The following is a 56869-nucleotide window of genomic DNA, read 5'->3' as shown; positions in this document are numbered from 1 at the left end:
ATGACACGAGCCCTCTTGCTCGCCGGCGCGGTGACGGTCGCGCTGACGGCGGCAGCCGGGGCGCAGAGCGCACCGACCGATGCCGGCGCGGTGCCGGTGGCCCCCACCGCGGTGCCGACCGAGCCGCCGCCGCTGCCGGCGATGCCGACCACCGGCGGCCTCCGGCCGGTGACGACCGAGCCGGCGCCGCTCACCGCCGAGCAGAAGGTGGCGATCGTGCGCGCGGTGAAGGAGGCCGACCGCCCGGTCAAGGTGCCGCCCGGTGTCGACGCCCGCGTGGGGGCGGAGCTGCCCGCCTCGATCGAGCTCTACATGCTGCCGGATCTCGCGCTCTCCACCATCCCGGAGGCCAAGCCCTACAAGTACACGGTGGTCGAGGAGCGCGTGGTGCTGGTCGACCCGACCAACATGCGGGTGGTTGAGGTCTTGGCGAAATAGGTCTCGACGATACAGGGCTCGGCCAAAACGGGTTTGGTCGGGCCGGGCGGCGCGCGGGCGCCGGCCGGTCGGCGCGTGGCAAGTTCACGGGCGGTAGGTCAGCGGGCAGAGGGCGGCGTGCGCAGCATCTTGGCCGCCGCGGTCGGCAGCCCGTCGAGATACGGCCCCATGAAGAACGCCTCGCCGGTGCCGTCGCCATAGGAGGCGTCGTAGGCGTCGATCATCGCCCGCACTCGCGCGGCGCAGGCCGGCATCGAATCGACGATCAGCTCACCGAGCATGGTGTCCGCCTGCCCCTGCCGGGCCCGCGGATCGGCGGCGATCGTCTTGACGATGCAGTCCGTCACCGCCCGCACCAGCGGCTGCACCGCCCCCACCGCCGGGCGGTCGAAGTCCGAGCCCCAGTGCGGCCCCCAGTGCGGCCCCTGGCCGAGCCCGGTGACCGGCCCGGTCGCGATCGACGCGACCAGCGAGACGGCGAGCAGCGGTGCGACGAGCATGATCGGTTCCCTGGCCCACGCTTTCCTGGCCCACCCGTTCCTGGTCCACGCGGCCGAGGCTACGCGATCCCGCAGGCGACGAGAAGCGGCCCGGGCCGGTGGCGGGATGCGGATGTCGGAGCGGGATCACTAGCCCGGCAGTGTTAACGGCCGGTTGAGGCGATGCGCCTTCGCCGCCGTGCGGGCGTTCCGCGCAGGGAACTTCGCTCGCCGCGCCGACGTTGAGAAAACGACGAAATTTTTGCCGAGACGCAGCGGGAGGAGAGAATGACGGGCCGCTCGAGGACGATGCTGATCGCCGCCGCGCTGGCGGTTGCGACCTGGTCGGGCGCGCTCGCGCAGACCGAGCCGACCACGCCCACCCCCTCGCTCGATCCGGCCTCCGCGCCGAAGGTCGATCTCACCGACGCGCAGCGGCACACGATCTATCAGAGCGTCAGCTCGGTGGAGAAGAACCACGCCGCGCCGATCGGCTTCCGCCCGGCGGTCGGCGCCACCGTGCCGATCGGCATCGACCTCGCGCCGATGCCGGACACGCTCGCGACACTGATGCCGCACGCCGAGAATTTTTCCGTGGCGCTGATCGAGAAGCAGGTCGTGCTGGTCGACCCCAAGACCCGCACGGTCGCCGCGGTGATCACCGAGGCGGGGCCGTGACCGACCGAGAGCGCCACCGGCCGACGAGCAGCGAGGAGCACGGACGATGTCCGACGACCACCACGACCCCAAGCGCGATCCCGATCCGCCGGGCAACACCACCAAGGATCCGGCCGACTGGGTGTCCGGCGACGAGCCGATGACCGGCGCGCAGTCGTCCTATCTGAAGACCCTGTCCGAGCAGGCGCACGACCCGGACGCGTTTTCCGCCGATCTCACCAAGGCCGAGGCCTCGCAGCGGATCGACGCGCTGAAGTCGCGGCTCGGGCTCGGCGACACCGGCCGCTGACCGCCGGCCCGCGGATCCCCGCGGCCGTCAGCGATTCTTGAAGACGGGCTTGCGCTTCTCGACGAACGCCGTCATGCCCTCGCGCCGGTCCTCGGTCGCGAAGGTTGCGTAGAGCAGCCGGCGCTCGACATAGACGCCTTCCTTCAGGTGCGTCTCGTAGGCCTGGTTCACCGCTTCCTTGGCGAGCATCACGATCGGCCGCGAGGCGGCGGCAATGTTTTGGCCGATCGCGACCGCGGCCTCGAGATGGGTGCCGGCCGGCACCACCCGGCTGACGAGGCCCGCCGCCCGCGCCTCCTCGGCGTCGAGCACGCGGCCGGTCAGGATCATGTCCATCGCGAGGGCCTTGCCGACCACGCGGGTGAGCCGCTGGGTGCCGCCCGCGCCGGGAATCGCACCGATCCTGGTCTCGGGCAGCGAGAAGCGCGCGGTCTCGGACGCCACCACGATGTCGCACATCAATGCGAGCTCGCAGCCGCCGCCGACCGCGTGGCCCGACACCGCGGCGATCGTCGGCTTGCGCGCGGCGGCGATGTGCTCCCAGGTCGCGGTGATGAAGTTCTCCGCAAAGACTTCCGTAAAGGTCTTTTCGCGAATCTCCTTGATGTCGGCGCCGGCGGCGAACGCGCGCTCCGAGCCGGTGACGACGATGACGGCGATCGCCTCGTCCGCCTCGAAGGCGTCGATCGCCGCGGCGATCTCGCGGGTCATCGCCTGGTTGAGCGCGTTCAAGGCCTCCGGCCGGTTCAGCGTGACGATCCCGACCGCGCTATCGGTGGTGACGACGATGGTCTCGTAGCCTCCGCCGTGTGCTCGCCCGTCCTTCGTCGCGCGCTCGCTCGCCTCGTTCATGTGGGTGCCTCCCCCTCGTGCCGGCGCCGATCGGTCGGCGTGTGTTTGTTTGCTTGCCCGCGCCACCCGCCGCGCACGGCACGCGGTGAACGATGCCGTGCGGGATCCGAAAAGTAAATATATTGACGTAAACGGGACCGGCATGGTGCGGTGGCGCTGAAAGGAAAAAAAGCCCGCCGCCGGCGGGGCCGGTGGCGGGCTCGGTCGGTGGATATCGCAGCGTCGGCGGGCGGCGCGGCGGGCGCGAAAAACGTCACGCCTTGCGGGTCGCCTCGAACAGGAACCAGGCGCGCTCCTCGGCGAGATCGGTCCACTCGTCGACGATGCCGCTGGTGGCGTTGTCCTTCGCCTCCTCGGCGAGCTCCTTCACCTCGCGGAAATCCTCGACCAGCTTGCGATTGTCCTGTTCCAGCTCCTTCAGCATGTCGAGCGGCGCGACGAACGGCGCGTCGTTGTCCTTGACGCGCTGGCGCCGGCCGATGTCGCCGATCGAGCGCAGCGTGGTCTGGCCGATCTTGCGCACCCGCTCGGCGATCGCGTCGGTGGTGCCGAGGATCTGGCTCGCCTGGTCGTCGAGCATCAGGTGGTAGTCGCGGAAGTGCGGGCCCGATACGTGCCAGTGAAAATTCTTGGTCTTCAGATACACGGCGAAGCTGTCGGCGAGCGCCACGTTGAGCGCATCGGCGACGCTCGAGAGCGCGTTGCTCGGCAGGTCCGTCGGGGTGGCGAGCTTCGGTTCGGGCTTGGTTTCGGTCTTGGTGGTCAACTCTGTCTCCATCACGAAAGAACGGTCGCGGCGTCCCGACGGGCGAGACGTCGCGAGCGAGAGCAAAAGCGGCTGCCGCCGGCCCGCTGGCCACGGCGAGTCCTCCCGCTCCGCGCATGGCGGCCCTGCGTCGAAGACGGCCTTCGGCGGCGAGCACGGTCTGGCGAAGCGGATCGTCGGGCGGGCGCGTCGGCGGGCTTTTGCAAAACTCCCGGCGCGGACGCTTCGTTCCCGGCGGCCCGTGCGGGGCGGTCGTCGATGGTGGCATAATGCCATTGGACGAGGATTGTTCCAAACGGGCGAGCAAACGGGCGAGGATGTCGGCGGTCGGCCGAACCGCCACACCGGTGAACCGCCGGCTCCTCCATCGCTGGTAGTATACTGAAAGGGCGCGCGGATTTGCCGCCTTCCGTTTCCCGATCGGGTATCCGACATGACACGGGTCTCCGTCACGAGAAGGCGCGGGTAACGTCGGCCGAGCGAGGCCGCAGCAAGGGTTTCAGGAGGGTCGATGATCGCGCTGATCGCGCTCGTTCCGCTGTTGGGCGCGATGCTCCCTCCGATCGTGATCCGCTCCGGACGGGACCGTTGCACCGCCGTCACCGCGGTGGTGAGCCTCGTCTCGCTCGCCGTCCTGCTCGCGCAGGTGCCGGCCGTCTTCTCCGGCGAGCCGGTGCGCACGAGCGTGGAGTGGGTGCCGGCGCTCGGCCTCTCCTTCTCCTTCTTCCTCGACGGGCTCGGGCTCCTGTTCGCCGGGCTCATTCTCGGCATCGGCCTGCTGATCACGCTCTATGCGCGATTCTATCTCGGGCGGGACGAGAAGGTCGGGCGCTTCTTCGCCTATCTGCTGCTGTTCCAGGGCGCGATGCTCGGCATCGTCACGAGCGACAACATTCTGCTGCTCGTGGTGTTCTGGGAGCTGACCAGCCTCTCCTCGTTCCTCCTGATCGGCTGGTGGTCGCACACGCCCGAAGGGCGGCAGGGCGCGCGCATGGCGCTGGTCGTCACCGGCGGCGGCGGGCTTCTGCTGATCGGCGGCATGCTGCTGCTCGGCCAGGCGGCGGGCAGCTACGAGCTGACCACCATTCTCGCGCGCGGCGAGGTGGTGCGCGGCTCGCCGCTCTATCTGCCGATCCTCCTGCTGGTGCTCGGGGCCGCCTTCACCAAGTCGGCGCAGTTCCCGTTCCATTTCTGGCTGCCGCACGCGATGGCGGCACCGACCCCGGTGTCGGCCTATCTGCACTCGGCGACCATGGTGAAGGCCGGCGTCTTCCTGCTCGCACGGCTCTGGCCGGTGTTGTCCGGCACCGAGACGTGGTTCTTGGTGGTGACGGGGACCGGCCTGATCACGATGCTGATCGCCGCCTGGATCGCGCTGTTCAAGACCGACCTCAAGGCGATCCTCGCCTACTCGACCGTCAGCCATCTCGGCCTGATGACCATGCTGCTCGGCTTCGGCACACCCTATGCCGTGACGGCCTGCGTCTTCCACGTGATCAATCACGCGACCTTCAAGGCCGCCCTGTTCATGAGCGCCGGCATCGTCGACCACGAGGCCGGCACGCGTGACATCCGCAAACTGGGCGGCCTGCGCCGGCTGATGCCGGTGAGCGCGACGCTGGCGCTGATCGCGTCCGCCTCGATGGCCGGCATCCCGCTGTTCAACGGCTTCCTCTCCAAGGAGATGATGCTGGAGGCGGCGGCCCACACCGCGCTGGTGCCTTCGCTGGCGACGCTCGGGGCGCTGCTGTCGGTCGCCTATTCGGTGCGCTTCGCGCTCGGCGTCTATCTCGGGCCGGTGCGCGACGACTATCCGCATCGGCCGCACGATCCCCCGGCCGGCATGTGGCTGCCGGTGGCGGTGCTCGCCTTTCTGGTGCTGGCGATCGGCGTCGCCCCGCAGCTGCTCGCCGGCGGCATCGTCGCGCTCGCCGGGCAGGCGTCCGCCGGGCCGGTGCCGATTCCCGAGGTGCATCTGTCGATCTGGCACGGCGTGACGCCGGCGCTGGTGATGAGCGCGGCGGCGCTGGTCGGCGGCCTGTTGCTGCTCGCGGTGTTCGGCCCGCTCGAGCGCGTGCGCGAAAAAACGTTCCGGCCGGAGGCGAAGGCGATGTTCGATGCGGTGGTCGCCGGCGCGGTCGCCGCCTGCCGACGCGGCATCGGCCCGATGCACGCGGATTCGCTGCCGCGCTGGCTCGCCGCGATCTCCGCCACCATCGTCGTGGTCGGGGCGACCGCCTTCTTCACCGCGACTTACGCGCCCGGCACGCGCGACCTGCTGCCGGTCGAGTTCCTGGGCGTCGTCGCCTGGGTGCTGCTCGCCGCCGCCTGCGGTGCGGTCGTCGTGCTGCACGGCCACCGGGTGCTGACGCTGATCCTCACCAGCGTGGTCGGCCTCGTCGTCTCGCTCGCCTTCCTGCAGTTCTCGGCACCCGACCTCGCGCTGACGCAGATTTCCGTGGAGGTGGTGACGACCATCCTGATGCTGCTCGCGCTCAATCTGCTGCCGAAGCTCACCCCGCCCGAGCACGCGCCGCTGCGGCGGCTGCGCGACGGCGGTATCGCCGCGGCGATCGGGCTCGGCGCCGCCGGCCTCGCTTATGCGGTGATGACGCGCGACTTCACCACCATCTCCGATTATCACGTCACCCAGGCGAAGCCGGGCGGCGGCGGCACCAATGTCGTCAACGTGATTCTGGTCGACTTCCGCGGCTTCGACACGTTCGGCGAGATCATCGTGCTGTGCATCGCCGCGCTGGCGGTGGTGGCGCTGCTCGACAGCGCGTTGCGCGGGGCGGCGGCACGCCGGCTCGATGCCGTCCGCCAGGGCCTCGAATCGGCCGACGCGCATCCGCTGGTGCTGGTGATCGCCACCCGCGTGCTGCTGCCGCTGGCGCTCGCGGTCGGCGCCTACATCTTCCTGCGCGGCCACAACGAGCCGGGCGGCGGCTTCATCGCCGGCCTCGTGGTGGCGATCGCGATCATCATGCAGGCGATGGCGAGCGGCTATGCCTGGGCCGCCAGCCGCTTCCGGGTCGATGCGCACGCGCTGCTCGGCGCCGGCGTGCTCGCCGCCGGGGTCACCGGGCTCGGCGCGGTGCTGCTCGGCCGGCCGTTCCTCACCAGTTGGCACGGCCATTTCCACCTGCCGCTGATCGGCGACGTCGAGCTCGCGAGCGCGATGGCGTTCGATGCCGGCGTGTTTCTCGCGGTGGTCGGCACCGTGCTCCTGTCGCTCGCCCAGATCTCGCGGGTGGAGGCGCGCGCCGAGCACCGCCCGGTTCCGGAGGGCCCGCTCGACATCAAATTCGGCCGGCGCCAGACCACGCCGACCGGCGCACCGCTGACGACCGCGCGAGTCGACGCGGCGAAGGAGAGCTGAATGGAGCTTCTGGTCGCGAGCGGCATCGGCCTGCTCACCGCCGTCGGCGTCTATCTGGTGCTGCGCCGGCACAGCTTTCCGGTGATCGTCGGCACCGTCTTCCTCTCCTATGCGGTGAACCTCTTCTTGTTCGCGATGGGCCGGCTCACCGTCGATCGTCCGCCGATCGTCGATCCCGCAGCGGCCGGCTACACCGATCCGCTGCCGCAGGCGCTGGTGCTCACCGCGATCGTGATCTCGTTCGGCATGACGGCGCTGATCGTCGTGCTGGCGCTGCGCGGCTTCCTCGAGAGCGGCGACGACCGGGTCGACCGCACCGCGCCGAAGGAGGACCGCACCGCGGCCGGGCGCGACGACGACGTGGTGTTTCCGTGAGCCGCCGCCGATGAACGCGCTTCCCGTCTTTCCGATCGTTCTGCCGGCGCTCACCGCGGCGTTCCTGGTGCTGGTGCTGCGCCACCGGCTCGGCGCGCAGCGCATCGTCTCGGTCGGCGCGACCGTCCTGCTGCTGATCGTCGCGATCGTGCTCTACGGCGTCGCCGCCGACGGCGCGCCGCGGCCTTATCTGCTCGGCGACTGGCCGGCGCCGTTCGGCATCGTGCTGGTGCTCGACCGCCTGTCGGCCACCATGGTGCTGCTCACCGCGGCGCTCGGCCTCGTGATCGCGCTCGCCGCCTGCGGCGGCTGGGACGCGCGCGGCCGCCACTTCCATCCGCTGTTTCAGTTCCAGCTGATGGGGCTGATGGGCGCCTTCCTCACCGGCGACGTGTTCAACCTGTTCGTCTTCTTCGAGGTGATGCTGATCGCCTCCTATGGGCTGATGCTGCACGGCGGCGGCGAGCGGCGCCTGAAGGCGGGCTTCCAGTACGTCGCGATCAACCTGATCGGCTCGACGCTCTTTCTGTTCGCGGTCGGGCTGATCTATGCGGTCACCGGCACGCTCAACATGGCCGACCTCGCCGCCAAGGTGCCCCATGTCGCGGCCGGCGACGAGGCCCTGCTGAAGACCGGCGCGCTCCTCCTGTTTCTCGTGTTCGCGCTCAAGGCGGCGCTGGTGCCGCTGCACTGGTGGCTGCCGCGAGCCTATGCCGCCGCACCCGGCCCGGTCGCCGCGCTGTTCATGCTGATGACCAAGGTCGGCGCCTACGCCATCCTGCGCGTGTTCGGGCTGGTGTTCGGTGAGAGCGCCGGGCCGCTCGCCGACGTCGCCGCGCCCTGGGTGCTGCCGGCCGCGCTGGTGACGCTCGCGCTCGGCGCCGCCGGCGTCCTGGCGAGCCGCACGCTGTCCGGCCTCGCCTGCTTCGCGGTGGTGTGGTCGATGGGCTTGCTCCTGGTCGCCTTCGGCCTGTTCGATGCGAAAGGCGTCGGCGCCGGCCTCTATTATCTCGTCCACAGCACGGTGGCGGGCGCCGCGCTCTTTCTGCTCGTCGACGTCTTGCGCGCCGCGCGCGGGCCGGCGGCGGACCGCCTGGTGCCGACCCCGACGCTGCCCTCGATGCTCTCCGCCGGCCTGTTCTTTGCGGTGGCGATCGCGGTCGCCGGCATGCCGCCGCTCTCCGGCTTCCTCGGCAAGCTGCTGATTCTCGATGCCAGCAGAAACGTGCCGGCGATGGCGTGGATCTGGACGATCGTCCTCGCCACCAGCCTCGTGGTGATTCTCGGCTTCGCCCGCGCCGGCAGCGCGCTGTTCTGGAAGACGGCGCCGAGCGAGGCCGCCGCGGCCGATGATGCCGCCTCCGGTCGGGAGGAAAAAGTGCGCGAGCGTCCGCTGCTGCCGGTCGCCGCCTGCGCCACGCTGGTCGCCGGGACGGCGCTGCTCACGGTCTTTGCCGGGCCGGTCACCGCTGCGCTCGACACCACCGCGCGGCAGGCGCTCGACACCGCCCGCTACGTCGAGGCGGTGCTGCCGGCGGCGGCGGCGAAAAAATCCGTCACGCTGTCGCGGAGGTGAGAATGGCGCGCTTTCTTCCGCATCCCGTCCTCACCGTCGTGATCGCGCTGGTGTGGCTCGCGCTGGTGAACACCGTGTCGGCCGGGCACCTGCTGCTCGGCCTAGCGCTCGGCGTCGGCATCCCGTGGTTCACGCAGGACTACTGGCCCGGCCATCCGCGCCTGAAGCGGCCGTTGAAGATCGTCGAATACGGGCTGGTGGTCGCCTGGGACATCCTCGTCTCCAACGTGCAGGTCGCCTATCTGGTGCTGTTTCGCCGCGGCGAGAGCCTGCGCTCGCGCTTCGTCTCGGTGCCGCTCGATCTGCGCACGCCGGAGGCGGTGACGGTGCTCGCCGGCACCATCACGCTGACCCCCGGCACCGTCAGCGCCGATCTCGCCGCCGATGGCGGCGCGATCCTCGTCCACTGCCTCGAGGCCGACGATCCGGACGCCGTGGTCGCCGGCATCAAGCAGCGCTACGAGCGCCGCCTGAAGGAGATCTTCGAATGATCGAGACCGCCTGCCTGATCGCCTTCGGCGCGATTGCCGCCGCGCTCCTGATGAATCTCTACCGCCTCGCGCGCGGCCCGGCGGTGCTCGACCGCGTGCTCGCGCTCGACACCATGGTGATCAACGCGATCGCGCTGGTGGTGGTGGTCGGCGTGTTTTTCGGCACCGGCCTCTATTTCGAGGCGGCGCTCCTGTTCGCGATGGTCGGCTTTCTGTCGACCGTCGCCTTCTGCAAGTATCTCTTGCGCGGCAACGTGATCGAGTGAGGCACGCATGGCCTTCGCGACAGAGCTTCTGGTCTCGGCCCTGATCCTGATCGGGGCGTTCTTCCTGGTGGTCGGCTCGTTCGGCCTCGCAAAGCTGCCCGATCTGATGCGCCGGCTGCACGGGCCGACCAAGGCGACCACGCTCGGCATCGGCGCGCTGCTCCTTGCTTCGATGCTGTATTTTCTGCTGGTGCGCGGCGCGCCGTCCTTGCACGAGATCCTGATCTCGGTCTTCCTGTTCCTCACCGCGCCGGTGACCGCCCACATGATCGCCAAGGCGCACATTCTGCGCGATGGTGCGCTGCAGAACACGTTGCCGGAGGCGCCCGACGGCGCCGGCTGGGCGACCCTGAAGCCGGCCCGCGAGGACGCGCCGGCGGCCTGACCGATCCGAACGGAGGGGGAGATGCAACCGATCGTCACCGTGACGATGAACCCGTCGATCGACCTGTCGACCGCGGTCGACAAGGTCATGCCGATCCACAAGCTGCGGTGCGCCAGCGCGCTGCGCGATCCCGGCGGCGGTGGCATCAATGCGGCGCGGGTGATCGCCCGACTCGGCGGCGACGTCACCGCCTTCTATCCCGTCGGCGGCGTCACCGGGCAGCTTCTCCACAAGCTGGTCGAGGAGGAGGGCGTGCGCGGCCTCACCTACGAGGTCGCCCACGAGACCCGCCAGAGTTTTACCGTCGACGAGACCGGCACCGGCCAGCAGTACCGCTTCGTGCTGCCGGGCCCGTCCTTCTCGGACGCCGAATGGCAGGAGGCGCTGAGGCTGGTCGCCGACCTGCCGGTCGCGAGCGGCTATCTGGTGCTCAGCGGCAGCCTGCCGCCCGGCGTGCCGGACGGGTTTTATGCCGAGGCGGCGAAGCGCACCGCCGGCCGGCTGAAGCCGGTGGTCGACACCTCCGGCGCGGCGCTGCGGCTCGCGCTCACCCACGGCGTGTTTCTCGCAAAACCGAACCTGCGCGAGCTGCGCGAGCTGACCGGTCAGGCGCTGGAGGACGACGCTTCGCGGGTCGCCGCCTGCCGTGCGGTGATCGCCGCCGGCCATGCCGAGCTGTTGGCGGTGTCGCTCGGTGAGGACGGTGCGCTTCTGGTCGGCGCCGACGCCGCGTTGCGCGCGGTCTCGCCGCCGGTCGTCGCGTCGAGCGCGGTCGGCGCCGGCGACAGCTTCGTCGGCGCGCTGATGTGGGCGCTCGCCGCCGGCAAGCCGCTCGACGAGGCGTTCCGCTGGGCGGTCGCGGCCGGCTCGGCAGCGGTCATCACGCCGGGCACGGAGCTGTGCCACAAGGGCGACGTCGAGCGGCTTTATCACCAAGTGGTGGTGCAGCCGCTGTGACGCCGCTGCGCGCCCGCGGCGCGGCCGGGCATTGCGCCGGCGCGAGGCGGGGCATGCCGGGGCGACATTGCCCTTTGTCCGGGCGCTGGTAGGATCGCGCCGGCGCGGCCGGCGGATCGGTCGCTCGGAGCGGGCGCAAAGACATGCTGAAGCGGGTGCTGGTGCTGCTGGGCGAGACCGACTCGTCCGCCTGTGCGCGAACTTACGCGTTTCGGCTGGCACGGCAGACCGGTGCGGGCCTGTCCGGCCTCGCCGGCGTCGACCTCGCCGCAATCGAATCGCCGATGCCCGGTGCGCTCGGCGCGACCGCCTACAAGGCGCATCTCGAGGACGAGCTGAAGGCCAAGGCCGAGCAGACCGCCGGCCGCCTGCAGCAGGCGTTCGAGGCCGAATGCGCCAAAAGCGAGGTCGCCTGCGACCGGCTGGTGTTCGAGGGCGACGCCGAGGATTCGCTCACCAATGCCGCCGAAACCCGCGACCTGATCGTCACCGGCCACGACACCGCCTTTCACGGTGGTGCCCGCGAGACGGTGTCCGAGGTGATCTCGGGCCTCCTGTCGGCGACGCCGCGCCCGGTGGTGGTGTGCCCCGAGCGGCTGCCGGCCGGCGACGGCGTGATCGTCGCCTATGACGGCAGCTTGCCGGCGATGCGCGCGCTGCAGCTCTTTGCGCTGCTCGGCCTCGAGCGCGGCAGCAAGGTGTCGGTGGTGGCGATCGAGGAGACCGAGGCGCTCGCCGCCAAGCCGGCAGGCCGCGCGACCGATTATCTCCGCGCCCACGGCTACCGCGCCGATCCGGTGCCGATCGCCACCGACCGCGACGCCGCGACGGTGCTGGCCGAGGAGGTCGAGACGCGTCGCGCCGGCGTGTTGGTGATGGGCGCCTATGGCCGGACCGGGCTGCGCGAGCTCCTGTTCGGATCGACCACCAGCGAGCTTCTGGAAAAGCCGCCCTGCGCGCTGTTCCTCTATCACTGACGGCGGGTGTCCACCCGCTCGTTCCCGCGAAAACGGGAACCCAGCTTTCTTTTTCTCCCTGGGTCCCCGCCTTCGCGGGGACGAGCGGAAATTGGTTTTGCATGCCCCGGTAGCGCCCGCCGCCTCGGCTCCCCATCTCGGGAAAAACGCGGCAAGAGCCGCCGGCTTGGACAGGGCGGCCGCGAGCGACTAAAAGCCTCGCTCCGACGCCGTTTTTCGCACCCGAAGAGACCCGATGACCACCCCGCAGCACGATACCGCCATGCCGGCCGCCCCGGCGATCGCCCCGGACGCCGCGCGCGAGCCGGCGCCGCTCGAGAAGGCGGCCGCGGAGGTTTATGCGGCGCCGGACAAACCGTCGCTGGTCGGGCTTTCGCGCGAAAAGCTGCGGGAGGCGCTGATCGGCATCGGCGTGCCGCCGGCGCAGGCAAAGATGCGCCTGCAGCAGGTGTGGCACTGGCTTTACGTGCGCGGCGCGCAGGACTTCGAGGTGATGACCTCGATGTCCAAGGAGCTGCGGGTAAAGCTCGCCGAGCATTACACGCTGGCGCGGCCCGAGGTGGTGGCCGAGCAGGTCTCGACCGACGGCACGCGAAAATGGCTTCTGCGGATGCCGGGGGACGGCGCGGGCCGGGCGCACGAGGTCGAGTGCGTCTACATCCCGGAGACCGACCGCGGCACGCTGTGCGTGTCGAGCCAGGTCGGCTGCACGCTGTCCTGCACGTTCTGCCACACCGGCACGCAGCGGCTGGTGCGCAACCTGACCGCCGGCGAGATCGTCGGCCAGCTGCTGGTGGCGCGGGACCGTCTGGGCGATTGGCCGGGCGGAAAGCCGCCGACCGACGGCATCGTGCCGACCGACGGCGGCCGTTTCGTCTCCAACATCGTGATGATGGGGATGGGCGAGCCGCTCTACAATTTCGAGGCGGTGCGCGACGCGCTTCTGGTGGTCGCCGACGGCGAGGGGTTGGGCCTCTCCAAGCGCCGCATCACGCTGTCGACCTCCGGCGTCGTGCCGATGATCGAAAAGGCCGGCGCCGAGATCGGCGTGATGCTGGCGATCTCGCTGCACGCGGTGCGCGACGAGATCCGCGACAAGCTGGTGCCGCTCAACAAGAAGTACCCGATCGCCGAGCTGATGGCGGCGTGCCGCGACTATCCCGGCCTCTCCAACGCCAAGCGCATCACCTTCGAGTACGTGATGCTGAAGGGCGTCAACGACTCGCTCGCCGACGCCAAGGCTTTGGTGAAGCTCCTGAAGGGCATCCCGGCAAAGATCAATCTGATCCCGTTCAATCCGTGGCCGGGCAGCACGTACGAGTGCTCCGACTGGGAGCAGATCGAGAAATTTTCGGAATACGTGTTCAACGCCGGCTACTCCTCGCCGGTGCGCACGCCGCGCGGCCGCGACATCTTTGCCGCCTGCGGCCAGCTCAAGAGCGCGACGGAAAAGCTCTCGGCCCGCGAGCGCGACGCCCTCCGCGCGATGGCGATCACCGAGTGATACCAACGGCGATAGAGTCCGACCTCGTCCTGAGGAGCACTCCGCAGGAGTGCGTCTCGAAGGGCGAGGCCACCGTGCGGGCCTCATCCTTCGAGACGCCGCCGTCGGCGACCCTCAGGATGAGGTCATCGTTTCCCGCCGCTGGTATGATACCGGCGTCGCCGGTCGTCGTGCGACCTCCCGTCGTGTAAGCTCGTCCCATGGACGATCTCGGCCGCCTGCTGCTTCGCTTTCTGCTGGTCCCGCTCGGCGGCGTGATCGCGACGCTGGTCGCGGTCGCGGTGGTGATGGTGGCGAACCGCGGCGCGCTCGATGCGCTCGCCGGCGCGAGCCCCGAGCAGCAGGGCGACTTCGTCTTCGCGCTGGTCGAGGCGGCGCCCGTGCTGTTCGCCGCGCTGTCGGCGACGGTGACGCTGACGCTCGCACCGGCCGCGCTCGGCGCGCTGATCGCCGAGATTTTTGCGATCCGCTCGTGGATCTTTCACGTGGCGAACGGCGTGCTCGCCGCCTGGATCGGCTGGTCGCTCGCGGCGGGGCCGGACGGCGATTTGCGCCTCTTCTCCGCCCCGACCGTGCCGATGGCGGCGGGGATCGCCGCAGGTCTCGTCTATTGGCTGATCGCTGGCTCGTCGGCCGGCTTCTTCCGGCCGCTGCGCAAGCGCGAGACGATGCCGCCCGAGCGCGCGCCGCCCCTCCCGCCCGCCTGACGCTTCGGTTCCCCCGGCAAGGCGCCGGTTCGCGAGGTCCGTGCGAGCCCGTGCTCGGTCTTGTCCCAGCGATACGGGTCGCGAAAGAATTTTATCAGCGCCCGCCACGCGGCGATCGCCAGCAGCAGCCAGTGCAGCGGCATCAAGAGCAGCACCCAGGCGATCGACAGGAGCTTTCGGCGCATCAATCCCTTGAAGGCGAGCAGCAGCGAGGCGAGGTGGCCGACCACGAACGTGCCGCCGAACAGAAAAACCACCGCGGTATCCACCGTGTCGGTCATGGTCGGTAGGCCGTCGAGAAAGAGCTTCACCAGAAGCGCGGTGGCGAACACCGGATGGACCAGCGCCGCCAGCACGGTGCCGCCGACGACGAGCTGCAGCGTCGCGAACCCGTGGGGCCCGAGCGAATGCCACGCCCGCCACGGCGCGCGCATATGCACGAGCCAGGTCTGGATCCAGCCCTGGAACCAGCGGGTGCGCTGCTTCAGCCACGGCCCGAGTTTTGCCGGAGCTTCCTCGAGCGTGGTCGAGGCGACCATCGTGGTGGTGAAGCCGAAGCGGGCGAGCCGCAGGCCGAGATCGGCGTCCTCGGTGAGATTCCACGGGTCCCAGCCGCCGACCTCGTGCAGCACGCTGGTGCGAAAATGGTTGGACGAGCCGCCGAGCGGCAGCGGCAGCCGCCAGCGGGCGAGCGCCGGCAGGAAGACGTCGAACAGGGCGGCATATTCGGCAGTGAACAGCGCCGGCAAGAGGCCGTCGTCGGTGTTGTCGATGGTCAGGCGCGCCTGCACGCAGGCGAGCCGCGGGCCGCTGCGGTCGAACGCCGCCAGCGCCTTGCGGAGCTGGTCGGGCTCGGGGCGGTCCTCGGCGTCGAACACCGCGAGAAAGGCGCCGCGGGCGAACGGCAGCGCCGCGTTCAGCGCCTTCGGCTTCGTCCGCGGCCCGATCGCCGGAACCGTGAGAATCTCCCACGGCGGGGCGAGCGGCAGGGCGGCGGCCGCGGCGCGGGTCTCGGCATCGTCCTCCTCGAGCGCCAGCACGATCTGCAGCTTTTCCGGCGGGTAATCGAGCGCATCGAGCGCCCGCACCAGCTGCGGCAGCGTCTTCGCCTCGTGGTGGAGCGCGACCACGATCGTGTAGGGCGGCAGATCCCGGTCCGGGACACGGGGCGCCGGGCGGCGGGGCGGGTCGGAGTCGAGAAGGGCTGCGAGCCGCAATCCCGTCCAGGCGAGAAACACCAGCGCCAGCGCCGCCCCGAGCCCGATCACCACGGCGCGTGGCGCCAGAATCGCGGCGGCGAGCAGGCCGCCCAGCGTCGCGGCGATTTCCGGGTGCGGGCGCCGTCCACGCCGGCGGGCGGCCGAGAGCCGCGGATGCGTTTTCGCCAGGCGCTCGGTCGCCTCGCGGCCGAGCGCCGCCTCGCCCTCGCGCCGGACATAGCGCCGCAAGCGGTCGCCGGTGGTGAGCCGCACATGCGCCGCGGCGGGCGAGCCCGCGAGCTCGGCGAGCCGGCGCGTCGCCATGTTCTTCGGGGCGATCACCGGGACGTCCCGACCGAGACCGTCCTCCGCGGGGGTGATCCGCAGCATGCCGGCGGCGGCGGCTTGCAGAAACGCCTCGTCGGGCAGCGGGCAGGCCGAGCGGGCGCGCCAGTCGATCGGCTCGAACGGCACGCCGAGATGTCTTGCGAGCGCGCGAACGTAGGTTTCCTCGGTCAGCAGGCCGGACGTGACCAGAACCCGGTCGGCGGTGACGCCGAGATCGAGCGCGCGCCGGGCGACCGCCGCCAGAACCGCCGGCGACAGCAGGTGGCGGACGCAGTCGAGCTCCGGGCAGGGATCGACGCCGCGGCGTGCCGTCCCGTCCGGCGGGCGACGGGGGCGCACGGACGGCGGCGCCGGACGCTCGGTCGGCCGCTCGGCGGGCGCGTTCGTCCCGGCGACCGGCCACAGCGAAGGCGGCCGAGGCCGCGGGGTCTCGGATCGGTCCTGCATGGTCGAAGCCGCACGGCTCGTCGAGAAGACGCTTTTGTCTGTCGCTCGGCGCTGCTCCGGCGTGCGTCTTCGTCTATAAGGGCGCGGGCGACTATCCCGACCCCGGACCACCGGATGCCATACGACTTTACCAAAAGCGCGCGAGAGTTGCGAGCGAATCGAATTTCCCGCCAGATTTTGCGCATGTTGGCGATTGCAGCAGTGCTCGGCCTCGGACCGGTCGCAGCGCCGCTCGGCGTGCCCTCGCCGTTCGCGGCCGCCCCGGCGCACGCCGAGGCCGCCTCGTCGGGCGGGCCGGGCGTGCCGGTGCCCGGCTTCTGGGACCCGCGTCGCCGCCCCGAGCGCCCGGACCTGCGGCTGACCATGATCCGCTTCGTCAGCGAGGTGGACTATCCGCCGTTCGACTATGCCGGGCCCGACGGCAACCCGGCCGGCTTCAACATCGATCTCGCCCGCGCGATCTGCGAGGAGCTGAAGGTCGGCTGCACGATGCAGATGCGCCGCTTCGACACCTTGATCGACACGCTGAACGAAGGCCGCGCCGATGCCGCGATCGCCTCGATGGCGGTGACGCCGGACACCCGCAAGGCGGTCGATTTCAGCGATCCCTATTACCGGCCGGTCGCCCGCTTCGTCGCCCGCCGCGACGCCGGCAGCGGCCCGGCCAGCCCGCAGCGGCTGGAGGGCAAGACCGTCGCGGTGGTCGCCGGCACCGCCCACGAGGCCTATCTCCGCACGCTGTTCACCGAGGCGCAGGTGAAGCCCTATCCGACCGCCGAGGAGGCGCGCGCCGCGCTGGCGAAGGGCGACACCGACCTGTTGTTCGGCGACGGCTACGCGCTCGCCTTCTGGCTCAACGGCAAGGAGTCGAACGGCTGCTGCGCCTTTTTCGGCGGCCCGTTCGTCGAGAGCCGCTATTTCGGCGAGGGCGTCGGCGTCGCGGTGAAGAAGGGGAACGACCAGCTCCGCCTCGCCCTCGACTGGGCGCTGTTTCGCCTGTGGGAGAACGGCACCTTCGCCGACCTGTGGCTGAAGTATTTTCCGGTGAACCCGTTCTGACGGCCGTGGGTCGGTAGTTGCCCGCCGGACACCGCGCGATTTGACCCGACGGCCCGCCGTTTCGTACACGACGTGCGTGGCCCGCGTCGGCCCGGACTGCGCGCCGCACCGTCCGAAGAGAGAGAAGAAAATGCCCGCACCCGTTTCCGCGACCGATCCCGCAGCGCTCCGCACGCTGGCCGAGAACGCCTCCGCCTGGCCGTTCGAGGAAGCGCGCAAGATCGTCGCGCGGCTGAAGAAGCGGCCGAAGGACGAGGTGATCTTCGAGACCGGCTACGGCCCCTCCGGCCTGCCGCACATCGGCACGTTCGGCGAGGTCGCCCGCACCACCATGGTGCGGCACGCCTTCCGGGTGCTCACCGAGGACAGGATAAAAACCCGGCTGATCGCCTTCTCGGACGACATGGACGGGCTGCGCAAGGTGCCCGACAACATCCCGAACAAGGAACTCGTCGCGCAGCATCTCGGCAAGCCCCTGACCCGCGTGCCCGACCCGTTCGGCACGCACCAAAGCTTCGGCGAGCACAACAATGCGCGGCTGCGCGCCTTTCTCGACACCTTCGGCTTCGAGTACGAGTTCTACTCCTCGACCGAGTGCTACACCTCCGGCCGGTTCGACGCGGCGCTGCGAAAGGTGCTGGCGCGCTTCGAGGACGTGATGGCGGTGATGCTGCCGAGCCTGCGCGAGGAGCGCGCCGCCTCCTACTCGCCGTTCCTGCCGATCTGCCCGACGACGGGCGAGGTCTTGCAGGTGGCGATCGTCGAGCGCGACGCCGAGGCCGGCACCATCTCCTACGACGACCCGAAGAGCGGCGAGCGCATCACGCTGCCGGTCACCGGCGGCCACTGCAAGCTGCAATGGAAGCCCGACTGGGCGATGCGCTGGGCCGCCCTCGGCATCGACTACGAGATGGCCGGCAAGGACTTGATCGACTCGGTGAAGCTGTCGGGCGCGATCTGCAAGCTGCTCGGCGGCCAGCCGCCCGAGGGCTTCAATTACGAGCTCTTCCTCGACGAGAAGGGCCAGAAGATCTCGAAGTCCAAGGGCAACGGGCTGACGATCGACGAGTGGCTGCGCTATGCGAGCCCGGAAAGCCTGTCGCTGTTCATGTATCGCGAGCCGAAATCGGCCAAGCGGCTCTATTTCGACGTGATCCCGCGCCACGTCGACGAGTACGCGCAGTATCTCGACGCCTATCGGCGCCAGGACGTCAAGCAGCGGCTCGCCAATCCGGTGTGGCACATCCATGCCGGCGAGCCGCCCGCCCCCGAGGCGCCGATCTCCTTCACGATGCTCTTGAACCTCGTGTCGGCCTCGAACGCCGAGAACGCCGAGACCTTGTGGGGCTTCATCGGCCGCACCTGTCCGGGGGTGACGCCGGAGACGCATCCGAAGCTCGGCCGCATGGTCGAGTATGCGATCCACTATTTTCGCGACTTCGTCCTGCCCACCAAAACGTTCCGCGAGCCGACCGAGCCGGAGCGCGCGGCGCTGCTCGATCTGCGCGACGCGCTCGCCGGGCTGCCGGAGGATGCGCCGGCGGAGAAGATCCAGGAGGTGGTGTTCGAGGTCGGCCGCCGCCCGCCGTTCCTCGACGAGAAGAAGACCGGCAAGGACGGCAAGCCGGGCGTCTCGCTCGACTGGTTCAACCTGCTGTATCAGGTGCTGCTCGGCCAGGAGAAGGGCCCGCGCTTCGGCTCGTTCGTCGCGATCTACGGCCTGAAGAACACCATCGAGATGATCGACGACGCGCTCGCCCGCAGCGCGTGACAACGTTTCCGCCCCGAGCGGCGGGCTCTTGGCCTCTCCCGTGGGGCTACGAGGGGAGAGGGAAGGGTTGGTGCGCTCTATCGAACACCGCGCCGAGCGGGTGTCTTTTTTCATATCACCCCTTGGCCGCGGCCTTGAGACGGTAGAGCGCGTCGAGCGCCTCGCGCGGCGACAGGTCGTCGGGGTCGAGGGATTCGAGCGCCTTCAAGAGGCCGGCGGCCTTGGGGTCGGCGGCGGGCGGTGGTGCCACTGGGCGGGCGGCGAACAAGGGCAGATCGTCGACCAGTTTTCTCGCCGGCGAGGTCCGGTCCTCGGCCTCGAGCACGCCCAAGACGTGCTTCGCCCGCTCGATCACCGGCGCCGGCAGGCCGGCGAGCTTCGCCACCTGGATGCCGTAGGAGCGGTCGGCCGCGCCCGGCACGACCTCGTGGAGAAATACCACGTCGCCGTGCCACTCGGTGACCCGGACGGTGGCGTTGAACAACCGGTCGAGCTTTTTCGAGAGCGCCGTCAGCTCGTGGAAATGGGTCGCGAACAGCGCCCGGCAGCGATTGACGTCGTGCAGATGCTCGATCGCCGCCCAGGCGATCGACAGGCCGTCGAAGGTCGCGGTGCCGCGGCCGATCTCGTCGAGAATGACCAGCGCGCGCTCGCCGGCCTGATTGAGGATCGCCGCCGTCTCGACCATCTCGACCATGAAGGTCGAGCGGCCGCGGGCGAGGTCGTCGGCCGCACCCACCCGCGAAAACAGCCGGTCGACCACGCCGATATGCGCGCGCGCCGCCGGCACGAAGCTGCCGGCCTGGGCGAGCACCGCGATCAAGGCGTTCTGGCGCAGATAGGTCGACTTGCCCGCCATGTTCGGGCCGGTCAGCACGGCGATCCGGCCCGACCCGCCCAGCTTCTCCGGCGCCTCCCGCCCGGACGCCTCCGGCGCCGGTGACAGGTCGCAGTCGTTGGCGACGAACGCCCCGCCGTCGGCGGCGAGCGCCTGCTCGACCACCGGATGCCGGCCGCCCTCGATCGAGAAGGCGAGGCTCGCATCGACCTCCGGCCGCACCCAGCGGCATTCCACTGCGACCAGCGCGAGGCTCGCCGCAACGTCGATCACCGCGAGCGCGTGGGCCGCCGCCTTCACCGCGTCCGCCGCCGCGACCACCGCCGCCGACATCCGCTCGAACGCCTCGAGCTCGAGCCCGAGCGCGCGGTCGGCGGCGCTGGCGATCTTCGCCTCCAGCGCGCCGAGCTCGGTGGTGGTGAAGCGCACCTGGCCGGCGAGCGTCTGGCGGTGGATGAAGGTCTCGTTGGCGGGCGCCGTCATCAGCCGCTCGCCGTGCTGGGCCGAGACCTCGACGAAATAGCCGAGCACGTTGTTGTGCTTGATCTTCAGCGCGCGGACCCCGGTGTCGTCGGCGTAGCGCGCCTGAAGCGCGGCGATCACCCGGCGCGACTCGTCGCGCAAGGCGCGTGCCTCGTCGAGCGCGGGGTCCGAGCCCGCCCGCACGAAGCCACCGTCGCGCTTCTGCAGCGGCAGCTCGTCGGCGAGCGTGTCGCCGAGCAGCCGGCCGAGCGCCGGGTCGGGCTTTTTCAGGTCGCTGGCAGCAGAGGCCAGCTCCGCGGGCATCGCGTCGCCGGACAGCAGCGCCGAAAGCTCGGCGGCGGCCAGAAGCCCGTCGCGCACGGCGGCGAGATCGCGCGGGCCACCGCGCCCGAGCACCAGGCGGGCGAGCGCGCGGGCGAGGTCCGGGGTCGCGCCGAGCTTGTCCCGCACCGCGCCGCGCAGGCTGGCGTCGCTACAGAAGGCGTCCACCGCATCGAGCCGGCGGGCGATCGCGACCGGGTCGGTCAGCGGCGCGGCGATCCGCTGCGCCAGCAGCCGCGAGCCGGCGGCGGTGACGGTGCGATCGACCGCGGCCACCAGCGAGCCGCGCCGCTCGCCCGACAAAGTCCGCATCAGCTCGAGATTGGCGCGGGTCGCGGCATCGATCGACAGCGTGGCGCCCGACGCCTCGCGGCTCGGCGGCGACAGCGGCGGCCGCTTGCCGAGCTGGGTGCGCTCGACATAGGTGACGCAGGCGGCGGCGGCGGTCAGCTCGAGCCTGGAGAAGGTGCCGAACGCGTCGGTGGTCGCCACCGCGAAATAGGAGGCGAGCCGGCGCTCGGCGGTCGCCCCGTCGAACACGTCGCGGCCGAGCGGCGTCACCGCCGGCAGCGTGCGCAGATAGGGCGCGAGATCGGGGTCGGAATAGAGCGCGTCTGAGACGATCACCTCGCCCGGCTCGAGGCGGGCGATCTCGGCGGCGAGCCCGGTGCGGTCGCACTCGCACAGATGAAACTCGCCGGTCGAGATGTCGAGGCTCGCCAGCGCGAAGCGGCCCTCGTCGTCGGGGGTGGAGGGCTTCGCCCGCACGATCGCCGCCAGGAAGTTGTTGCGACGGGCGTCGAGCAGCGTGTCCTCGGTCAGCGTGCCGGGGGTGACGAGGCGCACGACGTCGCGCTTCACCACCGATTTGCCGCCGCGCTTTCGCGCCTCCGCCGGGTCCTCCATCTGCTCGCACACCGCGACCCGGTGGCCGAGCGCGATCAGCCGGTTCAGATACTCGTCCGCGCGCTCGATCGGCACGCCGCACATCGGGATGTCGGCGCCGAGATGCTTGCCGCGCTTGGTCAGCACGATGCCGAGCGCGCGGCTCGCGGTCTCGGCGTCCTCGAAGAACATCTCGTAGAAGTCGCCCATCCGGTAGAACAAGAGGCAGTCCGGATTGGCGGTTTTTATCTCGATGTACTGCTCCATCATCGGCGACACGCGCGTCTCGGCGGGCGTGCTCGTCACACGCGTGTCGGGCGCGGGCGTGCCCGGTGCGGGCGTGCCGATGGCGTCGGGATGAAGGGGGGCGTCCATGGCGGCGCACGCTAGCAGAACGGTCGCGCGGTTTCTAACCGCCCCGGCCGGCCGCTTGTGGAGAGCGCCGCGCCGGCGGCGGGGAACAGGCGGAACTTTCGCCGCGGCGGCGCGTTCCGATCGGCCGGCGGCCGCACTCGCGGGCGGCGCTCGCCGGAAAAGCTCCTCCTACGTCCACGCACACGCCCACGCAAAAGACAACGAAACAACGACGAGCTTCGGGTCGGAAACGCGGCCGGACAGGGCCGCCCCTGGGAGTGCCCATGATCCTGCTGCACCGTCTTCTCGCGCGCCGTCTCCTCGTGCCCCGTGTTCTCTTGCGCCGTGTCGCGGCCGCCGGCCTCCTCGCCGCCGCGCTTCTCGCGGGCGCCGCGCCGGCGCTCGCGGCAAAGATCGGCGCCGTGCTGTCGATCACCGGACCATCGGAATATCTCGGGGTTCCGGAGAAGGCGGCGCTCGAGATGGACGTCGCGGCGGTCAACGCCGCCGGCGGGGTGAACGGCGAAAAGCTCGAGCTGATCGTCCACGACGACGGCGGCGACCCGAACGCCGCGAAGGTTTTCGCCCGCACGCTGGCGGAGGAAGGGGTGATCGCGATCGTCGGCGGCACCACCACCGGCACCACGCTGGCGATGATCCCGGTCGCCGAGAGCACCCACACGCCGCTGGTCTCGCTCGCCGGAGGCGTCGAGGTGATCGAGCCGGTGCGCAAATGGGTGTTCAAGACCGCCCACACCGACCGCATGGCCTGCGAACGCATCTTTGCCGACCTGAAGCGGCGCGGCCTCGCCCGCATCGCCATCGTCTCCGGCACCGACGCGTTCGGCCGCTCGATGCGCACCCAGTGCGTCAAGGCGGCGCCGGCCTTCGGCATCACCGTCGCCCACGAGGAGCGCTTCGGCCCGGCCGACACCGACGTGACGCCGCAGCTGCGCGCGCTCGCCGCGGTGCCCGACCTGCAGGCGGTGGTGGTCGCGGGCCACGGCCAGGGACCGGCGATCGTCACCCGGACCTATCGCCATCTCGACATCCGGCTTCCGCTCTATCAGAGCTACGGCGTCGCCTCGAAGACCTTCGTCGCGCTGGCCGGCGGGGCCGCCGACGGCGTGCGGCTGCCGGCCTCGGCGCTGCTGATCGCCGACAAGCTGCCGGACGGCGACCCGCAAAAGCCGGTGGTGGTGCGCTTCGCGAAAACCTTCAGCGCGGCGACCGGCCTGCCGGTGTCGACCTTTGCCGGCCACGCCCACGACGCGCTGATGCTGGTGGTCGACGCGGCGAAGCGCGCCGGCGGCTTCGACCGCACGAAGCTGCGCGACGCGCTGGAGGCGACCAAGGGCTTCGTCGGCACCGGCGGGGTGGTCACCATGTCGCCGACCGACCATCTCGGCCTCGACCTCGGGGCGTTCCGGATGCTCGAGATCGACAACGGCGGCTGGGTGCTGGTGTCGGGACAAGGGTCGTGACGGCTACGCCGGCCCCGCCGGCGGCGCCCCTGCCGGCGCGATCCGAGAGGGTTCGGCGAGCCGCCTCGATTGGAAGTCTTCTTGCTCCAAGCAACGGGCGCGCTTGACTTATGACAAGGAACGGCGCCGCGGGCGCCCGCCATTGTTTCACCCGCCGCGGCGTTCCGGATCGCCTCACGGCCGATTCGACAGACCCCCCACCCTCCGCTTCGCCCCCCGGGCGAGCCGAGGGACCGCCAAAGGACCGACGATGAGCGACCCCGACATTCTGCGCGCCCTCGAGGAGGTGATGGATCCCGAGCTCGGCATCAGCATCGTCGATCTCGGGCTGATCTATCGCGCCGACTGGACCAAGGAGGGCATCGTGGTCGACATGACCACCACGGCGCCGACCTGCCCGTTCGGCGAGACCATGGCGAGCGAGGCGAAGGACGTGCTGCGCCGTCGCTTCCGCGAGACCCCGAGCGTGCGGGTGCGGCTGATGTGGGATCCGCCCTGGAGCCCCGAGCTGATGACCGAGGAAGGCCGCAGCGCGCTCGGCTGGGTGCCCGGCACGCCGTTCACCGACCTGCACTGACCGGGCTGCACTGATCGGGCTGCACTGACCGACCTGCACTGACCGGGCGCGCCCCGGCGGGTGCGCCCACCGGTTCCGCCCGGCGGGCGCGTCTCTCCCGGACCTGACGAAATTCCAAAACCCTGCCGGTTGCGGCGGTGCGAGACGATCGTACCGGTTGGCGTCGCCGTCTCCCCGTTCCACACTGTCGCGAACAGCGGCGCCGCGGCTTTCTCGCGAGAAAAGCCCGGCGCTTCGCGAGAAACGAACGGGGACGAAACGCCATGCACTCCTATTTCCGTGCGATGCCCCCGCTCGGCAAGGCGCCGAGCGAGGCCCATGTCGAGCGCATGCAGAAGAGCCGGCGCGCGCTCGCCGAGATCGAGGCCGATCTCGAAGCCCGCCGCGCCGCCCGCCGCGAGGTCGGGCTTTCGACCGAGGCGATCAATGCGCGCGGCGCACTCACCGTGTGGCAGCGGCTCGATTATCTGGTCGATCCCGGCACCTGGCATCCGCTGCACAGCCTGTACGACCCCGACGACAACCCGGAAGGCACCACCAACGTGGTCGACGGGCTGGGAAAGATCGGCGGCCGCTGGGCGGTGATCGTCGGCTTCGACAACAAGGTCTCGGCCGGCGCGTGGCTGCCCGGCCAGGCGGAGAACGTCCACCGCGTCACCGACATCGCCCGCCGCCTGCGGGTGCCGCTGGTGTGGCTGGTCAACTGCTCGGGCGTGAAGCTCCCGGAGCAGGAGCGCTTCTATGCCGGCCGGCGCGGCGGCGGCACGACCTTCTTCCGCAACGCCGAGCTGCAGCAGGCCGGCATCCCGGTGATCGCCGGCATCTATGGCTCGAACCCGGCGGGCGGCGGCTATCACAGCATCAGCCCGACCATCCTGCTCGCCCACAAGGACGCCAATATCGCGGTCGGCGGCGTCGCCATCGTGTCGGGCATGTCGCCCAAGGGCGGCTTCGACGCCGAGATGCTGGAGGCGCTGATCGCCAAGACGCGCGAGATGCGCGACGACCCGCCGGGCGGCATGGCGACCCATTTCGAGCACACCGGCTTCGTCTCCCGCGTGTTCGAGGACGAGACCGGCGTGCTCGACGGCATCAAGGAGACCATCCGGGCGCTGCCCGCCTACGACCCGAAGATTTTTCGCGTGGCGCAGCCGGCGTCGCCGCGCTTTGCCGCCGACGACCTCTATCACCTCCTGCCGTTCAACCAGCGCGAGACCTACGTGTTCGAGGACGTTCTGGCGCGCCTCGTCGACGGCTCCGAGCACCTCGCCTTCCGCCCCGACTACGGGCCCGAGGTCTATACCGGGCTCGTCAAGATCGACGGCTTCCTGGTCGGCGTGGTCGCCAACCGGCTCGGCCTCTTGCCGCGCGGCTATCCGGAGTACGCGGACTATCCGGGCATCGGCGGAAAGCTCTATCGGCAGGGGCTGATCAAGACGAGCGAGTTCGTCACCCATTGCGGGCGCGACCGCATCCCGGTGCTGTGGTTCCAGGACACCACCGGCATCGATGTCGGCGACGCCGCGGAAAAGGCCGAGCTCTTGGGCCTCGGTCAGACGCTGATCTACTCGATCCAGCAGACCGACGTGCCGATGATGCTCGTCGTGCTGCGCAAGGGGACGGCGGCGGCGCACTACATCATGGGCGGGCCGACCGCGACCCGCCACAACGCCTTCACGCTCGGCACCGCGGCGACCGAAATCTACGTGATGCACGGCGAGACCGCAGCGATCGCCGCCTATGCCCGCCGTGCCGCCAAGGACAAGGAGGCCGGCAAGCCGCTGGAGCCGGTCGCCGAGACGATGAACGCGATGGCACGAAAATACCACGAGACGTCGCGGCCGCTGTTCTGCGCCAAGCACGGCCTGGTCGACGAGATCGTCGACCTCACGCGGCTGCGCAGCTATCTCGAAGCCTTCGCCGGGGCGGTCTACCAGAACCCCGGCTCGCTCTGCCCGCCGCACCAGATGATTCTTCCGCGATTGATCCGAGGGTAGACGCAACCTGTCCGGGAGGTTTTCCGTCGCCGCGCGGATCGGCCGAGGCCGGGCTTGCCCGGGCCGGCCGGGCAAGCCCGGCTGCGGGCCCCGACCTCTTTGTAAAATGTCTAAGCTTTGATCGCAGGGGGGTCGGCTGCTTGACTCGGAGGCACGCGTCTCCGACAACGAGTTTGAAAATCGTTCTCATTTACAAAGCGTCGCGATGCTCCCCCGTCTTCGCGACCGGATGGTGTCGATGTCCGTTCTTTCCCTGTCCGGCGCAACTCACGGGCTGCTGTCGTCCGTCTCCCTTCCCGCTGGTCCGCAGACCCCGCTCGGAAAAGCCCGCCGCGGCTTCTGCGGCCATGTCGACGCGATCAGCGCCGACGGCTATCCCGACCTGCCGGCCGGCGAGCTGGAAAGCCGCCTGATCGAGCTCGGCTTCGTCGAGGGCGCGCGCATCGAGATCTTGCACGAAGGCGCCTTCGGCCGCGATCCGATCGCCGTGCGGGTCAACGAGGCGACCATCGCGCTGCGTCGCCGCGAGGCGATGGCGATCCTGGTGAGCTGACCGGACCCGCCCGATGACCACCGCCTCTTCGGCGGGCCCGCTGCATCTGGCGCTCGTCGGCAACCCGAACTGCGGCAAGACCTCGCTGTTCAACGCCCTGACGGGGAGCAAGCAGAAGGTCGCCAACTATCCGGGCGTCACCGTCGAGCGGAAGTCGGGCACCTTCAAAACCCCGGCCGGCCGCACCGTCCATCTGCTGGATCTCCCCGGCACCTATTCGCTGCGCGCCCGCAGCCCCGACGAGCAGATCACCCGCGACGCCGTGCTCGGCCGTCTCCCCGGCGAGACGCAGCCCGACATGCTCCTGTGCGTCGCCGATTCGACCAATCTGCGGATCGCGCTGCGGCTGGTGCTCGAGCTGAAAAAAGTCGGGCGGCCGCTGATCCTCGCCCTCAACATGATCGACATCGCGAAGCACCGTGGCTTCGCCTTCGATCTCGACCGTTTGTCGGACGAGCTCGGCGTGCCGGTCGTCACCTCCGCGGCGGTGCGCCGCGGCGGCGTCGAGGACCTCCTCGCCCGCATGGACGCGATGGTCGACGCCTCCACCGCGCCGGACGGCACCACCACCACGGCCGCCAACACCTGGACCACGCCGAGCGCCCACGAGCTGCGCGCCACCCAGCGGGAGGCCGACCGCATTCTCCGCGCCTGCGTGACGACGCCGGGGCGGCCGGACACCCTGACCGGCCGGCTCGACACCGTGCTGCTGCACCCGGTCGCCGGCATCGTCATCCTGCTGGTGATCCTGTTCGTGATGTTCCAGGCGGTGTTCACCTGGGCCGCCCCGGCGATGGATCTGATCGAGGCCGCCTTCGATGCGCTCGGCGGGCTGGTCGAGGCATACGTGCCGGCCGGCCTCCTGCAGAGCTTCCTGAAGGACGGCGTGATCGCCGGGGTCGGCGGCGTGCTGGTCTTCCTGCCGCAGATCCTCATCCTTTTCTTCTTCATCCTGGTGCTGGAGGATCTCGGCTATCTCGCCCGCGCCGCCTTCTTGATGGACCGGGTGATGGGCAGCGCCGGCCTGCACGGCCGCGCCTTCATCCCGCTCCTGTCGAGCTTTGCCTGCGCCATCCCCGGCATCATGGCGACCCGCGTGATCGATTCCCGGCGCGACCGCCTGACCACCATCCTGGTAGCGCCGCTGATGACCTGCTCGGCGCGCATCCCGGTCTATGTGCTGCTGATCTCGGCCTTCGTGCCGAGCCGCCCGGTGCTCGGCCTGTTCGACCTGCAGGGCGTGGTGATGTTCTCGCTCTATGCGGTCGGCATCCTCGGGGCGCTCACCGTCGCCTTCGTCGCCAAGCGGGTCTTCTGGCGCGACCAGCCGTCCGAGCCGTTCATGCTGGAGCTGCCGGACTACAAGCTGCCGCGCCCGAAGAGCGTCGCCCTCGGCCTGGTCACGCGGGCAAAGGCGTTTCTCGAGCGGGCCGGCACCATCATCTTCGCGATGGCGGTGCTGATCTGGTTCCTCGCCTCGTTTCCGCAGCCGCCCGAAGGCGCCACCGAGCCGGCCATCACCTACAGCCTCGCCTCGATGATCGGCCACGCGCTGGCGCCGCTCACCGCGCCGATCGGCTTCAACTGGCAGATCAACGTCGCGCTGGTGCCCGGCATGGCGGCCCGCGAGGTGGCGGTCGCGGCGCTGGGCACCGTCTACTCGATCGGCGGCGGCGACACCCAGATCGGCGAGGCGCTCGCGCAGAGCTGGAGCCTCGCGACCGCACTCGCGCTGCTCGCCTGGTACATCTTCGCCCCGCAATGTGCGGCGACGCTGGCGGTGATCAAGCGCGAGACCGGCGGCTGGCGCTGGGTGGCGGTGACCTTCGGCTACATGCTGACGCTCGCCTACGCCGCCGCCTTCGTCACCTACAACACGGCCGTCGCCCTCGGCGCCGGCTGACGCGGGCGGGCGGACGTTTTTGGCAGAAACAGTGAGCGCAGCGTGTTGTTAGGCATTTCATCATGGAATTCGGATTGAATCGGCGAGCACAGCATGCCCATGACGCTATAAAACCCTCCCCACGCGCCGACGATGGCGAAAACCCATAACCTCCTTATGCGTCAATGAAATGTGCTGCCCGCGTGCCGTTCTTCTAGAAGCCTTGAAAGGTAATGATTTCTCGTCCGACAAAACGAACGGTTCTTGCCTTTTTATCGCGAAACGTGTTGAGTATATGGTTTCGGTATTCCAGGGCGCCGTCTTCTGTACTACAGATGAGTTTTGTTCCCCCATCCTGTAGGTGCCCCAGTCTTGGCGCAACGGCAATCGGCACGATGTTTCGGAGAATTTTAAAAGAATCAATTATGCCTTCAGTTAGGTCAGGATACCAATCGTGCAGGAAGTCGTCTATAACGACAATAGACCTTTTCGATAAGAAAGAAGACGCAAGCCTGAGGTCGTTGGCTATTGCGTCATAGCTGTGTTCTCCGTCAATATGAATGAATCGCGCGGGCGTCTTGAGTCGGCTAATCCATTCAAGCGTAGAGACGTCTCGGCTGCTTTTCTTCACAGCCACGACGTTTTCGACTTCTGTTTTAGGTAGTTGGCTCATTGTTTTTTTGAATCCGAGCTCAACGTATTCCGGAAAGACATCAAGTCCTAAAACAATTTCGTCTCGTCGAGATGCTTTCACGAGGCCTACAAATGTTTTCCCCATGAATGTCCCGATCTCGGATATACTGCCTTTTATTTCCTTGTCTATTTGATAGGTAAGTAGAGTAGAGATGAACTGGGCGGAAACGGATGTCAAAAAGCCCGGAACCGCGCTAGATCCGCCTTCTGGTGCGAACCATAGTTCATGTTCTTTCGAGGGCATTTTCATTACCTCACAGACGGTGGGTTGATGCACGCAAATCCAATAGTAAGTGGTTTCTATAGTGCAGACAGCAGGGACTCGTCCCCGTCGCGGTGGTGCCAGGCGTCGAACCACACGAGATCGCGCAGCGGCAGCCGCGGCAGCCACCCGGCCGTCTCCAGCTCCGGCTTGGCATAGAAGTGCGACACCCGGCCGATGCACAGATAGGCGATCGGCTGGATGCGCGGCGGGATCCCGAGCGCGGTGCGAAGGTCCTCGTAGCGGACGATGCTGACCCAGCCGACCCCGAGATTTTCCGCCCGTGCCGCGAGCCACAGCGTCTGCACCGCACACACCGCGCTGTAGAGGTCCATCTCCGGCTGGTGGGTGCGGCCGATCACCACCGGGCCGGTGCGCTCGCGGTCGCAGGTGATGCACAGCCCGACCGGCGCCTCGAGAATCCCTTCGAGCTTGAGGGCGCGATAGCGCGCCGCCTTCTCGTCGGGAAACATTTGCGAGGCTTCCTTGTGGGCGGCGGCGAACGCCGTATGCACCCGCTGCTTGGCGGCCGGATCGCGCACCACGATGAAGTCCCACGGCTGCATGAAGCCGACCGAGGGCGCATGATGGGCCGCGTGCAGCAGGCGCGCCAGCACGTCGTCGGGGATCGGGTCGGGGAGGAACTGACCGCGCACGTCGCGCCGCGTCTCGATGCAGCGATAGACCGCGTCGCGCTCGGCGGGCGAGAAGTCGGCGTGCTGCTGGACGTCGTCCGGCCGGGTGTCGGTGGTCACGTGCTCCCCCTGTCGATGCGGGGCCGCGGGAAAAAAAGGAAGGCGCGGTGGCGCCGCCGGGCGGCCGCGCCGACCGTCTCGCCGTTCAATGCCATGCCGGCGGCGGGCTGCCAAGGCGAGCGGACGGCGGGGATTTGCGCGCGAGCTGGGGATGCCGGCGACCGCATCGCAAAACCGTCGCGGGGCGGTGCGACGAATCGGTCATGATTCGCTTGCGCCGGCGGTGCGTCGCCGGCGCGCCTCGAAGGAGATCGCCGCCGCATGGCCCGCCCGAAAACCGCCTTCCTGTTCGACCTCGACGGCACGCTGATCGACAGCGTCTATCATCACGTCCTCGCCTGGCACGAGGCGCTGGAGGCGGAGAACCTGCCGCTGTCGGTGTGGCGCATCCACCGCAAGATCGGCATGAGCGGCGGCCTGTTCACCGAGCAGCTCCTGCGCGAGACCGGGATGACGATGACGCCCGAGCTCGACCGCCGCCTGCGCGACCGCCATGCGGAAGCCTTCGGGCAGCGCTCGGCGGCGATCGAGCCGCTGCCCGGCGCAAGAGAGCTGCTCGCCTGGCTGACCGAGGCGGAGATCCCGTGGGCGATCGCCACCAGCGGCCGGATGGAGACCGCTCGCCGGACGATCGAGACGCTCGGGGTCGATTTCGACCGGGTGCCGGTCGTCACCCGCGACCAGGTGAAGTACGCAAAGCCCGACCCCGACCTCTTCATTACCGCCGCCGAACGGTTGGGCGTGCCGATCGAGACCGCCTGCGTGGTCGGCGACAGCGTGTGGGACATGCTGGCGGCGCAGCGCGCCCGCGCCCTCGGCATCGGCCTCTTGTCGGGCGGCTATGGCGACGACGAGCTGGTGCGGGCGGGCGCCTACCGGGTGTTCGAGGATCCGGCCGAGATGCTCGCGCACATCGACGAGGTGGGCGGGCGCCGGTGAGCCGGGCCGGGTGAGCCGGGGCGGGGTGAGCCGGGCCGGGGGCGATTCGCCGGAAAATGGTCGGCCGGGCCATGCCTTCGGCCCCGCCGACCGTATCTCGCGGATGGACGCATCCGCGAAAGCCGCAGTCCGGCCGCAATCGTGGCTATCCGGACGACTACGTGCAAATCGGCGATATTTTGGTCGGGCGCAACCCTACGGATCGTGGCGTATCCCTTTGTGAGACCATCGGAAATCCCTTGGCCGGGCCGCCGCTCCGAAGCGGCGGCGTCACCACCCGCCGCCGCCGTGCCGGATTGGAAAAGGACGCGCTTTCTGCGATTTACGTTCCGTTAACCATGGCTCCCGCAGGCTCCCCTGCAGAGCCGAGGAGTGGCCCATGAACATCGTCACGTTGGCCTCCCGCAAGGGTGGCGCGGGCAAGAGCACGCTCACCGCCCATCTCGCCGCCGCCGCCCATCAGGCGGGACACCGTTGCCTCCTCGTCGATGCCGACCCCCAGGGCTCGCTGACGCTGTGGCAGTCGCTGCGACCGGGCGGCGAGCCGATCGTCAAGAACGCGGCGCGCGGCGTCGACGGCCTTTTGGCGATCGCCATGACCGAGGGCTACGACTGGGTGTTCATCGACACGCCGCCGACCATGTGGGTGGTGGTGAGCGAGGCGATCCGGGCCTCCACCATGGTGCTGGTGCCGGCCCGGCCGAGCCTGTTCGATCTGCACGCCGTGCGCGAGACGGTGAAGACCGCACAGGAGCGGGCAAAGCCCTATGCCGTGGTGATCAACGCCGCGCCCGCCCGCCGCGACGACCGCGAGGCGCCGGTGGTGGCGCACGCCCGCGCCCATCTCGATCGGCTCGGCATTCCGGTGTGGTCGGGCCAGATCACCCAGCGCGCCGGCTTCTCGCTGGCGCTCGCGGCCGGCGCCAGCGCACCGGAGGTCGACCCTCACTCGGCGGCCGCCGCCGAGATCGGCGCCCTGTGGTCGGCGGTCGAGCGCTCGGTCGAGGCGATCACCGGGACCAAGGGCCGCTCGCCCGCCGAACGCGCCGCCTGAGCGGCTCGGGGTTCGCGGGCTCGCCCGGTCCGACCGCCGGCTCGAGGGCTGCACCGCAGTGGTGCCGTGACCCACGGCCGACTGTGGGGGGGGGAGCCGCCGGCGGCCACGCATTCGGTGCGCGGCGCACCCGTCCGCACCCGCCGCGGCCCGGTCCGAGACCTCTCGACCGGCCCGGCGCCCGCGGCCCCCGCCGCCCCGCAAAAAGGTGGTGCACGCCACCCGCCGGACCGGCTTGCCAAATCCGCCGTCTGCGCCTAGTTTCCGCGCGCTCGCGCGTGCAGCTGTAGCTCAGTTGGTTAGAGCGCCTGACTGTGGATCAGGAGGTCGGTGGTTCGAGTCCACCCAGCTGTACCAAAAAACCCCTTCCAGCCGCGCTTTCCCGCCGACCGACCGACCGAGCGCCCGCCCGGACGGCGTGGCGATGTCCTGCCCCGATCCCCGTCGCCACCGCCCACGGCGAACGGATTGCGCGGTCGCCGCCGGCGTGCGAGTGAATCGGGGCTGCCGCTCTCGCCCCCGGACCCGCATGACGACACCTCGCCCGGCTCTGCGCCCGCGCGCCTCCTGTCCGAGACTCGCCTGATGGCCGACGTCGATCGCGCGCTGGTCGCCGCTCTGCCGATCTTTGCCGGGCTCGCCCCGGCCGAGCTCGACGCGCTGCTGCGCGAGGCGCAGGTGACCCGCTATCCCAAGGGCGCCACCGTCTTTCACCAGGATGCCGAGGCGCACGCCTTCTTCGTGCTGCTGCACGGCAATCTGCGCGTCTTCAAGGTGACGGCGGACGGGCAGCAGGTGGTGGTGCGCTGGGTGTCGGCCGGCGAGCCGTTCGGCGTGGCGATGGCGATCGGCCGGACCACCTATCCCGGCACCGCCGTGGCGGTGGTCGACAGCCTCGCGCTGCAGTGGCCGACCGCGGCGTGGCCGCGGCTGGTCGCCGCCCACCCGATGCTCGGCGCCAACACCCTCGTCACCGTCGGCAGCCGTCTTCAGGAGCTGCACACGCGGGTGGTCGAGATGTCGACCGAGCAGGTCGAGCGCCGCGTCGCCCACGCCCTCCTGCGCCTCGCCAAGCAGGCCGGCCGCAAGGTCGAGCGCGGCGTCCAGATCGACTTCCCGATCTCGCGCCAGGACATCGCCGAGATGACCGGCACCACACTGCACACCGTCAGCCGCATCCTGAGCGGCTGGGAGGACCAGGGGCTGGTCGAGAGCGGCCGCCAGCGCATCACCGTGGTGGAGCCGCACCGCCTGATGCTGCTCGCCGAGGGCGAGCCCGACTGAGCCACCGAGCCTGGTCCGGCGCGAGCCCGCGTCTTTCGGCGCGGCGTCGTCAACAGGCCGTCGTGATCACGCCGCGTCGTGCAGCGCGGCGGCGCGCAATGCGGCGATGAAGCCCGCAGGCTCCACCCGGTGCTCGATGCACGCCTCCTCGATCGAATGGAAGCCGGCGATCGGGCAACCGATGCAGCGCATGCGGTGGGCCAGGAAGACGCGGATCGTGCCGGGCCAGCGGCACATCACGGCGTCGACGGTGAGATCGGGGGTGAGCGCGGTCGTCATGAGCGGCAGCCTAGCGCCGGCCGGCGCGAGCCGTCTTTGCGCACGAACAAACCGGCGCCCGCAGCCGATCGTTTGTGAGATTGCGTTTTCACAACGATGGTCGACGACGGCGGCGCGACAACGCTCTCGGGACACGCGAACAGACAGGAGAGCGAGATGATCACGAGACGATCCGCACTGATGGGCGCGGCGATGGCCGCTCTTCTCGCCGCTGCGCCGGCGCTGGCCGAGACACCCGATCTGCCGCGCCAGGAGATCGCGCTGGTGGCGCCGCCGTTCGTTCATGCTCACGAGCAGGCGACCGAGGAGGGGCCGAAGATCGTCGCCTTCAGGCTGGTGATCGAGGAGAAGGAGATGGTGATCGACGACCAGGGCACCAAGCTGCGGGCGATGACCTTCAACGGCTCGATGCCGGGCCCGATGATGGTGGTGCACCAGGGCGACTATGTCGAGATCACGCTGGTCAATCCCGAGACCAACACGATGCCGCACAACATCGACCTGCACGCCGCGACCGGGGCGCTCGGCGGCGGCGCGCTCACGCACGTCGATCCCGGCCAGCAGGTGGTGCTGCGCTGGAAGGCGACCCGCGCCGGCACCTTCGTCTATCACTGCGCGCCAGAGGGCATGATCCCGTGGCACGTCGTCTCCGGCATGTCCGGCACGGTGATGGTGCTGCCGCGCGACGGCCTGAAGGACGCCGACGGCAAGCCGCTGCACTACGATCGCGTCTATTACATCGGCGAGAACGACCTCTACGTCCCGCGCGACGAGACCGGCGCCTTCAAATCGTACGACTCGCTCGCCGAGTCCTACAGCGACACCACCGAGGTGATGCGCAAGCTGATCCCGACTCACGTCGTGTTCGAGGGCCGGGTCGGCGCCCTGACCGGCAAGAACGCGCTCACCGCAAAGGTCGGCGAGACGGTGCTGTTCGTCCACTCGCAGGCCAATCGCGACACCCGTCCGCATCTGATCGGCGGCCACGGCGATTACGTGTGGGAGACCGGCAAGTTCGACAATCCGCCGGAGAAGGATCTCGAGACCTGGTTCATCCGCGGCGGCTCGGCGGGCGCCGCGCTCTACACCTTCCGCCAGCCCGGCATCTACGCCTATGTGAATCACAATCTGATCGAGGCGGTCGAGCTCGGCGCCACCGCCCACGTGAAGGTCGAGGGCACCTGGAACGACGATCTGATGAGCCAGGTGGCGCCGCCCGGCCCGATCCCGCCGGTGAAGCTCGGCGACGCCGGAGCGGCCTCCGGCACCGTGTCCCGCTGACCACCCCTCGCGGCCGGTGGCTGGTGCCGCCGGCCGCCGCCCGCACATGCCGCCTGGCGCCTGCCGCGCCGCGGCATCCGATCGCGAGCCGCGCGGCGTCACCCGGGCGCGGCACCGTCGGCGGACGGACCGACGTCGCTGTCGGGGCGGGCGCCGGCGATCAGCCGGTCGACGGTGGCGGCGAGCTCGGCCTGCTCGAACGGCTTCGGCAGCAGCGGCAGGTCGGTCGTGACGTTGCCGGCGAGGCTCGCATAGCCGGTGGCGAGCAGGATCGGCAGGCCGGGCTTGCGGGCGCGGATTTCGCGCGCGAGCTCGGCGCCGGTCATCGCCGGCATCAGATAGTCGGTGATCACCAGGTCGGGGCTCTCGCCGGCGCCGAGCAGGTCGAGCGCCTGGGCGCCGGAGCCCGCCTCGAGCACCCGGTGGCCGAGATCGCTCAGCATCGCCACCGTGGTCGCCCGCACCAAGGGCTCGTCGTCGACCAGGAGGATGAAGACCGGCCGCGAGGCGGCGGCGACGACGGCGGCGCGCCGGGCGGCGTGGCGAAGCTCCGCCTGCTCGCTCGCCACCGGCAGCCAGATTTCCGCCCGCGTGCCGGCGCCCGGCCTGCTCGACAGCACCAGCGCGCCGCCCGACTGCGCGGCGAGCCCGTGCACCATCGACAGCCCGAGCCCGGTTCCCTTGCCGATCTCCTTGGTCGAGTAGAACGGCTCGATCGCGTGGGCGAGCGTCTCGGCGTCCATTCCGGTGCCGGTGTCGGTGACGGCGATCCGCACATAGTCGCCCGGGCGCACGCCGTCGTGGTCGTCGGGGCCGATCGTCCGCCGGTCGAGCGCGACGGTCAGCGTGCCGCCGCTCGGCATCGCGTCGCGGGCGTTGACCGCGAGATTGAGCAGCGCGAGCTCGAGCTGGGTCGGGTCGACGCGGGCGGCCGGCAGGCCGTCGGGCGCCTCGATCACCAGCGAGACGTCCGGCCCGAGCGAGCGCAGCACGAAGTCGCTCGCCTCGCCGACCAGCGCCGCGACGTCGACCGGGCGCGGCTCCAGCACCTGGCGGCGGGCGAAGGCGAGCAGCCGCTGCACCAGCGTCTTGGCGCGCTCGGCGCCCTGCATGGCGCTACCGATCAGCCGCTGGGCCCGCTCGTTCTCGCCGAGCCGCCGGCGCAAGAGGTCGAGATTGCCGATGATCGGCGTCAGCAGATTGTTGAAGTCGTGCGCGAAGCCGCCGGTGAGCTGGCCGATCGTCTCGAGCCGCTGGGTCTCCTCGAGCTTCGCGAGGATCGCCTCGCGCTCGGCGATCGCCTCGACCACGCGCTGCTCCAGCGTCTCGTTGAGGCGGCGAACCGCCTCGTCGGCCTCGCGCTGGGCGGTGACGTCGGTATTGGTGCCGAACCATCGGACGAGTCGTCCGGTCGCGTCGCGGATCGGCACCGCGCGCGACAGGAACCAGCGATACGCGCCGTTGCGGCCGCGCAGCGGAAAGATGTCCTCCCACTCGGTGCCGGCGGCGAGGCTCGCGCGGAACTTGTCGGTGACGCGCTCGAGGTGATCGGGATGGTGCACGGCGCGCCAGCCCCAGCCCTGCATCGTCTCCAGCGTGGTGCCGGTGTAGTCGAACCAGCGCTCGTTGTACCAGTAGATCCAGCCGCTCGCGTCGGCCATCCAGGCGAACTGGTGGATGTTGTCGGCGAGGGTGCGAAACAGCTCCTCGCTGGTGGCGAGCGCACGCTGGGCGGTGACGTGGGCGGTGACGTCCTCGACCACCGCGAGGATTTGCTGCCGCTCGCCGATCGCCGACAGCGTGATGCGCAGCCAGATGACCCGGCCGTTCGGGCACAGGCCGCGCGCCTCCAGCACCACCGGCCCGCTCGGCCGGTGCAACGCGGCGAGGGCGCCGCGCACCGCCTCGGTGTCGTCGGGATGGATCAACGCCACGAACGAGCGCCCGGCGAGCCGGTAGGTCTGGCGGCCGACGATCCCGCAGAAGGTCGCATTGGCGCGGCCGACGATGCCGTCGCCGTCCATCAGCACCATGCCGACGCCGGCATTGTCGAAGGTGGCGCGCAACAAGGCCTCGCTGTCGCGCAGCGCCGCCTCGGCGCGCAGCCGCTCGGCCCGCTCGGCCCGCTCGGCGAGCGCCCGGCGCACCACCGCCGGCAGCCGCTCGAGCCGCTGCTTGACCACGTAGTCGGTCGCGCCGTGGCGCAGCGCCTCGACCGCCAGCTCCTCGCCGAACGCACCGGAGACGAACACGAACGGCACCTCGGGCGCCTTTTCGCGCGCCAGCGCCAGCGCGGCCACGCCGTCGAAGTTCGGCAGCTGATGGTCGGCGAGCACGATGTCGAGATCGCCCGCCTCGAGCGCCGCGGCGAAATCGCCGCGCTGCTGCACCCGGGTGATGCGGCAGTCGAGGCCCGCCGCCTCGAGATAGTCGCTCACCAGGCCGGCATCGAGCGGATCGTCCTCCAGATGGAGGATGCGGATCGCGCCTTGCGACGGTGGATCGGCGGCGGGGCTCACGGCGGCCCCACGGGAGACGCACCGCCGGGCGGCGGCTCGTTGAGCACCGCCCAGAACATGCCGAGGTCGCGGATCGCCTCGAAGAACTGGGAGAACGCCACCGGCTTCACCACGAAGGCGTTGACGCCGAGCCGGTAGCTGCCGACCAGGTCGCGCTCCTCGCGCGAGGAGGTGAGCATCACCACCGGCGTGTGGCGCAGCGTGGGATCGGACTTGATGCGCTCCAAAACCTCGAGCCCGTCGATCTTCGGGAGCTTGAGGTCGAGCAGCACCACCACCGGATCGCCGGAGTTGCGGCCGGCATGGGCGCCGCGGGCATGGAGATAGTCGAGCGCCTCGGCGCCGTCGCGGGTGACCACGACGGTGTTGGCGAGCTGGCACTGATCGAGCGCAGCGAGCGTCAGCTCGATGTCCTTCGGATTGTCCTCCACCAGCAGAATGGGTTTCAGCTCCGCCATCGACGATCCCCGCTCGTGTCGTGCCCGTCGGGCAGGACGAACGAGAACGTCGCTCCCCCGTCGGGCGATCCCTCCGCCCACACCCGGCCACCGTGCCGCTCGACGATCCGCTTGACGTTGGCGAGGCCGATCCCGGTGCCCTCGAACTCCTCCACCCGGTGGAGCCGCTGGAACACGCCGAACAGCTTCTCGACATAGGCCATGTCGAATCCGGCGCCGTTGTCGCGCACGCGGTAGACGGTCTCCTCCGGCCCCTGGTCGGCGAAGATCTCGATCACCGCCGGCTCGCGGCCGCGGGTGAACTTCAGCGCGTTCTCGACCAGGTTCTGCATCGCGAGGCGCAGCATCATCGGGTCGGCGCGGGTCGGCGGCAGCGCGGCGATCCGCCACGCGATCGCCCGCTCGCCGAGGTCCGGGGCGAGCCGGCGCCGCACCTCGGCCACCAGCGCGTTCATGTCGACCGGCACCGGGGCGAGGGCGGCGCGGCCCATCTGCGAGAAGCCGAGCAGGTCGTCGACCAGCTTGCCGGCCGAGACCGCCGACTCGACGATGGTGTCGACATAGCGCACGCCCCGCTCGCTCAGCCGCTCGCCCTCGAACTTCTTCAGTAGCTCGGCATAGCCGACGATGTGCCGGAACGGCGCCCGCAGATCGTGGCTGACCGAGTAGGAGAACGCCTCGAGCTCCTTGTTGATGCTGGTGAGCCGCTCCGACAGGGCGGCGGTCTCCTCCGCCTTGCGCAGCACGATGTCGACGATCGCGGTGCGCAGCTCGGCGGCGGCCTCGCGCTCCACCGAGCGCCACGGCGGCGAGGTGAGCCGCACCGTCTCGCGCCACGCCTCGAACGATGTTCGTGGGCTCAGCCGGGTCGGATCGTCCGGCGACGGCACTTTTCGCGGGTCGCCGCCCCAGGTGACGGTGTGGATGGTCTCGGGGCGGAACCACAGGAGATAGCTGTCGTGCAGCTGCGAGATCGAGATCGCCAGCACGCCGCTCGCGGTGTCCTTGATCGCCTCGCCGCCCGGCATCGCGTCGGCCAGCCGGTCGGTGACGAACACGTCGTCGCGGCCGCCCTCGGCGAGCCGGTCGACCAGCTTGAGAATGTCGGTCTCGGCCGGCGCCGCGCCGATCCGCACGACCCGGCCGCCGGTCACCACCGCGGCGCCGCTCGCGCCGGTGAGGGCGAGCAGGTCGTCGGGACGCGCGGCGAGGCCGCCGACGAAATGCTCGGCGCTCGCCATCGCCGCGAGCAGCCGGCCGTGCACGCCGCGCAGGGCGTTGCGGTGCTCGGCGGCGGCCGCCGTCTCGGTCGCGGCGAGCTGCAGCGACAGCACCTGGCCGATCACGTCGCAAGCGACCCGCACCTGGTACGGCACCCGCGCCGGCGTTCGGTTGTGGCACGAGATCAGCCCCCACAGCCCGCCCTCCCGCAACAGCGAGATCGACATCGAGGCCATGGTGCCCATGTTGCGCATGTACTCGCGATGGATCGGCGAGACGCTGCGCAGCACCGAGAGGCCGAGATCGAGCGGCCGGCCGGTGCGCGGATTGGCGGCCGGGCGGATCGGCACCGCCTCGTAGTCGGCGTCGGGGATCAGCCGCAGCCGATTGAGCCGGTAGAGCGCGCGCGCCTGGGCCGGGATGTCGGCGGCGGGAAAGCGCAGGCCGAGATAGGAGGGCAGGCGGTCGTTGCGGTCCTCGGCGATCACCTCGCCGTTCCAGGCGGGGTCGAAGCGATAGATCAGCACGCGGTCGAGCCCGGTGATCCGCCGCACCTCGCGGGCCGCCAGCGCACACAGCCGATCGATCGACGCCGCCTTCTGGACGGCATCGAGGAAGTCGCGCACGTGCGGATGCACCTCGTCGAACCCGCCGTGCCCGCTCGCGCCGGACGGGTCCGCGCCGGACCGGTCCGTGCCGGACGAGTCCGGGCCGGACGGCTCGAGCTCGATCACCGTCATGCCGTCCGAGCGGTGGCCGATCACGTGGTGGGGGATGCCGCCCGGCCGCACCAGCCCGAGCAGCCCGGCGCCCGACGCCGGCACCCGCTCCAGCAGGCGGGCGAGCTCGCGGCCCGCGCCGTCCGCCAGCGCCTCGCCGAGCGGGCGGCCGATCGGATCGCCCGGCGCCAGCACCGACGAGCCCGGCGGACAGGCCGCCTGCACGACACGACCATCGGCTGGATCGATCACCAGCAGCGTTCCGAACGGCTGGATGCTTCCGGGCACGTGAATCGGTTCGCGATCGCAGCCTCCGTCGAGGCGCTCCCGCCGGACACGCTGCGGCGGCCCGTTCATCGGCGGGACTCCGATCGCGATACTCCGATCGTTTCAACGAAATACAAGAGACGAACCCGAAATGATGACCGACCGCCGGCGGGGCGCCGACAAATTTCTGCCGTTCTGCCGTAACGTTCGGGAGACGCAGCGGTTCCAGCCTTTTTTCGTTCCCCTTCGCAATTGCGTCGGTCGGCGTGGCGACCGACCCTCGCAACCGCGGCGAGACGTCGCGACGGGCGCCTTCCGGAGGCGGCCCGAAGGTGCCGGAGCGCGGGTTGCGGGCCGGGCGTGCGTCCCCAAATTTTCCAGAGGAGTCCTCGAAGCGCCGTGTGCTCGACCAAGGAGGTTTGGCATGTCCGACCATCGCGCCGCTGTCGACACGACCCCCGCCACCCCCGCGACCGAGGCCCCGCGAGCGAGCGCCGCCGACGTCCGCCGCATTCTTCGCACCGCCGAGGACGTCGAGGTCGCCGCGATCCTCGCGCTCGATCCGACCGTCCGCGACGTGGAGGAGGCCGCCGTGTGGGCGGCCAACCGCGGCGACGGCCTCGGCCGGCAGCCGGCGGGCAAGGCGGCGGCGATCGTCGACATTCTCGAAGCCGACGAAGAGGCGGACGAGCCGCCCGGCTGATCCCGCGGGGCGGCGGCACCCGCCGGATGCCGCGCGGCCGACCGGCCGGTCAGATGTCGGTCCAGCCGGAGAAGGTGGCGGCCTGGCCGCGCACGACGCCGCTCGCGTCGACCAGGTTCCACACCGTGCCGTTCTCGATCCAGAAGCGGCGCCCGGACTTGGCGATCCGGATGCCGCGATAGTCGCGGATGAAGCCGTCGCGGGTCACCGCGTCGAGCAGGCGCTGGCGGTCGGCCCGCTCGGGCGCCTCCGCCGAAAGCCGCGACGGCAGGCCGACGAACTCGTCCCACCCGTACTCGAAGCATGTTTGCGCCGCCCGGTTGGCATAGACGAAGCACGGGTCGGCGGCGCCGTCGTGCGCCAGCACCGGATAGGGCGCCTCCTCGTAGAGCCACGCCGCGTCGCGGCCCTCCGGGACCAGGGGCGTGCCGACCACCCGCGCGTGGCTGCCGGTCAGCAGCGCGAAATAGTCTCTGTCGGTGCGCAGATCCGGAGCGGATCGCGCGGACGGGCGTGACGCTTCCATGGCGGCCTCGTGTCCTCGAAACGCATGTGCGGGGGCAGCGGTGTGATACGCGCCGGGGCGCGCGAAGGCAAAGCGGGCCGGAGCCTGCGTTGGGTGCGCGAAAGGCGGAACCCGGCCGGGCGGTGTCCCGTTGCCCCGAAAATCCCGATCGAAACTCCAAAACTCGGACGACGCGGAGGAAGGATGTTCAGCCTGTTCTCGAAGACCGGGATCGCCACCGTGCTGTTCGCGCTCCTGCTGATCGCCGGTGTCTATCTCACCGCCGCCAAGATGAGCGGTAGCGACATGAACCCGCCCGAGCCGGCGGCGACGCTGGCGCCCGGCTGACGGTGTGAACTGCCCGACGCCCGCGAGGCGGGAACGGACCGGGCCGCTCGCGCGTTCGACGGCCGAACCATGCGGTCCGGACCTTGCCGCGGATTCCGCATCGGATCCTTGTGCCGGAAGCCGTGGGGCGGCGGCCCGGCGGTGCTGCTTTCTCGACGATCTTTCGCTGACGGGGCGTGACGCGTGCAGTTCGCCGGCTCTCTCATCGTGATCGTGCTCGGGCTCGCGCTGGTGGCGGCGACCGCCGTCGCCGTGCTGCCGAGCACCAACCGGTGGATCCGCGTCGCCGACTTTCCGCGCGCGCAGATCGCCGTGCTGCTGGTCGTCACGATGGCGGCGACCTTTTGGCTGCTGCCGCTCGGTCTCCTCACCGGCGCGTTCCTGGCGCTCCAGGCGGCCGCGCTCGGCTGGCAGCTGTGGCGCATCTGGCCCTACACGCCGCTGCATTCCCGCCAAGTGCTGAAATCCGAGGCGTGCCGCGACGGCGCCCGGTTCACGCTGATGGTCGCCAACGTGCTGATGTCCAACCGCAAGAGCGAGGCTTTGCTCGCGCGGGTGCGCGAGATCGATCCCGACCTGGTGCTGCTGGTCGAGACCGACGCGTGGTGGGACCGCGCGCTCGCGCCGCTGCTCGACCGCTATCCGCACGCGATCCGCCATCCGCAGGACAACACCTACGGCATGCATCTCTTCTCGCGGCTGCCGCTCGAGGCGCCGCGGCTCCGTCATCTGCTCACCGACGAGATTCCTTCGATCAAAACCGGCGTGCGGTTGCGCTCGGGGCAGTCGATCGTGCTGTACGGCGTGCATCCGCGCCCGCCGCCGCGGGCCGACACCGCGCAGCGCGACGCCGAGCTGGTGCTGGTCGGCCGCGAGGTGCGACGCGGCGACGAGCCGGCGGTGGTGGCGGGCGACCTCAACGACGTCGCCTGGTCGAAGACCACGACGCTGTTTCAGCAGGTCTCCGGCCTGCTCGACCCGCGCGTCGGCCGCGGCTTCTTCCCCACCTTCCACGCCCGCTGGCGGCTGCTGCGCTGGCCGCTCGACCACGTGTTCTTCGCGCCGGTCTTTCGGCTCGCCGGGCTGCGGGTGCTGCCGGGCATCGGCTCGGATCATTTTCCGCTGCTGGTCGCGCTGTGCCACTGCCCCTCCGCGGCCGACGATCACGCGGAGATCGAGGCCGAGCAGGCCGACCTCGCCCGCATGCGCGAGGTGATCGCCGAGGGCCGCGAGGCCGCCCACGAGGCGTGACGCCGCGCGCCTCGGTCGGCCGGCCGACTCCCGGAACAACGGGCGCCGCGCCGCGGTTCACCTCGCGAGATCCGACCCATCGAACCGATCGAGTGGACTGCGACCATGAGCAATGTCGACCTTCCGAAGCCGCCCTTTCGCGAGCAGCACCAGCCGATGCCGGGCCGCACCGACGCAATGGACCCGAGGCCCGACCACGGCGAGACCAGCTATCGCGGCTCCGGCCGGCTCGCCGGCAAGGCGGCGATCGTCACCGGCGGCGACAGCGGCATCGGCCGGGCGGTGGCGATCGCCTATGCCCGCGAGGGCGCCGACGTGCTGGTGAGCTATCTCGACGAGGACGACGACGCCGCCGAGACCCGGCGCTGGGTCGAGGACGCCGGCCGGAAATGCGTGCTGGTGGCGGGCGACATCGGCGACCCGGCGCACTGCCGGAAGATCGTCGACGAGGCGGTCGCGGCATTCGGCCGGATCGACGTGCTGGTCAACAACGCTGCCCACCAGGCGACCTTCTCCTCGGTGGAGGACATCGCCGACGAGGAGTGGGACCGCACCTTCCGCACCAACATCCACGCGATGTTCTATCTGATCAAGGCGGCGCTGCCGCACATGGGCGAGGGCGGCGCGATCGTCAACACGACCTCGGTCAATGCCGACACGCCGAGCCCGAGCCTGCTCGCTTATGCGACCACCAAGGGGGCGATCCAGAATTTCACCGGCGGGCTCGCCCAGCTCTTGGCCGAGAAGGGCATCCGGGTGAACTGCGTGGCGCCGGGACCGATCTGGACGCCGCTGATCCCCTCCACCATGCCGGAGGAGAAGGTGAAGAATTTCGGCAAGCAGGTGCCGATGCAGCGGCCCGGCCAGCCGAAGGAACTCGCACCCGTGTACGTGATGCTGGCGGCCGACGAGGCGAGCTACGTCTCGGGCGCCACCGTCGCGGTGACCGGCGGCCGGCCGATTCTCTGATGGCGTTTCCGGCCGCGTGCCGCCGCTTCAGCGCAGCACCAAGAGCTGGCCGAACGGCGGCACCGCGCGGGCGTGCGCCTCGGTGACCGCCCATATCACGGGCCAGCGCGGCACGAAGCGGGCCGGCCCGTCGAGATCGGTCAACACCACGCAGATGTCGGGGTGGTGGCGGTCGGCCTCCTCGAGCAGGGGGGAAAAATCGGTGCCGCCGCCGCCCTCGAACACCATGTCGCGCAGCCGCGAGCGGCCGGGCTCGAACCACTCGACATTTCGCACCTTCACGTCGCCGATGATCAGCAGAAGCCCCGCCTCGAGGCGGCGGGTGATCGCCTCCACCTCGCGGGCGAACTTCTGCATCAAATCGTCCTCGATCGAGCCGGAGACGTCGACCACCAGCGCGAGCCGCGGCGTTTTTCGCGAAGCGACGAAGCCCGGCTCCCATGGCAGCCGGCGATGCGGCCCGCCGCGTCCCTGATTGGCGATGTAGGAGCGCGACGGCCGCGACCACGAGACGTCCGGTTTTCTGCCGAGGCTTTTGGCGAGCCTCGTGCGCAACACCTGCTCCCACGGGGTGCGGCTCTTCGGCAGATCGGCCAAGAGCGTGCGCAGCATGGAGAACTCACCGTCGCCGGCATGCGCGCGGATCAGCCGCTCGCTCCATTCGCGGGCGCGGTCGGCCTCCGCCTCCGGCGGGCCTTCGGTGTCGGCGACCGGATAGATGTCGGTGTCGGCATCGGCGCCGAGCGCACGCGCCCGGCCCGAGCGCGGCCCGTCCTCGCGCACCGCCGGCATCTCGCGCCGCATGAACGAACGACCGCCGCTGCCGGTGCCGGTGGTCTCCGCCTCGATTCGGCCGGGCGCCGGGCGCCCCGACTTTCCGCCCGGATTTTGCGGCAGCGGCAAGCGGTCGTCGAGCGCGCGATAGAGCCGCTCGACGTCCCAGTCGAGCAGCGCGGTCTCGACCGTGACCTCGACGCCGAACGAATCCTTCAACAAGACGTCGAGGGTGACGGCATCGTCCGGCAGATCGAGCCAGCCGAGATGACCGAGCGTGCTGTTGACGATCGCGTCGGCGCAGATCGTGAAGAGCCGCAGGTCGACGTCGCCGAGCGTGCGCCGCAGATCGAGATAGCGCTGCGGGTGGCGCAGCGCGACGTGCAAGACCTCGTGGGCGACCACGCCGACCTGCCGGCGGATCGGCAGTCGCTCGAACGAGGCGTGGTAGTAGATCGTGGTGCCGTCGGTGACGGCGGGGGCCGCGGCGACATCGTCCGGCAGGTCACGATGCCCCATCCACAGCGCGAGCCCGCCGGTCGAGGGCGCGACCTCGACCATGCGCTGCACCGCCCGCGTGCCGCGATGGGTGTGGACGGTGGTCGATGCCGCGGCGGAGATCATCGGACGGCTGCCGGAGCGACGGCCGGACTCCCTCGCGTCGCGGAGGTTGCCACGACCTCCGCCGTCATCGCCGGGCTTCGACCCGGCGATCCATCACGCCGAACAAAAATCCGTTGTTTCGACTTTGATGGATGCGCGGGTCGAGCCCGCGCATGACGGACGCATGCATCCGCGGTGATGTGTCCGTGCTCCGGCGTTCGCGGGGAGACGGCCGCGCGGCGCCGGCCGGTTCGTGGAAGCGCCCCCTTGGCCGACGCCCGCGCGAGCGCGGACGTCGACCTCTCCCCGCTTGCGGGGAGAGGTGAATGTGCGGCGTGTCCCGAGAACCCCGTCTCACGCATCCTGGTTTCACGCATCCTGGGTCTCGCGCTGGCGGCGCTCGGCGTAGCGGTGATAGGCGGGGCTCTCCAGCACCGCCGCCTCGAGCCCGTCGGCGAGCGCGCGTTGCATCAAGACCTCCATCGCCAGCGTCTGCGCCTCGCGGATCGGCAGCGCGACGGTGCCCTTGGCGTCGGGCAGCTGCTCGACGATCTCCATCGCCCGCGCCATTCTCGTCTCGTCGGTCGCGGCGGCGACCAGGCCGTAGATCAGGCCGTAGAGACCATCGAGCGTCCGCGGCAGCAGCGCCGCGGTCTCCGGTCCGGGTTTTGCCGCCAGGAGCCGCACCACGTCGGCGCCCGCCGCGATCTCCCGCAGCACGCCGAAGAATTCCGCGGCATTGGCGGCGCCGATCCGCCCTTGCACGAACATCCGCTTGGCCGTCTCCGACATGCCGGACTTCAGCACGTTGGAAATGTCCTCCCAGCCGCGCGGGCTCGCCCCCACCAGATGGTCGGCGGCGAGCTGCGCCTGGGTGTCGTCGAGCTTGTCGGGCCGAACCTTCAGATAGGCCATCACCTCGGGGGCGAAGTCGTTCGCGAGCGCATGCGCCAGGAACGCCTCGATCACCGTCTGCACGTTGAAATGAAACATGCGGTCGGCGAGCGCCGTGCCCATGTCGTGACTGACCGCGCCGTGGAAGCTCGCATTGCCCGCCGCGACCACCTGCCAGCCGTCCGGCAAATGATAGTTTCCGACCTTTCGGTCGAGGATCAGCGAGTAGGCGGAGATCTGAAGGCGCTGGTCGGCGGCGGTCAGCTCGTCGAGAAACAGCACGCCCTGCGGCTCCTCCGGCGAGGGCAGGAACTCCGGCGGGAACCACACGGTCTTCGCCAGCGTGTCGTCGGCATAGATCGCGCCGCGGATGTCGACCGGCTCGATGGTGGTGAGGCGAAGATCGACCAGCGGCACGGCGAAATGCGCCGCCACCTGCCGCACGATCGAGGACTTGCCCACCCCGCGCGTGCCCCACAGCATGGTGGCGCGGCGGCGCAGCGTCGGGTCGGCATATTGCTCGATCAGCGCCGCCTTGGCGGCCGCGATCGAGACGGGCGGAACGTTCATCGGGTTGCCGGGCATGGAAACGGTTCGACGTCCTGATCAGGTGGGCCGGTAATCGCTTTCGGGAGTCTCGCTCGGCGCGAGCGCCGGGGACGAAAGAGGCGAGGGCGTGCGCCAGGCGGCGGCGCGGGAGACGCGGGGCAGCGGCGGGATCTCGATGCGCGGGATCTCGCGCATGCAGAAGAAGCCGGCGAGCAGCAGCGGCGGCGCGTTGAAGAGCAGCAGCCACAGCGGGTTTCCGGGCGCGAGATCGAGCTTCGAGACGCCGAGCGAGGCGACCAGCAGCACGATCGACACCGCGAGCGGCGTCGCCCGCCGCAGCGTCACCCGCCAGCGCTCGCGATAGAGCCGCTGGTGGAACGCGGCCGGCGGCTCCGACAGCGTGCGGGCGAGATGGATGGCGGCGGTCTCGATCGCGGCTTCCGCGTTGCGGCTCGCCTCCGGCTCGCGGCCGCGGATGCGCAGCGCACTGCTCCAGCGCTTGGCGCGGCCGACCTGCCCCAGCCGGCGCCAGTCGCGGCCGAGCACCGCCAGCAGATCGTCGGGCGGCAGGAAGCCGTCGTCCTCGGCGGTGGTGATCTCGACATCGGCCGGATAGCCGCGCACCGGCGGCATCTTGACGGTCAGCGTCACCCCGTCCACCAGCGCGACCGCGCGCACCAGCGCGAGGCGGAGGCCCGCCTCCGCCCGCTCTCCCGCGGCCGAGGGCGCCGACGTCGACTCGTCCTCCTGCAGCCGGTGGCTCCAGGCGATCGAGAAGGTGTCGCGGGCGCAGAACTGGCGGTCGGGCGGGACTTGCTCGATCCGATGCAGCAAGGCCGCGACGTCGGGCCCCTCCGTCTCGAGCCGCGCCTCGAGCCCGTCCGGCCCGGCCGCGATGCGGGTCAGGCGATACTTGTCCTTGCGCGGATTCTCGAGGATCAGCGTCGCGCCGGGCGGCGCCGCCACGCGTGGCGTGTGCGCCTCCCCGGCATCGGCCGCGGCCTCGCCGGACGGGCCGTCCTCCGTTCGCGGCGGCGCCGGCCGCAGCACCAGCCGGCGGGCCATGCGGTCGGTCGCGGCGAGATCGGCCCGCCAGCCGCGCGCCACGAACGGCGCGACGAGGGCGAAGATCTCGTGATGCGTCAGGGGGTGTGACGGCATGGCGCTCCTGGTTCGCGGTGGCGCCGGGTCGAGCTCCGGCGGGTGCTCGTCGGGGCGGCGGAGTCGCCGGCCCGCGGCGAGCATAGCGAAGTCTCGCCCGGGTTGTCATCGGCACGCCGGCACGCCGACACGCCGACAGCGTCGACGCCCGCCCTCCGGTTCCCGGCGGCAGCCGCGCTGCGACGCCGTGTCTCCGCGACGCCGTGTCTCCGCGCCGTGCGCCGACGCTCTCGGTCCGGCTCTTGGTCCGGTCGAGCTCGCTCCCCTAGGGCTGCATCACATAGGTGCCCGGCGCGTCGTACAGCGGCCCGAGCCCGGCGCCCGGCGCGCCGATCGCCGGCGGCGCCACCGGCGTCCCGGAGCGCGCCCCGAGCCAGCCCACCCATTCCGGCCACCACGAGCCCTGGTGACGCGGCGCCACCGCGACCCAGCCGTCCGGGTCGAGATAGTGGTCGAACGCGGCCTTGGTGAGCACCTGATAGCTGCGATGCGCGCGGCCGGGCTCCGACACGATGCCGGCATTGTGGCCACCGGTGGTGAGCAGGAAGGTGACCGCGGTGTCGGTCAAGATGTGCAGCTTGTAGACCGAGCGCCACGGCGCGACGTGATCCTGGGTCGTCCCCACCGCGAAGATCGGCGCGCGGATATCGGTCAGCGCCACCGGCCGGCCGGCGATCCGCAGGCGGCCCTCGGCGAGATCGTTGTCGAGGAAGAGCCAGTGCAGATATTCCGAATGCATGCGGTAGGGCATGCGGGTGGCGTCGGCGTTCCACGCCATCAGGTCGATCATCGGCGTGCGCTCGCCCATCAGATAGTCGCGCACGATCTGCGACCACACGAGATCGGCCGAGCGCAAGAGCCGGAACGCGCCGGCCATCTGCGTGGTGTCGAGAAAGCCTTGCTCCCACATCATGTCGTCGAGGAAGGCGAGCTGGCTCTCGTTGACGAACAGCGTCAGCTCGCCGGCCTCGGTGAAGTCGGTCTGGGCGGCGAACAGCGTGATCGAGGCCAGCCGGTCGTCGCCGTCGCGCGCCATCGCCGCCGCGGCGATCGACAGGAGCGTGCCGCCGATGCAGTAGCCGACCGTGTGGACGTGCCGGCGCGGCACAACCGCCGACACCGCGTCGAGCGCTGCCATCACGCCGAGCGTGCGATAGTCGTCGAAGCCGAGGTCGCGGTCCTCCGGGCCCGGGTTCTTCCACGAGATCATGAACACCGTGTAGCCCTGGCCGACCAGGTACTTCACCAGCGAGTTCTCGGGCGACAGGTCGAGAATGTAGTACTTCATGATCCAGGCCGGCACGATCAGGATCGGCTCGGGCTTCACCGTGTCGGTGGTCGGCGCGTACTGGATCAGCTCCATCAGGCGGTTGCGGAAGATCACCTTGCCCGGCGTGATGCCGACCTCGCGGCCGACCCGGAACTTTTCGGCACCGACCGGCGGCTTGCCGCTCATCACCCGGTCGATGTCGTCGAACAGGTTGTAGGCGCCGCGCACGAGATTGAGGCCGCCGGTCTCGCGGGTGCGGGCGATCAGCTCGGGATTGGTGGCGAGGAAGTTCGACGGCGAGACGACGTCGAGCATCTGCCGCGCCATGAAGGCAACGACGTTCTCGTGCTGGCGGGTCACGCCGCGCACGCCGGTGGTCGCGTTGTGCCACCACTGCTGCTGCAGCAGGAAGTTTTGATAGAACAGGTTGTACGGCCATTGCTGCCAGGCCGGCGCGGTGAAGCGGTGGTCGTGCGGCAGGGGGGCGATGCACGGCTCGGGCGTCTCGCCGGGGCGCGACTGCGCGGCATAGCGGGCGAAGCGCTGCGCCTTCTTGGTCGCCTTCTCGGCGAGCTTCATCTGCTTGCCGGGCGCCATCGCGAGATGCACCGCCCAGTCGAGATAGGCTTCCAAAAGCGCGGCCGGCGACAGGCCGCCGGTGACGCGGGCGATCGCGGTGTGGCTCGCGCGGTCGAGCAGATCGCCGAGCGCGGTGGCGATGTAGGAATCCTGCTCGGCGGCGATCGGCGCCGGGGACGGCCCGGGTGGCGGCACGGCCGGCGTCGTCACGGTCGCGGCGGCGGTCGGGGCCGGTGCGAGGTCACGGCCGACCGGCAGCACCACCGGCGCGAAGGCACCGGTCCGGCGGCCCGGATCGCCCGGCCCACCGGGCGGCCGGTCGACGGTCTCGCTCGGCGCGACCCCCGGCCGCGGATCGTTCGGCACACTCTCGCTCACGGACATCGGACACCTACCTCGCGTCCCCCCGCCGTCGCCCCCGATCGTTGCGCCAGTGTAGCACCCCGGCACGGGCGAGGCGACCGGATCCGCAGTGATGTCCGAAGATGTCGCGCCCCGCCGCCGCCGCCCGTGTTCCCGAACGGGCGCTCAGTCGGCCCCTTCGCGGGCAGCGCCGAGGCCGTATTCCTGCAGCTTGTAGAGCAGCGCGCGGCGGCTGATGCCGAGCTGCACGGCGGTGCGGGCGCGGTTGCCGCCATTGTGGGCGAGGGCGGCGCGGATCACCTGCGTCTCGAACTCGCCGACCCGCTCGCGCAGCGGCCGTCGGTCCGGCCCGTCGAGGCTCGGCACCAGATCGGGCGAGAGATCGGGGGCGGCGTCGGCGTGGCCGACGTTCTCCGGCAAGTCCTCGGGCAGGATCACGTTGGTGGTGCTCATCACCACCGCGCGCTCCACCGCATTGGCGAGCTCGCGGACATTGCCGGGCCAGGGGTGGGCGAGCAGGCGGTCCATCGCCGCCGGATCGAAGCCGCGGATGACGAGCCCGTTGGTGGCGGCGAAGCGCTCGAGGAAATGGCCGGCGAGCAGCCGGATGTCCTCCGGCCGCTCGCGCAGCGGAATGGTCTTCAGCGAGACGACGTTGAGGCGGAAGAACAGATCCTGCCGAAACGTGCCGGCGCGCACCATGCCCTCGAGGTCGCGATTGGTGGCGGCGACGATGCGCACATTGGTCTTGATCGGGGTCGACCCGCCGACCCGCTCGAACTCGCGCTCCTGCAGCACGCGCAGGAGCTTCACCTGCAGCGCGGTGGAGATCTCGCCGATCTCGTCGAGAAACAGCGTACCGTTCTCCGCCTGCTCGAAGCGGCCGCGCCTGCGGCCGACCGCGCCGGAGAACGACCCCTTCTCGTGGCCGAAGAACTCGCTCTCGAGCAAGCCCTCGGGAATCGCCGCGCAGTTGAGCTTGACGAACGGGCCGGTGGCGCGCGGGCTGCCGTAATGCACGGCGGCGGCGACCAGCTCCTTGCCGGTGCCGCTCTCGCCCTCGATCAGCACGGTGGCGGCCGAGCGCGCGACCTTGGCGACGGTCTGCCGCAGCTCCATCATGCGCGGATTGTCGGTGAGGATGCCTTCGGCGCCGTAGCGCTCGGCGAGCTCCTGCCGCAGCGAGATGATGTCGGCGCGCATCGAGCGGATCTCCAGCGCGCGGCGCACCAGCACGCGGATCTCCTCGATGTCGAACGGCTTTATCACGTAGTCGAAGGCGCCGTCCTTCATCGCCGTCACCGCGGTGCCGACCTCGGCGAACGCGGTCATCAGGATCACGGCGGCGCCGCGGTCGATCTCGAGGATCGCCTTCATCGCCTCGAGGCCGTTGCGGCGCGGCATGCGGATGTCCATCAGCACGACGTCCTGATGATGGCGGCGATAGGTCTCGGTCGCCTCGACGCCGTCGGCGGCGACCGAGACGGCGACGCCCTCCTTGCCGAGCACGGCGGTGAGCATGTGGCGGATCGCCTCGTCGTCGTCGACGACGAGAACGGTGGGGGTGGGGGTGGTCATGACGTGGTGGTCTCGTCGTTCTGGGCGATCGGCAGCCGGATCTCGACGCGGGTGCCGGCGCCGGGACGGCTGTCGAAGGTGATGGTGCCGCGGTGGGCCTCGACGATGCGATGGACCATCGCGAGGCCGAGGCCGGTGCCGCTCGGTTTGGTGGAGAAGAAGGGATCGAAGACCTTCGAGATGTCCTCCGCCTCGACGCCGATGCCGTCGTCGGTCACCGTGATGGACACGTGGGTGTCGTCGGCGCGCACGGCGATCGTCACGGTGCCGCCGTCCGGGATCGCCTGGATGGCGTTGATGATCAGATTGAGGAGCGCCTGCTTGAGCGCCTCGCCGTCGGCCTCGATCGCCGGCACCGACGGCGCCGGCAAGACCTCGATGCGGGCGTCCGACTTGCCCTTGGCGAGGAACGCCATCTCCTCGACCAGGCTGCCGACCCGCACCAGGCCGATGCGCGGCGGCTGCGGCCGGCCGAAGGCGAGCAGCTCGCTGACGATGTGATTGAGGCTGTCGACCTCGCGGATGATCAGCGGGCCGTAGCGGCGCCACTCCTCCAGGCTCTCGCAGTCCTCGAGGTACTGCATGAAGCCGCGGATCGAGGTGAGCGGGTTCCTGATCTCGTGGGCGATGCCGGCGGTCAGCTCGCCGAGCGCGGCGAGCCGGTCGGCGCGCATCACCTGCACCATCAGCCGATCGCGCTCGGAAACGTCCTCCAGCACCACCACCGCGCCGATCCGCCGGCCGTCGGCGTCGCGCAGGATGCTCGAGGTCGCGTTGAGCCTGAGCGTCTGCTTGCCGCGCACGAACTCGACCGACACCGCCTCGTGGGCGCGGCCGGTGAGCAGCGTGTCGAGCAGCGCGCTCTCGCCGCTGGCGCCGGCCGAGAACAGGTCGCCGTAGGGCCGCCCGATCACCTCGCCGGCGCCGACGCCGTAGAGGCTCTCCGCCGCCGGGTTGAGCGCCTTGATGCGGCCGTCGACGTCGACCGCGACGATGCCGTCGGCGACGCTCGCCAAAATGTTCTGATTGAGCGACTGCGCGTCGAACAGCGCGCGCGCCATGCCGTTGATGGCGACGACGATGTCGCCGAGCTCGTCGCGCAGCGGCGGGATGCGGCTTCTCAGGTCGCGCTTCATCTCGGCGAGGCCGTGCACGATCACGCCGACGTCGGCCGACAAGCGGCGCGACACGATGCTGATGATCACGAAGGCGATCGCCAGGCCGCCGATGCTCGCGAACGCGACCGCATAGTCGATCGCGCTCTGCTGCGCCTCGACCGCCGGGGAGAACTCGTTGGACCAGATGTAGCCGATCGCCTCGCCGCCGCGGACGATCGGCAGCATCGCGTTGAGGATCGGCCCGCGCACCAGCGTGCCGACCTCGATGGTCGGCAGCTCGGTCTCCATCACCCGCCGGCCGGGATGGTCGCGCGGGATCGACATGCCGACGGTGATCGCATAGTCGCGGCTCGGGCCGTAGGTGACGATCGCGTCGAGCCGTCGTGAGTAGTAGCCGACGCCGACCCCCGGCGCGGCCGCCGCCACCCGGTCGGTGACCCCGGCGAGCTTCTCGTTCAGATGGCGGATCGCCGCCGCGCGGTCGTTCCATCCGCTCGGCAGATCGGCGAGCAGCGCATCGAAGCCGGAGCCGAGCTCGGCGTCGAGGATGCGCGCGAACGCGAACAGCTTGTCCTGCTTCTCACGACGCAGCGTGTCGAGGCCCTCGCGCTCGACCGCGGTGCCGACGATCGCGATCGGCAGCGCGACGACGATCAGCGACGTGAGCATCAGACGCAGGCGCAGGCTGCGCACCGGAAGGAATCGACGAAGAGCGGGGAACCACAAGAGATCGGCCTCGAGTGTGCGCCTCGGAGGATAGCGCGGACGCGCGCGCATGCACCGCCACCTTATCGCCTCTCCCGGCGGGCTCCCGCAAGTCGTGGTGTTTTCATAGATCGCACCACCGTCTGTCCGGCGCGGGATGCACGCAACGCGCGGTGCGCAATTTGTTGCGCACCGGCGCGCAGAGATTTGCATGAAAAGCATACCACCGGTGGCCAGCCGAGCCGGAAAACCCTCGCGAATTCATGATCGGCCGGCGCTGGCACGCGCCTTGCGCAGGGTGTGGCGAAGCCCGGCTGCGGGCGGCGGCCCCTTGCGAACGCGCATCGGAGGTCCGCGTGCAGCGCTTCGAAACAGAGGATCTGTCATGTCCAAGGTCACGACAATCGAGGAGGCGGTCGCGCGGATTCCGGATGGCGCCTCGCTGATGATCGGCGGGTTCATGGGGGTCGGCTCGCCGCACGCCCTGATCGACGAGCTGATCCGCCAGGGCCGCCGCGATCTCACGATCATCGCCAACGACACCGCCCGGCCGGGCGTCGATATCGGCAAGCTGATCGCCGCCGGCGCGGTGAAGCGCCTCGTGGCGTCGCACATCGGGCTCAACCCCGAGACGCAGAAGCGGATGATCGACGGCGACATCGAGGTGGAGCTGATTCCGCAGGGCACGCTCGCCGAGCGCATCCGCGCCGGCGGCTCCGGCATCGGCGGCGTGCTGCTGTCGACCGGCGTCGGCACCACCGTCGCCGAAGGCAAGCAGACCGTCGAGGTCGACGGCGAGACCTTCCTGCTCGAGAAGCCGCTCAAGGCGGACTTCGCGCTCGTCAACGCCTGGCGCGCCGACGAGTACGGGAATCTCTCCTACGAGCTGACCGCCCGCAACTTCAACCCGGTGATGGCGATGGCCGCCGGGACGGTGCTGGCCGAGGCCGAGGAGATCGTGCCGGTCGGCGTGATCCCGCCCGATCAGGTCGAGACCGTCAGCGTGTGCGTCGACTGCGTGGTCGCGCGCCGGAACTGAGATGGGGACTGAGATGGACGAGAAAACCACGATCGCCAAGCGTGTCGCCCGCGAGCTGCGGGACGGCAATTTGGTCAATCTCGGCATCGGCCTGCCGACCCTGGTCGCCAATTACCTGCCGGTCGGCGTGCAGGTGTTCCTGCAGTCGGAGAACGGCGTCGTCGGCATGGCGCCGCTCGGCATTCCGGGCGCCGCCGCCGCCGCGCTGACCGACGCCGGCGGCTCGCCGACCGGCATCATTCCGGGCGCCGCGGCGTTCGACAGCGTCACCTCCTTCTGCCTGATCCGCGGCGGCCATCTCGACGTCACCGTGCTCGGCGGCCTGCAGGTCGACGAGCAGGGCCAGCTCGCCAACTGGATGGTGCCCGGCAAGATGGTGCCCGGCATGGGCGGCGCGATGGATCTGGTCTCCGGCGCCAAGCGCGTGATCGTCGCGATGACCCACACCGCCAAGGGCAAGCCGAAGATTCTGAAGCGCTGCAACCTGCCGCTCACCTCGGTGCGGCGCGTCGATCTCGTCGTCACCGAGCTCGCCGTGATCCGTCCGACCGACGCCGGCCTCGTGCTGGAGGAGGTCGCCGAGGGCGTCACCGTCGATCAGGTGATCGCCGCCACCGAGGCGACGCTGATCGTTCCCGAGACCGTCTCGACCATGAAGCTCGCCGCCTGACCGCGCGGGCTTCCACTGGAGTAGTGCCAATGTCCGTCGACGCTACGACCACCGACCTCGGCCTCGCCGCCGCACCGTCGGTTCGCCAGGGCGGCCTCGCCCGGCTCGCTTATGCCTTCACGGCCTGGGCGGAGAAGTGGTACCCCGACGCCTTCGTGTTCGTGATCTTCGCCGTCCTGGTGGTCGCCGCCGCCAATCTGGCGACCGGCGCCTCGCCGGTGTCGATCGCGCAGCACTTCGGCGACGGCTTCTGGACGCTGATCCCGTTCACCATGCAGATGGCGATGGTGCTGATCACCGGCTACGTGCTGGCGGTGTCGCCGCCGGTCGCCAAGCTGATCGATCTGCTCGCCGCGGTGCCGCGCTCCAACGCGGCGGCGATCGCCTGGGTCGCCTTCGTCTCGATGATGGCGTCCTACGTGAACTACGCCCTGAGCCTGGTGCTCGGCGGCCTCTTGATCCGGGCGCTCGCGCGTCGCACCGAGCTCGGCATGGACTATCGCGCCGCCGGCGCGGCCGCCTATCTCGGCCTCGGCGCCACCTGGGCGCTCGGCCTGTCGTCGTCGGCCGCCATGCTGCAGGCGAACGCCGGCTCGCTGCCGAAGGCGATCTCCGACATCACCGGCGTGATCCCGCTGTCGCAGACGATCTTCCTGTGGAACTCGATCGTCGCGGCGATCGCCATCATGGTCTTGTCGGTGGCGGTGTCGTTCCTGTCGGCGCCGAAGGGCTCGCACGTCCGCACCGCCCAGGACATGGGCTGCGACGTGTCGCTCGAGCAGGTCACCGACGCGCGGCCGACCCGGCCCGGCGAGTGGGCCGAGTTCACGCCCATCCTGCCGGTGCTGGTGGTGATCATCGCCGCGGCGTGGATCGGCATGCAGTTCTGGAACAAGCCGGCGCTGCAGGTGATCGGCAACCTGAACACCTACAACTTCATCCTGCTGATGGTCGGGCTGCTGCTGCACAAGAACATCTACAGCTTCCACAAGGCGGTGGTGAAGTCGGTGCCGACCACCGGCGGCGTGCTGCTGCAGTTCCCGTTCTACGGCGCGGTGGCGGCGATGATGACGGCGGTTCCGGGCTCGGACGGCCTCACCCTGTCGCACCACATCTCCGACATGTTCGTGTCGATCGCCAACACCGAGACCTACCCGGTGGTGATCGGCATCTACTCGGCGGTGCTCGGCTTCTTCGTCCCGTCGGGCGGTGGCAAGTGGATCATCGAGGCGCCCTATGTGATGCAGGCCGCCAAGGACCTCCACACTCATCTCGGCTGGGCCGTCACCACCTACAACGCCGCCGAGGCGCTGCCCAACCTGATCAACCCGTTCTGGATGCTGCCGCTGCTCGGTGTGCTCGGCCTCAAGGCGCGTGACATCGTCGGCTTCTGCTTCACCCAGTTCCTGTTCCACGTTCCGCTGGTGCTGTTCCTCCTCTGGTTCCTGGCTCCGCACGCCGGCTGACGTCGCCCGGCGGGGACGGTCCTCCGCCCCCGCCGATCCGCCGCCGGTCTCCTGCCGGCGGCGGCTTTCCTTTTCGCCCGGTCCCTTCTGCGGTCCGGGTGCCGGTCCTCCCGATCCCCGAAACGCCGAGCGACGCGAGAACGACATCAGAGCGACATCGGTGACGGCGCGACACCACCGCGCCGGTCGGGCGGGACGACGGTTTTCGAGGAGTGTTTCCACAATGACCGACATCGTGATCGTGTCCGCGGCGCGGACTCCCATCGGCTCGTT

49 protein-coding genes and 1 tRNA gene are annotated in these 56869 nt (G+C 70.2%); 32 read left to right on the top strand and 18 right to left on the bottom strand.

The features are described 5' to 3' along the window. Nucleotides 1-438 carry a DUF1236 domain-containing protein gene (locus tag A33M_RS22290; protein WP_008386226.1) on the top strand — a complete coding sequence of 146 codons (438 nt, stop codon included), beginning with the start codon at nucleotides 1-3 and terminating at the stop codon, nucleotides 436-438. A gap of 98 nt (nucleotides 439-536) precedes the next feature. Here the strand turns inward: A33M_RS22290 and A33M_RS09420 are convergent, their stop codons facing one another. After that, nucleotides 537-938: a hypothetical protein gene (locus A33M_RS09420; protein ID WP_008386224.1), complete on the bottom strand. Its 402-nt coding sequence runs from the start codon at nucleotides 936-938 to the stop codon at nucleotides 537-539. A 267-nt stretch (nucleotides 939-1205) separates the two neighbouring features. On the opposite strand from A33M_RS09420, the gene A33M_RS09415 reads away from it, so the two are divergent. Both A33M_RS09415 and A33M_RS09410 read left to right on the top strand, forming a co-directional pair. Next, nucleotides 1206-1595 (top strand): DUF1236 domain-containing protein, encoded by a 390-nt coding sequence (locus A33M_RS09415; protein WP_040619907.1) that lies wholly within the window; start codon nucleotides 1206-1208, stop codon nucleotides 1593-1595. Nucleotides 1596-1641: 46 nt separating this feature from the next. After that, the gene (locus A33M_RS09410) at nucleotides 1642-1884 is read left to right on the top strand and encodes a DUF3072 domain-containing protein (RefSeq protein WP_008386220.1); all 243 of its coding nucleotides are present in this window, start codon (nucleotides 1642-1644) and stop codon (nucleotides 1882-1884) included. A gap of 27 nt (nucleotides 1885-1911) precedes the next feature. On the opposite strand, the gene A33M_RS09405 is transcribed toward A33M_RS09410, so the two are convergent. Together A33M_RS09405 and A33M_RS09400 are read right to left on the bottom strand one after the other, a co-directional pair. Next, entirely contained in the window at nucleotides 1912-2736 is an 825-nt protein-coding gene (locus A33M_RS09405) for an enoyl-CoA hydratase-related protein (protein ID WP_008386219.1), read from the bottom strand. A gap of 253 nt (nucleotides 2737-2989) precedes the next feature. After that, nucleotides 2990-3502: a Dps family protein gene (locus A33M_RS09400; protein WP_008386217.1), complete on the bottom strand. Its 513-nt coding sequence runs from the start codon at nucleotides 3500-3502 to the stop codon at nucleotides 2990-2992. Between the two features lie 511 nt (nucleotides 3503-4013). Between A33M_RS09400 and A33M_RS09395 the strand changes: the two genes are divergently transcribed. From A33M_RS09395 to A33M_RS09345, 10 genes are all read left to right on the top strand, one after another. Further along, nucleotides 4014-6884, top strand: coding sequence for a monovalent cation/H+ antiporter subunit A (locus A33M_RS09395; RefSeq protein WP_008386216.1), 2871 nt, complete (start codon nucleotides 4014-4016; stop codon nucleotides 6882-6884). Beyond that, a complete protein-coding gene (locus A33M_RS09390; protein WP_008386214.1) occupies nucleotides 6885-7259 on the top strand; it encodes a Na+/H+ antiporter subunit C in 375 nt (124 codons plus the stop codon). 10 nt (nucleotides 7260-7269) lie between these two features. Next, nucleotides 7270-8835, top strand: coding sequence for a monovalent cation/H+ antiporter subunit D (locus A33M_RS09385; RefSeq protein WP_008386212.1), 1566 nt, complete (start codon nucleotides 7270-7272; stop codon nucleotides 8833-8835). Nucleotides 8836-8837: 2 nt separating this feature from the next. Beyond that, nucleotides 8838-9326, top strand: a complete 489-nt coding sequence (locus A33M_RS09380; protein ID WP_008386210.1) for a Na+/H+ antiporter subunit E — start codon at nucleotides 8838-8840, stop codon at nucleotides 9324-9326. Beyond that, a complete protein-coding gene (locus A33M_RS09375) occupies nucleotides 9323-9592 on the top strand; it encodes a K+/H+ antiporter subunit F (protein ID WP_008386208.1) in 270 nt (89 codons plus the stop codon). Before A33M_RS09380 ends, A33M_RS09375 begins: the two co-directional genes overlap by 4 nt. Before the next feature lie 7 nt (nucleotides 9593-9599). After that, the gene (locus tag A33M_RS09370) at nucleotides 9600-9977 is read left to right on the top strand and encodes a Na+/H+ antiporter subunit G (protein WP_008386205.1); all 378 of its coding nucleotides are present in this window, start codon (nucleotides 9600-9602) and stop codon (nucleotides 9975-9977) included. A 21-nt stretch (nucleotides 9978-9998) separates the two neighbouring features. Then, entirely contained in the window at nucleotides 9999-10934 is a 936-nt protein-coding gene (locus A33M_RS09365; protein WP_008386203.1) for a 1-phosphofructokinase family hexose kinase, read from the top strand. A gap of 143 nt (nucleotides 10935-11077) precedes the next feature. Continuing rightward, entirely contained in the window at nucleotides 11078-11911 is an 834-nt protein-coding gene (locus A33M_RS09360; protein WP_008386200.1) for a universal stress protein, read from the top strand. Between the two features lie 235 nt (nucleotides 11912-12146). Beyond that, complete coding sequence (rlmN, locus tag A33M_RS09355) at nucleotides 12147-13415, top strand: 23S rRNA (adenine(2503)-C(2))-methyltransferase RlmN (protein ID WP_008386197.1); 1269 nt, start codon at nucleotides 12147-12149, stop codon at nucleotides 13413-13415. 200 nt (nucleotides 13416-13615) lie between these two features. Further along, nucleotides 13616-14122: a hypothetical protein gene (locus A33M_RS09345; protein ID WP_052026982.1), complete on the top strand. Its 507-nt coding sequence runs from the start codon at nucleotides 13616-13618 to the stop codon at nucleotides 14120-14122. On the opposite strand, the gene A33M_RS09340 is transcribed toward A33M_RS09345, so the two are convergent. Further along, nucleotides 14023-16008, bottom strand: coding sequence for a glycosyltransferase (locus A33M_RS09340; protein WP_157223403.1), 1986 nt, complete (start codon nucleotides 16006-16008; stop codon nucleotides 14023-14025). The two genes, A33M_RS09345 and A33M_RS09340, sit on opposite strands and share 100 nt — an antisense overlap. A 291-nt stretch (nucleotides 16009-16299) precedes the next feature. Between A33M_RS09340 and A33M_RS09335 the strand changes: the two genes are divergently transcribed. Both A33M_RS09335 and A33M_RS09330 read left to right on the top strand, forming a co-directional pair. Beyond that, nucleotides 16300-17175: a transporter substrate-binding domain-containing protein gene (locus A33M_RS09335; RefSeq protein WP_085977067.1), complete on the top strand. Its 876-nt coding sequence runs from the start codon at nucleotides 16300-16302 to the stop codon at nucleotides 17173-17175. 130 nt (nucleotides 17176-17305) lie between these two features. Continuing rightward, complete coding sequence (locus A33M_RS09330; protein ID WP_008386188.1) at nucleotides 17306-18946, top strand: lysine--tRNA ligase; 1641 nt, start codon at nucleotides 17306-17308, stop codon at nucleotides 18944-18946. Between the two features lie 115 nt (nucleotides 18947-19061). Here the strand turns inward: A33M_RS09330 and mutS are convergent, their stop codons facing one another. Next, on the bottom strand, nucleotides 19062-21743 hold the full coding sequence (mutS, locus tag A33M_RS09325) for a DNA mismatch repair protein MutS (RefSeq protein WP_202801840.1): 2682 nt from the start codon (nucleotides 21741-21743) through the stop codon (nucleotides 19062-19064). A 368-nt stretch (nucleotides 21744-22111) separates the two neighbouring features. Here mutS and A33M_RS09320 point away from each other — a divergent pair, with 368 nt between their 5' ends. From A33M_RS09320 to feoB, 5 genes are all read left to right on the top strand, one after another. Further along, nucleotides 22112-23311 carry an ABC transporter substrate-binding protein gene (locus tag A33M_RS09320; RefSeq protein WP_008386183.1) on the top strand — a complete coding sequence of 400 codons (1200 nt, stop codon included), beginning with the start codon at nucleotides 22112-22114 and terminating at the stop codon, nucleotides 23309-23311. A gap of 250 nt (nucleotides 23312-23561) precedes the next feature. Further along, nucleotides 23562-23888: a metal-sulfur cluster assembly factor gene (locus A33M_RS09315; protein ID WP_008386181.1), complete on the top strand. Its 327-nt coding sequence runs from the start codon at nucleotides 23562-23564 to the stop codon at nucleotides 23886-23888. 263 nt (nucleotides 23889-24151) lie between these two features. Beyond that, nucleotides 24152-25885 (top strand): acyl-CoA carboxylase subunit beta, encoded by a 1734-nt coding sequence (locus A33M_RS09310; protein ID WP_008386179.1) that lies wholly within the window; start codon nucleotides 24152-24154, stop codon nucleotides 25883-25885. A 238-nt stretch (nucleotides 25886-26123) separates the two neighbouring features. Next, on the top strand, nucleotides 26124-26438 hold the full coding sequence (locus tag A33M_RS09305) for a FeoA family protein (protein ID WP_157223402.1): 315 nt from the start codon (nucleotides 26124-26126) through the stop codon (nucleotides 26436-26438). A 13-nt stretch (nucleotides 26439-26451) separates the two neighbouring features. Next, nucleotides 26452-28341 (top strand): ferrous iron transport protein B, encoded by a 1890-nt coding sequence (feoB, locus tag A33M_RS09300; protein ID WP_008386175.1) that lies wholly within the window; start codon nucleotides 26452-26454, stop codon nucleotides 28339-28341. Between the two features lie 193 nt (nucleotides 28342-28534). Here feoB and A33M_RS22875 read toward each other — a convergent pair whose 3' ends face one another. Together A33M_RS22875 and bluB are read right to left on the bottom strand one after the other, a co-directional pair. Further along, the gene (locus A33M_RS22875; protein ID WP_192814099.1) at nucleotides 28535-29257 is read right to left on the bottom strand and encodes a class I SAM-dependent methyltransferase; all 723 of its coding nucleotides are present in this window, start codon (nucleotides 29255-29257) and stop codon (nucleotides 28535-28537) included. Nucleotides 29258-29313: 56 nt separating this feature from the next. Continuing rightward, nucleotides 29314-30030, bottom strand: coding sequence for a 5,6-dimethylbenzimidazole synthase (gene bluB, locus A33M_RS09295; protein WP_008386174.1), 717 nt, complete (start codon nucleotides 30028-30030; stop codon nucleotides 29314-29316). 261 nt (nucleotides 30031-30291) lie between these two features. Here bluB and A33M_RS09290 point away from each other — a divergent pair, with 261 nt between their 5' ends. The 4 genes from A33M_RS09290 (at nucleotide 30292) to A33M_RS09275 (ending at nucleotide 33307) form a co-directional block, all read left to right on the top strand. Beyond that, a complete protein-coding gene (locus tag A33M_RS09290; protein ID WP_008386172.1) occupies nucleotides 30292-30969 on the top strand; it encodes an HAD family hydrolase in 678 nt (225 codons plus the stop codon). A gap of 379 nt (nucleotides 30970-31348) precedes the next feature. Beyond that, on the top strand, nucleotides 31349-32023 hold the full coding sequence (locus A33M_RS09285) for a ParA family protein (RefSeq protein ID WP_008386170.1): 675 nt from the start codon (nucleotides 31349-31351) through the stop codon (nucleotides 32021-32023). A gap of 280 nt (nucleotides 32024-32303) precedes the next feature. Beyond that, a tRNA-His gene (locus tag A33M_RS09280) sits at nucleotides 32304-32380 on the top strand. Nucleotides 32381-32608: 228 nt separating this feature from the next. Next, nucleotides 32609-33307 (top strand): Crp/Fnr family transcriptional regulator, encoded by a 699-nt coding sequence (locus A33M_RS09275; RefSeq protein WP_008386169.1) that lies wholly within the window; start codon nucleotides 32609-32611, stop codon nucleotides 33305-33307. 66 nt (nucleotides 33308-33373) lie between these two features. On the opposite strand, the gene A33M_RS09270 is transcribed toward A33M_RS09275, so the two are convergent. Continuing rightward, complete coding sequence (locus tag A33M_RS09270) at nucleotides 33374-33586, bottom strand: DUF1858 domain-containing protein (RefSeq protein ID WP_008386168.1); 213 nt, start codon at nucleotides 33584-33586, stop codon at nucleotides 33374-33376. 156 nt (nucleotides 33587-33742) lie between these two features. Here A33M_RS09270 and nirK point away from each other — a divergent pair, with 156 nt between their 5' ends. Then, a complete protein-coding gene (gene nirK, locus A33M_RS09265) occupies nucleotides 33743-34867 on the top strand; it encodes a copper-containing nitrite reductase (protein ID WP_008386167.1) in 1125 nt (374 codons plus the stop codon). 98 nt (nucleotides 34868-34965) lie between these two features. On the opposite strand, the gene A33M_RS09260 is transcribed toward nirK, so the two are convergent. From A33M_RS09260 to A33M_RS09250, 3 genes are read right to left on the bottom strand one after another with little or no spacing between them, the layout of a single operon-like run. Further along, complete coding sequence (locus A33M_RS09260; RefSeq protein WP_008386166.1) at nucleotides 34966-37386, bottom strand: response regulator; 2421 nt, start codon at nucleotides 37384-37386, stop codon at nucleotides 34966-34968. Beyond that, nucleotides 37383-37844, bottom strand: a complete 462-nt coding sequence (locus A33M_RS24405; protein WP_008386165.1) for a response regulator — start codon at nucleotides 37842-37844, stop codon at nucleotides 37383-37385. The genes A33M_RS09260 and A33M_RS24405 overlap by 4 nt, the downstream gene beginning before the upstream one ends. After that, nucleotides 37832-40141 (bottom strand): ATP-binding protein, encoded by a 2310-nt coding sequence (locus tag A33M_RS09250; RefSeq protein ID WP_040619902.1) that lies wholly within the window; start codon nucleotides 40139-40141, stop codon nucleotides 37832-37834. Before A33M_RS09250 ends, A33M_RS24405 begins: the two co-directional genes overlap by 13 nt. Nucleotides 40142-40475: 334 nt before the next feature. Between A33M_RS09250 and A33M_RS09245 the strand changes: the two genes are divergently transcribed. Further along, a complete protein-coding gene (locus A33M_RS09245; protein WP_008386161.1) occupies nucleotides 40476-40754 on the top strand; it encodes a hypothetical protein in 279 nt (92 codons plus the stop codon). Nucleotides 40755-40803: 49 nt separating this feature from the next. On the opposite strand, the gene A33M_RS09240 is transcribed toward A33M_RS09245, so the two are convergent. Next, complete coding sequence (locus tag A33M_RS09240) at nucleotides 40804-41280, bottom strand: MEKHLA domain-containing protein (protein WP_008386159.1); 477 nt, start codon at nucleotides 41278-41280, stop codon at nucleotides 40804-40806. A gap of 183 nt (nucleotides 41281-41463) precedes the next feature. Between A33M_RS09240 and A33M_RS23830 the strand changes: the two genes are divergently transcribed. From A33M_RS23830 to A33M_RS09230, 3 genes are all read left to right on the top strand, one after another. Further along, nucleotides 41464-41607 (top strand): hypothetical protein, encoded by a 144-nt coding sequence (locus A33M_RS23830; protein ID WP_008386157.1) that lies wholly within the window; start codon nucleotides 41464-41466, stop codon nucleotides 41605-41607. A 183-nt stretch (nucleotides 41608-41790) separates the two neighbouring features. After that, nucleotides 41791-42858: an endonuclease/exonuclease/phosphatase family protein gene (locus A33M_RS09235; RefSeq protein ID WP_008386154.1), complete on the top strand. Its 1068-nt coding sequence runs from the start codon at nucleotides 41791-41793 to the stop codon at nucleotides 42856-42858. 105 nt (nucleotides 42859-42963) lie between these two features. Further along, on the top strand, nucleotides 42964-43827 hold the full coding sequence (locus A33M_RS09230; protein ID WP_008386153.1) for an SDR family oxidoreductase: 864 nt from the start codon (nucleotides 42964-42966) through the stop codon (nucleotides 43825-43827). Nucleotides 43828-43854: 27 nt separating this feature from the next. Here the strand turns inward: A33M_RS09230 and A33M_RS09225 are convergent, their stop codons facing one another. From A33M_RS09225 to atoS, 6 genes are all read right to left on the bottom strand, one after another. Next, entirely contained in the window at nucleotides 43855-45225 is a 1371-nt protein-coding gene (locus A33M_RS09225; protein WP_008386152.1) for a vWA domain-containing protein, read from the bottom strand. A 348-nt stretch (nucleotides 45226-45573) separates the two neighbouring features. After that, complete coding sequence (locus A33M_RS09220; protein WP_202801838.1) at nucleotides 45574-46668, bottom strand: AAA family ATPase; 1095 nt, start codon at nucleotides 46666-46668, stop codon at nucleotides 45574-45576. A 36-nt stretch (nucleotides 46669-46704) separates the two neighbouring features. Continuing rightward, nucleotides 46705-47808 (bottom strand): hypothetical protein, encoded by a 1104-nt coding sequence (locus tag A33M_RS09215; RefSeq protein WP_008386149.1) that lies wholly within the window; start codon nucleotides 47806-47808, stop codon nucleotides 46705-46707. Nucleotides 47809-48073: 265 nt separating this feature from the next. Continuing rightward, entirely contained in the window at nucleotides 48074-50041 is a 1968-nt protein-coding gene (locus A33M_RS09210) for a PHA/PHB synthase family protein (protein ID WP_008386147.1), read from the bottom strand. Nucleotides 50042-50185: 144 nt separating this feature from the next. Further along, nucleotides 50186-51598, bottom strand: coding sequence for an acetoacetate metabolism transcriptional regulator AtoC (gene atoC / locus A33M_RS09205; protein ID WP_008386146.1), 1413 nt, complete (start codon nucleotides 51596-51598; stop codon nucleotides 50186-50188). Beyond that, complete coding sequence (gene atoS, locus A33M_RS09200; RefSeq protein ID WP_202801837.1) at nucleotides 51595-53409, bottom strand: two-component system sensor histidine kinase AtoS; 1815 nt, start codon at nucleotides 53407-53409, stop codon at nucleotides 51595-51597. The genes atoC and atoS overlap by 4 nt, the downstream gene beginning before the upstream one ends. Nucleotides 53410-53806: 397 nt before the next feature. Between atoS and A33M_RS09195 the strand changes: the two genes are divergently transcribed. The 3 genes from A33M_RS09195 to A33M_RS09185 are packed head-to-tail and all read left to right on the top strand — an operon-like array spanning nucleotide 53807 to nucleotide 56596. Then, nucleotides 53807-54460: a CoA transferase subunit A gene (locus tag A33M_RS09195; protein WP_008386144.1), complete on the top strand. Its 654-nt coding sequence runs from the start codon at nucleotides 53807-53809 to the stop codon at nucleotides 54458-54460. Nucleotides 54461-54473: 13 nt separating this feature from the next. Next, a complete protein-coding gene (locus tag A33M_RS09190) occupies nucleotides 54474-55130 on the top strand; it encodes a 3-oxoacid CoA-transferase subunit B (RefSeq protein ID WP_008386143.1) in 657 nt (218 codons plus the stop codon). 29 nt (nucleotides 55131-55159) lie between these two features. Then, entirely contained in the window at nucleotides 55160-56596 is a 1437-nt protein-coding gene (locus A33M_RS09185) for a short-chain fatty acid transporter (protein ID WP_008386142.1), read from the top strand. Nucleotides 56597-56869 lie beyond the last annotated feature (273 nt).

The organism is Rhodovulum sp. PH10, assembly GCF_000293785.1.
Classification (GTDB): Bacteria; Pseudomonadota; Alphaproteobacteria; order Rhizobiales; family Xanthobacteraceae; genus Rhodoplanes.
This window is presented reverse-complemented; position numbering and strand designations above follow the sequence as displayed.

Bases quoted from the DNA above. Each gene is read 5' to 3' on its own strand.
- A33M_RS09215 (WP_008386149.1), bottom strand. From the start codon at position 47,808: ATGCCGTCACACCCCCTGACGCATCACGAGATCTTCGCCCTCGTCGCG.
- A33M_RS09345 (WP_052026982.1), top strand. From the start codon at position 13,616: ATGGACGATCTCGGCCGCCTGCTGCTTCGCTTTCTGCTGGTCCCGCTC.
- A33M_RS09370 (WP_008386205.1), top strand. From the start codon at position 9,600: ATGGCCTTCGCGACAGAGCTTCTGGTCTCGGCCCTGATCCTGATCGGG.
- A33M_RS09225 (WP_008386152.1), bottom strand. From the start codon at position 45,225: ATGATCTCCGCCGCGGCATCGACCACCGTCCACACCCATCGCGGCACG.
- A33M_RS09375 (WP_008386208.1), top strand. From the start codon at position 9,323: ATGATCGAGACCGCCTGCCTGATCGCCTTCGGCGCGATTGCCGCCGCG.
- A33M_RS09315 (WP_008386181.1), top strand. From the start codon at position 23,562: ATGAGCGACCCCGACATTCTGCGCGCCCTCGAGGAGGTGATGGATCCC.
- A33M_RS09190 (WP_008386143.1), top strand. From the start codon at position 54,474: ATGGACGAGAAAACCACGATCGCCAAGCGTGTCGCCCGCGAGCTGCGG.
- A33M_RS09385 (WP_008386212.1), top strand. From the start codon at position 7,270: ATGAACGCGCTTCCCGTCTTTCCGATCGTTCTGCCGGCGCTCACCGCG.
- A33M_RS09320 (WP_008386183.1), top strand. From the start codon at position 22,112: ATGATCCTGCTGCACCGTCTTCTCGCGCGCCGTCTCCTCGTGCCCCGT.
- A33M_RS09250 (WP_040619902.1), bottom strand. From the start codon at position 40,141: ATGAACGGGCCGCCGCAGCGTGTCCGGCGGGAGCGCCTCGACGGAGGC.
- A33M_RS09185 (WP_008386142.1), top strand. From the start codon at position 55,160: ATGTCCGTCGACGCTACGACCACCGACCTCGGCCTCGCCGCCGCACCG.
- A33M_RS09290 (WP_008386172.1), top strand. From the start codon at position 30,292: ATGGCCCGCCCGAAAACCGCCTTCCTGTTCGACCTCGACGGCACGCTG.
- A33M_RS09195 (WP_008386144.1), top strand. From the start codon at position 53,807: ATGTCCAAGGTCACGACAATCGAGGAGGCGGTCGCGCGGATTCCGGAT.
- A33M_RS09230 (WP_008386153.1), top strand. From the start codon at position 42,964: ATGAGCAATGTCGACCTTCCGAAGCCGCCCTTTCGCGAGCAGCACCAG.
- feoB (WP_008386175.1), top strand. From the start codon at position 26,452: ATGACCACCGCCTCTTCGGCGGGCCCGCTGCATCTGGCGCTCGTCGGC.
- atoC (WP_008386146.1), bottom strand. From the start codon at position 51,598: ATGACCACCCCCACCCCCACCGTTCTCGTCGTCGACGACGACGAGGCG.
- A33M_RS09330 (WP_008386188.1), top strand. From the start codon at position 17,306: ATGCCCGCACCCGTTTCCGCGACCGATCCCGCAGCGCTCCGCACGCTG.
- A33M_RS09395 (WP_008386216.1), top strand. From the start codon at position 4,014: ATGATCGCGCTGATCGCGCTCGTTCCGCTGTTGGGCGCGATGCTCCCT.
- A33M_RS09390 (WP_008386214.1), top strand. From the start codon at position 6,885: ATGGAGCTTCTGGTCGCGAGCGGCATCGGCCTGCTCACCGCCGTCGGC.
- A33M_RS09285 (WP_008386170.1), top strand. From the start codon at position 31,349: ATGAACATCGTCACGTTGGCCTCCCGCAAGGGTGGCGCGGGCAAGAGC.
- A33M_RS22875 (WP_192814099.1), bottom strand. From the start codon at position 29,257: ATGCCCTCGAAAGAACATGAACTATGGTTCGCACCAGAAGGCGGATCT.
- rlmN (WP_008386197.1), top strand. From the start codon at position 12,147: ATGACCACCCCGCAGCACGATACCGCCATGCCGGCCGCCCCGGCGATC.
- A33M_RS09310 (WP_008386179.1), top strand. From the start codon at position 24,152: ATGCACTCCTATTTCCGTGCGATGCCCCCGCTCGGCAAGGCGCCGAGC.
- A33M_RS09415 (WP_040619907.1), top strand. From the start codon at position 1,206: ATGACGGGCCGCTCGAGGACGATGCTGATCGCCGCCGCGCTGGCGGTT.
- A33M_RS09360 (WP_008386200.1), top strand. From the start codon at position 11,078: ATGCTGAAGCGGGTGCTGGTGCTGCTGGGCGAGACCGACTCGTCCGCC.
- A33M_RS09210 (WP_008386147.1), bottom strand. From the start codon at position 50,041: ATGTCCGTGAGCGAGAGTGTGCCGAACGATCCGCGGCCGGGGGTCGCG.
- A33M_RS23830 (WP_008386157.1), top strand. From the start codon at position 41,464: ATGTTCAGCCTGTTCTCGAAGACCGGGATCGCCACCGTGCTGTTCGCG.
- A33M_RS09405 (WP_008386219.1), bottom strand. From the start codon at position 2,736: ATGAACGAGGCGAGCGAGCGCGCGACGAAGGACGGGCGAGCACACGGC.
- A33M_RS24405 (WP_008386165.1), bottom strand. From the start codon at position 37,844: ATGGCGGAGCTGAAACCCATTCTGCTGGTGGAGGACAATCCGAAGGAC.
- A33M_RS09270 (WP_008386168.1), bottom strand. From the start codon at position 33,586: ATGACGACCGCGCTCACCCCCGATCTCACCGTCGACGCCGTGATGTGC.
- A33M_RS22290 (WP_008386226.1), top strand. From the start codon at position 1: ATGACACGAGCCCTCTTGCTCGCCGGCGCGGTGACGGTCGCGCTGACG.
- A33M_RS09305 (WP_157223402.1), top strand. From the start codon at position 26,124: ATGTCCGTTCTTTCCCTGTCCGGCGCAACTCACGGGCTGCTGTCGTCC.
- A33M_RS09335 (WP_085977067.1), top strand. From the start codon at position 16,300: ATGTTGGCGATTGCAGCAGTGCTCGGCCTCGGACCGGTCGCAGCGCCG.
- A33M_RS09275 (WP_008386169.1), top strand. From the start codon at position 32,609: ATGGCCGACGTCGATCGCGCGCTGGTCGCCGCTCTGCCGATCTTTGCC.
- A33M_RS09410 (WP_008386220.1), top strand. From the start codon at position 1,642: ATGTCCGACGACCACCACGACCCCAAGCGCGATCCCGATCCGCCGGGC.
- A33M_RS09365 (WP_008386203.1), top strand. From the start codon at position 9,999: ATGCAACCGATCGTCACCGTGACGATGAACCCGTCGATCGACCTGTCG.
- mutS (WP_202801840.1), bottom strand. From the start codon at position 21,743: ATGATGGAGCAGTACATCGAGATAAAAACCGCCAATCCGGACTGCCTC.
- A33M_RS09420 (WP_008386224.1), bottom strand. From the start codon at position 938: ATGCTCGTCGCACCGCTGCTCGCCGTCTCGCTGGTCGCGTCGATCGCG.
- nirK (WP_008386167.1), top strand. From the start codon at position 33,743: ATGATCACGAGACGATCCGCACTGATGGGCGCGGCGATGGCCGCTCTT.
- A33M_RS09220 (WP_202801838.1), bottom strand. From the start codon at position 46,668: ATGAACGTTCCGCCCGTCTCGATCGCGGCCGCCAAGGCGGCGCTGATC.
- A33M_RS09245 (WP_008386161.1), top strand. From the start codon at position 40,476: ATGTCCGACCATCGCGCCGCTGTCGACACGACCCCCGCCACCCCCGCG.
- A33M_RS09240 (WP_008386159.1), bottom strand. From the start codon at position 41,280: ATGGAAGCGTCACGCCCGTCCGCGCGATCCGCTCCGGATCTGCGCACC.
- A33M_RS09380 (WP_008386210.1), top strand. From the start codon at position 8,838: ATGGCGCGCTTTCTTCCGCATCCCGTCCTCACCGTCGTGATCGCGCTG.